56 protein-coding genes and 1 tRNA gene (2 of these 57 cut by a window edge) are annotated in these 55,042 nt (G+C 74.3%); 33 read left to right on the top strand and 24 right to left on the bottom strand.

Features of this window, described 5'->3' with window-relative positions; translation table 11 throughout:
* From ACPYN7_RS01835 to ACPYN7_RS01805, 7 genes are all read left to right on the top strand, one after another.
* Positions 1–255, top strand: the final stretch of a protein-coding gene (locus ACPYN7_RS01835; protein WP_424346521.1) for a MazG nucleotide pyrophosphohydrolase domain-containing protein. The gene continues 480 nt to the left of window position 1, outside the view; only the last 255 of its 735 coding nucleotides appear in the window; the start codon falls outside the window, past its left edge; it ends in the stop codon at positions 253–255.
* Between the two features lie 186 nt (positions 256–441).
* Entirely contained in the window at positions 442–1,725 is a 1,284-nt protein-coding gene (gene eno, locus ACPYN7_RS01830; protein ID WP_058874369.1) for a phosphopyruvate hydratase, read from the top strand.
* A 126-nt stretch (positions 1,726–1,851) separates the two neighbouring features.
* Positions 1,852–2,655, top strand: coding sequence for an FtsB family cell division protein (locus ACPYN7_RS01825; protein WP_424346520.1), 804 nt, complete (start codon positions 1,852–1,854; stop codon positions 2,653–2,655).
* 8 nt (positions 2,656–2,663) lie between these two features.
* Positions 2,664–3,260, top strand: a complete 597-nt coding sequence (locus tag ACPYN7_RS01820; RefSeq protein WP_058874371.1) for a DUF501 domain-containing protein — start codon at positions 2,664–2,666, stop codon at positions 3,258–3,260.
* A gap of 83 nt (positions 3,261–3,343) precedes the next feature.
* Entirely contained in the window at positions 3,344–4,294 is a 951-nt protein-coding gene (locus ACPYN7_RS01815) for a Ppx/GppA phosphatase family protein (RefSeq protein WP_058874372.1), read from the top strand.
* Between the two features lie 31 nt (positions 4,295–4,325).
* Positions 4,326–5,789, top strand: coding sequence for a S8 family serine peptidase (locus ACPYN7_RS01810; protein ID WP_424346519.1), 1,464 nt, complete (start codon positions 4,326–4,328; stop codon positions 5,787–5,789).
* 75 nt (positions 5,790–5,864) lie between these two features.
* A complete protein-coding gene (locus tag ACPYN7_RS01805) occupies positions 5,865–7,274 on the top strand; it encodes an NAD(P)/FAD-dependent oxidoreductase (protein ID WP_058874374.1) in 1,410 nt (469 codons plus the stop codon).
* A gap of 119 nt (positions 7,275–7,393) precedes the next feature.
* Here the strand turns inward: ACPYN7_RS01805 and ACPYN7_RS01800 are convergent, their stop codons facing one another.
* Together ACPYN7_RS01800 and ACPYN7_RS01795 are read right to left on the bottom strand one after the other, a co-directional pair.
* Positions 7,394–8,026: a hypothetical protein gene (locus tag ACPYN7_RS01800; protein ID WP_424346518.1), complete on the bottom strand. Its 633-nt coding sequence runs from the start codon at positions 8,024–8,026 to the stop codon at positions 7,394–7,396.
* Positions 8,027–8,214: 188 nt separating this feature from the next.
* A complete protein-coding gene (locus ACPYN7_RS01795) occupies positions 8,215–8,460 on the bottom strand; it encodes a hypothetical protein (protein ID WP_157571383.1) in 246 nt (81 codons plus the stop codon).
* A 288-nt stretch (positions 8,461–8,748) separates the two neighbouring features.
* Here ACPYN7_RS01795 and ACPYN7_RS01790 point away from each other — a divergent pair.
* From ACPYN7_RS01790 to ACPYN7_RS01775, 4 genes are all read left to right on the top strand, one after another.
* Positions 8,749–8,822, top strand: a tRNA-Leu gene (locus tag ACPYN7_RS01790).
* Positions 8,823–8,997: 175 nt separating this feature from the next.
* The gene (locus ACPYN7_RS01785) at positions 8,998–9,231 is read left to right on the top strand and encodes a hypothetical protein (RefSeq protein ID WP_424346517.1); all 234 of its coding nucleotides are present in this window, start codon (positions 8,998–9,000) and stop codon (positions 9,229–9,231) included.
* A 39-nt stretch (positions 9,232–9,270) separates the two neighbouring features.
* A complete protein-coding gene (locus ACPYN7_RS01780; protein WP_424346516.1) occupies positions 9,271–9,840 on the top strand; it encodes a dihydrofolate reductase family protein in 570 nt (189 codons plus the stop codon).
* 165 nt (positions 9,841–10,005) lie between these two features.
* Positions 10,006–10,422: a DUF6578 domain-containing protein gene (locus ACPYN7_RS01775; RefSeq protein ID WP_424346515.1), complete on the top strand. Its 417-nt coding sequence runs from the start codon at positions 10,006–10,008 to the stop codon at positions 10,420–10,422.
* Positions 10,423–10,450: 28 nt separating this feature from the next.
* On the opposite strand, the gene ACPYN7_RS01770 is transcribed toward ACPYN7_RS01775, so the two are convergent.
* Positions 10,451–11,539 carry a hypothetical protein gene (locus ACPYN7_RS01770; RefSeq protein ID WP_424346514.1) on the bottom strand — a complete coding sequence of 363 codons (1,089 nt, stop codon included), beginning with the start codon at positions 11,537–11,539 and terminating at the stop codon, positions 10,451–10,453.
* 213 nt (positions 11,540–11,752) lie between these two features.
* Here ACPYN7_RS01770 and ACPYN7_RS01765 point away from each other — a divergent pair, with 213 nt between their 5' ends.
* Entirely contained in the window at positions 11,753–12,016 is a 264-nt protein-coding gene (locus ACPYN7_RS01765; protein ID WP_424346513.1) for a hypothetical protein, read from the top strand.
* A 99-nt stretch (positions 12,017–12,115) separates the two neighbouring features.
* Here the strand turns inward: ACPYN7_RS01765 and ACPYN7_RS01760 are convergent, their stop codons facing one another.
* From ACPYN7_RS01760 to ACPYN7_RS01745, 4 genes are all read right to left on the bottom strand, one after another.
* Positions 12,116–12,949, bottom strand: a complete 834-nt coding sequence (locus ACPYN7_RS01760) for a hypothetical protein (protein WP_082697086.1) — start codon at positions 12,947–12,949, stop codon at positions 12,116–12,118.
* Positions 12,950–13,124: 175 nt separating this feature from the next.
* Positions 13,125–15,548, bottom strand: coding sequence for a S8 family serine peptidase (locus ACPYN7_RS01755; RefSeq protein WP_157571384.1), 2,424 nt, complete (start codon positions 15,546–15,548; stop codon positions 13,125–13,127).
* A gap of 139 nt (positions 15,549–15,687) precedes the next feature.
* Positions 15,688–15,960: a hypothetical protein gene (locus tag ACPYN7_RS01750; RefSeq protein WP_058874384.1), complete on the bottom strand. Its 273-nt coding sequence runs from the start codon at positions 15,958–15,960 to the stop codon at positions 15,688–15,690.
* Between the two features lie 15 nt (positions 15,961–15,975).
* Positions 15,976–16,272, bottom strand: a complete 297-nt coding sequence (locus ACPYN7_RS01745; protein WP_424346512.1) for a hypothetical protein — start codon at positions 16,270–16,272, stop codon at positions 15,976–15,978.
* Between the two features lie 203 nt (positions 16,273–16,475).
* Between ACPYN7_RS01745 and ACPYN7_RS01740 the strand changes: the two genes are divergently transcribed.
* The gene (locus tag ACPYN7_RS01740) at positions 16,476–17,372 is read left to right on the top strand and encodes a Bax inhibitor-1/YccA family protein (protein ID WP_058874386.1); all 897 of its coding nucleotides are present in this window, start codon (positions 16,476–16,478) and stop codon (positions 17,370–17,372) included.
* 102 nt (positions 17,373–17,474) lie between these two features.
* On the opposite strand, the gene ACPYN7_RS01735 is transcribed toward ACPYN7_RS01740, so the two are convergent.
* Complete coding sequence (locus tag ACPYN7_RS01735) at positions 17,475–18,077, bottom strand: nitroreductase family protein (protein WP_058874387.1); 603 nt, start codon at positions 18,075–18,077, stop codon at positions 17,475–17,477.
* Between the two features lie 101 nt (positions 18,078–18,178).
* Here ACPYN7_RS01735 and ACPYN7_RS01730 point away from each other — a divergent pair, with 101 nt between their 5' ends.
* Both ACPYN7_RS01730 and ilvA read left to right on the top strand, forming a co-directional pair.
* Entirely contained in the window at positions 18,179–19,582 is a 1,404-nt protein-coding gene (locus ACPYN7_RS01730) for an AI-2E family transporter (protein WP_424346511.1), read from the top strand.
* A 100-nt stretch (positions 19,583–19,682) separates the two neighbouring features.
* Positions 19,683–20,930 (top strand): threonine ammonia-lyase, encoded by a 1,248-nt coding sequence (gene ilvA / locus ACPYN7_RS01725; protein WP_058874389.1) that lies wholly within the window; start codon positions 19,683–19,685, stop codon positions 20,928–20,930.
* Between the two features lie 85 nt (positions 20,931–21,015).
* Here ilvA and ACPYN7_RS01720 read toward each other — a convergent pair whose 3' ends face one another.
* The 3 genes from ACPYN7_RS01720 to ACPYN7_RS01710 all read right to left on the bottom strand — a co-directional run bounded on the left by ACPYN7_RS01720 (position 21,016) and on the right by ACPYN7_RS01710 (position 22,420).
* Positions 21,016–21,225 (bottom strand): hypothetical protein, encoded by a 210-nt coding sequence (locus ACPYN7_RS01720; RefSeq protein WP_058874390.1) that lies wholly within the window; start codon positions 21,223–21,225, stop codon positions 21,016–21,018.
* A gap of 7 nt (positions 21,226–21,232) precedes the next feature.
* Positions 21,233–21,736: a transcription elongation factor GreA gene (greA, locus tag ACPYN7_RS01715; protein WP_058874391.1), complete on the bottom strand. Its 504-nt coding sequence runs from the start codon at positions 21,734–21,736 to the stop codon at positions 21,233–21,235.
* Positions 21,737–21,994: 258 nt separating this feature from the next.
* Positions 21,995–22,420: a DUF4307 domain-containing protein gene (locus ACPYN7_RS01710; protein ID WP_058874392.1), complete on the bottom strand. Its 426-nt coding sequence runs from the start codon at positions 22,418–22,420 to the stop codon at positions 21,995–21,997.
* 205 nt (positions 22,421–22,625) lie between these two features.
* Between ACPYN7_RS01710 and mca the strand changes: the two genes are divergently transcribed.
* The 3 genes from mca to ACPYN7_RS01695 are packed head-to-tail and all read left to right on the top strand — an operon-like array spanning position 22,626 to position 26,062.
* The gene (gene mca / locus ACPYN7_RS01705; RefSeq protein WP_424346595.1) at positions 22,626–23,504 is read left to right on the top strand and encodes a mycothiol conjugate amidase Mca; all 879 of its coding nucleotides are present in this window, start codon (positions 22,626–22,628) and stop codon (positions 23,502–23,504) included.
* An 8-nt stretch (positions 23,505–23,512) separates the two neighbouring features.
* Positions 23,513–23,893 carry a hypothetical protein gene (locus tag ACPYN7_RS01700; RefSeq protein ID WP_058874393.1) on the top strand — a complete coding sequence of 127 codons (381 nt, stop codon included), beginning with the start codon at positions 23,513–23,515 and terminating at the stop codon, positions 23,891–23,893.
* Between the two features lie 54 nt (positions 23,894–23,947).
* Entirely contained in the window at positions 23,948–26,062 is a 2,115-nt protein-coding gene (locus ACPYN7_RS01695; protein ID WP_082697088.1) for a thioredoxin domain-containing protein, read from the top strand.
* Here the strand turns inward: ACPYN7_RS01695 and trhA are convergent.
* The gene (trhA, locus tag ACPYN7_RS01690) at positions 26,055–26,762 is read right to left on the bottom strand and encodes a PAQR family membrane homeostasis protein TrhA (RefSeq protein WP_058874395.1); all 708 of its coding nucleotides are present in this window, start codon (positions 26,760–26,762) and stop codon (positions 26,055–26,057) included. The two genes, ACPYN7_RS01695 and trhA, sit on opposite strands and share 8 nt — an antisense overlap.
* A 174-nt stretch (positions 26,763–26,936) precedes the next feature.
* On the opposite strand from trhA, the gene ACPYN7_RS01685 reads away from it, so the two are divergent.
* Complete coding sequence (locus ACPYN7_RS01685) at positions 26,937–27,698, top strand: isoprenyl transferase (RefSeq protein WP_058874396.1); 762 nt, start codon at positions 26,937–26,939, stop codon at positions 27,696–27,698.
* A 242-nt stretch (positions 27,699–27,940) separates the two neighbouring features.
* Positions 27,941–29,290: a PhoH family protein gene (locus ACPYN7_RS01680; RefSeq protein ID WP_058874397.1), complete on the top strand. Its 1,350-nt coding sequence runs from the start codon at positions 27,941–27,943 to the stop codon at positions 29,288–29,290.
* Between the two features lie 114 nt (positions 29,291–29,404).
* On the opposite strand, the gene ACPYN7_RS01675 is transcribed toward ACPYN7_RS01680, so the two are convergent.
* Positions 29,405–30,160 carry a hypothetical protein gene (locus ACPYN7_RS01675; protein WP_424346510.1) on the bottom strand — a complete coding sequence of 252 codons (756 nt, stop codon included), beginning with the start codon at positions 30,158–30,160 and terminating at the stop codon, positions 29,405–29,407.
* 68 nt (positions 30,161–30,228) lie between these two features.
* Here ACPYN7_RS01675 and ACPYN7_RS01670 point away from each other — a divergent pair, with 68 nt between their 5' ends.
* From ACPYN7_RS01670 to ACPYN7_RS01660, 3 genes are all read left to right on the top strand, one after another.
* Positions 30,229–30,753, top strand: a complete 525-nt coding sequence (locus ACPYN7_RS01670) for a prepilin peptidase (RefSeq protein ID WP_058874399.1) — start codon at positions 30,229–30,231, stop codon at positions 30,751–30,753.
* Between the two features lie 64 nt (positions 30,754–30,817).
* Complete coding sequence (locus ACPYN7_RS01665; RefSeq protein ID WP_058874400.1) at positions 30,818–31,288, top strand: NUDIX hydrolase; 471 nt, start codon at positions 30,818–30,820, stop codon at positions 31,286–31,288.
* A 136-nt stretch (positions 31,289–31,424) separates the two neighbouring features.
* On the top strand, positions 31,425–31,670 hold the full coding sequence (locus tag ACPYN7_RS01660) for a hypothetical protein (RefSeq protein ID WP_058874401.1): 246 nt from the start codon (positions 31,425–31,427) through the stop codon (positions 31,668–31,670).
* Between the two features lie 99 nt (positions 31,671–31,769).
* On the opposite strand, the gene ACPYN7_RS01655 is transcribed toward ACPYN7_RS01660, so the two are convergent.
* The 3 genes from ACPYN7_RS01655 to ACPYN7_RS01645 form a co-directional block, all read right to left on the bottom strand.
* Positions 31,770–33,191 carry a class II fumarate hydratase gene (locus tag ACPYN7_RS01655; protein ID WP_424346509.1) on the bottom strand — a complete coding sequence of 474 codons (1,422 nt, stop codon included), beginning with the start codon at positions 33,189–33,191 and terminating at the stop codon, positions 31,770–31,772.
* Between the two features lie 78 nt (positions 33,192–33,269).
* Positions 33,270–33,920 (bottom strand): carbonic anhydrase, encoded by a 651-nt coding sequence (locus ACPYN7_RS01650; RefSeq protein ID WP_424346508.1) that lies wholly within the window; start codon positions 33,918–33,920, stop codon positions 33,270–33,272.
* Positions 33,917–34,627: a DUF4245 domain-containing protein gene (locus ACPYN7_RS01645; RefSeq protein WP_424346507.1), complete on the bottom strand. Its 711-nt coding sequence runs from the start codon at positions 34,625–34,627 to the stop codon at positions 33,917–33,919. Before ACPYN7_RS01645 ends, ACPYN7_RS01650 begins: the two co-directional genes overlap by 4 nt.
* A 269-nt stretch (positions 34,628–34,896) precedes the next feature.
* On the opposite strand from ACPYN7_RS01645, the gene glpX reads away from it, so the two are divergent.
* Positions 34,897–35,844, top strand: a complete 948-nt coding sequence (gene glpX / locus ACPYN7_RS01640) for a class II fructose-bisphosphatase (protein ID WP_058874477.1) — start codon at positions 34,897–34,899, stop codon at positions 35,842–35,844.
* A gap of 210 nt (positions 35,845–36,054) precedes the next feature.
* Positions 36,055–37,230, top strand: coding sequence for a hypothetical protein (locus ACPYN7_RS01635; protein ID WP_424346506.1), 1,176 nt, complete (start codon positions 36,055–36,057; stop codon positions 37,228–37,230).
* A gap of 157 nt (positions 37,231–37,387) precedes the next feature.
* Here the strand turns inward: ACPYN7_RS01635 and ACPYN7_RS01630 are convergent, their stop codons facing one another.
* The 4 genes from ACPYN7_RS01630 to ACPYN7_RS01615 all read right to left on the bottom strand — a co-directional run bounded on the left by ACPYN7_RS01630 (position 37,388) and on the right by ACPYN7_RS01615 (position 41,914).
* Positions 37,388–38,407 carry a lipid II:glycine glycyltransferase FemX gene (locus tag ACPYN7_RS01630; RefSeq protein ID WP_424346505.1) on the bottom strand — a complete coding sequence of 340 codons (1,020 nt, stop codon included), beginning with the start codon at positions 38,405–38,407 and terminating at the stop codon, positions 37,388–37,390.
* A 55-nt stretch (positions 38,408–38,462) separates the two neighbouring features.
* Entirely contained in the window at positions 38,463–40,079 is a 1,617-nt protein-coding gene (locus tag ACPYN7_RS01625; RefSeq protein WP_424346504.1) for an LCP family protein, read from the bottom strand.
* Positions 40,080–40,128: 49 nt separating this feature from the next.
* Positions 40,129–40,614 (bottom strand): 5-(carboxyamino)imidazole ribonucleotide mutase, encoded by a 486-nt coding sequence (gene purE, locus ACPYN7_RS01620; protein WP_058874478.1) that lies wholly within the window; start codon positions 40,612–40,614, stop codon positions 40,129–40,131.
* A 136-nt stretch (positions 40,615–40,750) separates the two neighbouring features.
* Complete coding sequence (locus ACPYN7_RS01615; RefSeq protein ID WP_424346594.1) at positions 40,751–41,914, bottom strand: 5-(carboxyamino)imidazole ribonucleotide synthase; 1,164 nt, start codon at positions 41,912–41,914, stop codon at positions 40,751–40,753.
* A 191-nt stretch (positions 41,915–42,105) separates the two neighbouring features.
* On the opposite strand from ACPYN7_RS01615, the gene ACPYN7_RS01610 reads away from it, so the two are divergent.
* The gene (locus ACPYN7_RS01610) at positions 42,106–42,843 is read left to right on the top strand and encodes a GtrA family protein (RefSeq protein WP_424346503.1); all 738 of its coding nucleotides are present in this window, start codon (positions 42,106–42,108) and stop codon (positions 42,841–42,843) included.
* 10 nt (positions 42,844–42,853) lie between these two features.
* Here the strand turns inward: ACPYN7_RS01610 and ACPYN7_RS01605 are convergent, their stop codons facing one another.
* The gene (locus ACPYN7_RS01605) at positions 42,854–43,642 is read right to left on the bottom strand and encodes a TIGR03089 family protein (RefSeq protein ID WP_424346502.1); all 789 of its coding nucleotides are present in this window, start codon (positions 43,640–43,642) and stop codon (positions 42,854–42,856) included.
* Between the two features lie 311 nt (positions 43,643–43,953).
* On the opposite strand from ACPYN7_RS01605, the gene ACPYN7_RS01600 reads away from it, so the two are divergent.
* The 5 genes from ACPYN7_RS01600 to ACPYN7_RS01580 all read left to right on the top strand — a co-directional run bounded on the left by ACPYN7_RS01600 (position 43,954) and on the right by ACPYN7_RS01580 (position 48,341).
* Complete coding sequence (locus tag ACPYN7_RS01600) at positions 43,954–44,484, top strand: WhiB family transcriptional regulator (RefSeq protein WP_058874409.1); 531 nt, start codon at positions 43,954–43,956, stop codon at positions 44,482–44,484.
* Between the two features lie 14 nt (positions 44,485–44,498).
* Entirely contained in the window at positions 44,499–45,161 is a 663-nt protein-coding gene (locus tag ACPYN7_RS01595) for a DUF3499 family protein (RefSeq protein ID WP_424346501.1), read from the top strand.
* A gap of 263 nt (positions 45,162–45,424) precedes the next feature.
* Positions 45,425–45,745, top strand: a complete 321-nt coding sequence (locus tag ACPYN7_RS01590; protein ID WP_424346500.1) for a hypothetical protein — start codon at positions 45,425–45,427, stop codon at positions 45,743–45,745.
* A gap of 150 nt (positions 45,746–45,895) precedes the next feature.
* On the top strand, positions 45,896–47,188 hold the full coding sequence (locus ACPYN7_RS01585; protein WP_424346499.1) for an Ig-like domain-containing protein: 1,293 nt from the start codon (positions 45,896–45,898) through the stop codon (positions 47,186–47,188).
* Between the two features lie 127 nt (positions 47,189–47,315).
* A complete protein-coding gene (locus ACPYN7_RS01580) occupies positions 47,316–48,341 on the top strand; it encodes a TIGR01906 family membrane protein (RefSeq protein ID WP_424346498.1) in 1,026 nt (341 codons plus the stop codon).
* Positions 48,342–48,470: 129 nt separating this feature from the next.
* Here ACPYN7_RS01580 and ACPYN7_RS01575 read toward each other — a convergent pair whose 3' ends face one another.
* On the bottom strand, positions 48,471–50,114 hold the full coding sequence (locus tag ACPYN7_RS01575) for a dolichyl-phosphate-mannose--protein mannosyltransferase (RefSeq protein ID WP_424346497.1): 1,644 nt from the start codon (positions 50,112–50,114) through the stop codon (positions 48,471–48,473).
* A gap of 78 nt (positions 50,115–50,192) precedes the next feature.
* Between ACPYN7_RS01575 and rsmI the strand changes: the two genes are divergently transcribed.
* Together rsmI and ACPYN7_RS01565 are read left to right on the top strand one after the other, a co-directional pair.
* Positions 50,193–51,125, top strand: coding sequence for a 16S rRNA (cytidine(1402)-2'-O)-methyltransferase (rsmI, locus tag ACPYN7_RS01570; RefSeq protein ID WP_424346496.1), 933 nt, complete (start codon positions 50,193–50,195; stop codon positions 51,123–51,125).
* Between the two features lie 185 nt (positions 51,126–51,310).
* Positions 51,311–52,153 carry a formate/nitrite transporter family protein gene (locus ACPYN7_RS01565; RefSeq protein WP_424346495.1) on the top strand — a complete coding sequence of 281 codons (843 nt, stop codon included), beginning with the start codon at positions 51,311–51,313 and terminating at the stop codon, positions 52,151–52,153.
* Between the two features lie 122 nt (positions 52,154–52,275).
* On the opposite strand, the gene ACPYN7_RS01560 is transcribed toward ACPYN7_RS01565, so the two are convergent.
* A complete protein-coding gene (locus ACPYN7_RS01560; protein ID WP_424346494.1) occupies positions 52,276–54,690 on the bottom strand; it encodes a transglutaminaseTgpA domain-containing protein in 2,415 nt (804 codons plus the stop codon).
* A protein-coding gene (locus tag ACPYN7_RS01555) for a DUF58 domain-containing protein (protein WP_424346493.1) crosses the window boundary here: on the bottom strand, positions 54,687–55,042 show its final stretch. Its footprint extends 961 nt past the window's final position; 356 of the gene's 1,317 nt are visible here — the last part of the coding sequence; the start codon falls outside the window, past its right edge; its stop codon occupies positions 54,687–54,689. The genes ACPYN7_RS01560 and ACPYN7_RS01555 overlap by 4 nt, the downstream gene beginning before the upstream one ends.

The following is a 55,042-nucleotide window of genomic DNA, read 5'->3' as shown; positions in this document are numbered from 1 at the left end:
ACCGGTCCCTTCGACGGCATCCCGCCGCACCTGCCGGCCCTCGCCCTCGCGGAGAAGACGCTGGCGCGGGCCCGCAAGCACGGCCTCGAGCCGGCGGCCCCCGGCGCGGAGGAGCCCGGCGGCCCGGACACCGAGGAGGAGCTGGGCGCGGCGCTGTTCGCGCTCGTGCGCACCGCCTCCGCCCGCGGCCTCGACGCCGAGCGGGCCCTGCGCGGGGCCGCCCGCGCGTACGCCGCGGCCCGGGACGGGCACTGATCCCGTCACGCGCCGCCGCCCACCGCGGGCCTCCGGCGCCGAGTCGCTAGGCTGGAGCCGCCGGGGGTGCCCGGCCCCGCCGGAGCGGGACCTCGGCCGGTGCCCGGCACCGGAGCCCCGGCCGACCCGCCGCACCCGCACCACCCACGACAGCGACAAGCCCAGCACCAACGTCAGGAGCAACCCATGGCCATGATCACCGCAGTGCACGCCCGCCAGATCCTCGACTCCCGCGGCAACCCGACCGTGGAGGTCGAGGTGCTGCTGGAGGACGGCAGCTACGGCCGGGCGGCGGTGCCCTCGGGCGCCTCGACCGGTGCCTTCGAGGCCGTCGAGCGCCGTGACGGCGACCAGAAGGTGTACCTCGGCAAGGGCGTCCTCGACGCCGTGAAGGCCGTCGACGAGGAGATCGCCGAGGCCGTGATCGGTCTCGACGCGACCGACCAGCGGCTGGTCGACCGGACCATGCTCGACCTCGACGGCACGGAGAACAAGGCCGGCCTCGGCGCCAACGCCATCCTGGGCGTCTCCCTGGCCGTCGCCCGCGCCGCCGCGAACGCCTCCGACCTCGAGCTGTACAAGTACCTGGGCGGGCCCAACGCGCACGTGCTCCCGGTGCCGATGATGAACATCCTCAACGGCGGCTCGCACGCCGACTCCAACGTGGACATCCAGGAGTTCATGATCGCCCCGATCGGCGCCCCGACCTTCTCCGAGGCGCTGCGCACCGGCGTGGAGGTCTACCACTCCCTCAAGGCCGTGCTCAAGGAGCGCGGGCTGGCCACCGGGCTCGGCGACGAGGGCGGCTTCGCCCCGAACCTCGAGTCCAACCGCGCCGCCCTCGACCTCATCTCGGAGGCGATCGAGAAGGCCGGGTACACCGTGGGCACCGACGTGGCGCTCGCCCTGGACGTCGCCTCCTCCGAGTTCTTCGAGAACGGCAAGTACAGCTTCGAGGGCCAGCAGCTCACCGCCGCGGAGATGACCGCCTACTACGAGGAGCTCGTGCGGGACTACCCGATCGTCTCCATCGAGGACCCGCTGGACGAGGACGACTGGGAGGGCTGGCAGACCCTGACCGCCTCCGTGGGCACCCAGGTGCAGATCGTCGGCGACGACCTCTTCGTCACCAACCCGGAGCGGCTCTCCCGCGGCATCGAGGAGGGCGCCGGCAACGCGCTGCTCGTGAAGGTCAACCAGATCGGCTCCCTCACGGAGACCTTCGACGCCATCTCCCTGGCCCAGCGGCACATGTTCCACTGCATGATCTCGCACCGCTCGGGCGAGACCGAGGACACCACGATCGCGGACATCGCGGTGGCCACCAACGCCGGGCAGATCAAGACCGGGGCCCCGGCCCGCTCGGAGCGCGTGGCCAAGTACAACCAGCTGCTGCGCATCGAGGAGGAGCTCGGGGACGCCGCGCGCTACGCGGGCGCCTCCGCGTTCCCGCGCTACACCGCGAAGTGACGAGCCACGGCGGCTGACCGGCCGGGCCGGTCCGTCGTCGTGCGGGTGAGCGGCCGTCCCCGGGCGGCCGCTCACCCGTGAGCGCTACACTGGTCCCCGTCCCCGCCCTTCCCCCGTGAGGTCAGCATGCCCGCTCCCCGCCCGCGCACCACCCGCCTGCTCGGCGGGCGCGACGCCGCGCAGGGGACGCGCGGGCGCGACGCCGGGCCTGCCGGCGGATCCGGCGGCGGGTCCAGCGCCGTGGGGTCGCCCGTTCCCGCGCGGACCTTCAGCGGCCGGTTCCTGGTCCTCACGCTCGTGGCCGTCCTCATCGTCTTCCTGGCGGCGCCGACCACCAAGATCTTCCTCGAGCAGCGGGCGGAGATCGCCCAGCTCGAGCGCGCCATCGCCGACATGGAGGCCCAGAAGGCCTCCCTCGAGGACCAGGTGGACCAGTGGTCGGACGAGACCTACGTCCAGCAGCGGGCCCGGGACCGGCTGCTCTACGTCATGCCGGGGGAGCGGTCCTACCTCGTGGTGGGCGCCGAGGAGATGGACGGCGCCGTGGTGGACTCCTCGGCGGCGCAGGTCGAGGCCGAGAAGCCCGCGTGGGTGGACGCCCTCTGGCAGTCCGTCGTGGCCTCCGCCTACGAGGACGCCGGCCCCGTGGCGGGCACCGCGGCCGCCGAGGACACGGAGCCCGGCGGCATGGACGCCGACAGCACGGACGCCGACAGCACGGACGCCGGCGGCACGGACTCCGCCGAGGAGCCGGGCGGCCCCGCCGCCCCCGGGGAGTCCGGGACGGCCCAGGAGCCCGGCGCCGCCGGGCGGACAGCACAGACAGAGCAGACGGAACCGACAGACGAGACCGTCCCGGCCGCCCCGGCGGACGGGGCCGACGCGCCGCAGGACGCGGCGACGGACAGCCGCGGCAGCCCCGCGGAGTGAGGAACGGCGTGAACCCCCAGCACGGACACGAGCCCGGCGACCGACCCGCCCCCCGGGGGCTCGGGGTGACGGCCGAGACGGTCGAGCCCACGGCCCTGGACCTGCAGGTCCTCTCCCGGCAGCTCGGGCGCCCGGTGCGCGACGTCGTCGAGATCCCGGCCCGCTGCACGTGCGGGAACCCGCTCGTGGCGGCCACCGCCCCCCGGCTGGCCAACGGCACCCCGTTCCCCACCGTGTTCTACCTCGCCCACCCCGTCATCACGGCCGCGGTGTCCCGGCTCGAGGCGGCCGGCCTGATGTACGAGATGACGGACCGCATCGCCGCGGACGAGGCCCTGGCCGCCGCCCACCGCGCCGCGCACGAGGACTACCTCCGCGAGCGCGCGCGGATCGGCGCCGAGGCCGGCACCGGGCCCGTCCCCGAGATCGAGGGCATCTCCGCCGGGGGCATGCCCGTGCGGGTCAAGTGCCTGCACGTGCTGGCCGGCCACGCGCTCGCGGCCGGGCCCGGCGTGAACCCGCTCGGGGACGAGACCCTCGAGGCGATCGCCGAGTGGTGGACGCCCGAGGCCTGCCACTGCGACCCCGCCTGGCGCGAGGCCTGAGACCCACCCGCGGCGCCCGCCGCGGCGGCCCCGCCCGGCGCGGGCCCGAGACCCACCCGCCCCCGACACCCCGAGGACTCCCCATGCGTGTAGGCGCCATCGACTGCGGCACGAACTCCATCCGACTGCTCATCGCCGACACCCGGGAGGAGCACCGCCGCACGGTGCTCGACGACGTGGTGCGCGAGATGCGCGTGGTCCGCCTGGGCCAGGGCGTGGACGCCACCGGGTGGCTCGCCGAGGCGGCGCTCGAGCGCACGTTCGCGGCCACGGACGAGTACGCGAAGCTGCTGAAGAAGCACGACGTGGAGCAGCTGCGCTTCGTGGCCACGAGCGCGACCCGCGACGCCGGCAACCGGGACGTCTTCCTCGCGGGGATCCGCGAGCGCCTCGGCGTGACCCCCGAGGTCATCAGCGGCGACGAGGAGGCGGAGCTGTCGTTCCGCGGCGCCTCGGCGGCCGTGGGCGGGGCCGATCCCGAGGACCGGGTCCTGGTGATCGACCTCGGCGGCGGGTCGACCGAGTTCGTGCTGGGCAACGCCCAGGGGGTCCTCGCCGAGCGCAGCATGGACATCGGCTGCGTGCGCCTGACGGAGCGCCACCTCGGCTCCAACCCGCCGACGATCCAGCAGCAGGACGCGGTGCTGCGCGACGTCGACCACGCCGTGGACGTGGTCCTGCAGAGCGTGCCCCTCGCCGAGACCACCCACCTCGTGGGCGTCGCCGGCACCATCACGACCGTCACCGCGCACGCCCTCGGGCTGTCCGCCTACGACCCCGCGGCGATCGACGGCGCGGAGCTGCCGGCGGAGCGGATCGCGCAGGCGTGCCGGGAGCTCACGGGCATGACCCGCGCGGAGCGCGCGGCACTGCCCTACATGCACGAGGGCCGGGTCGACGTCATCGGCGGCGGCGCCCTCGTGTGGCGGCGGATCGTCGAGCGGGTGGGGGCGGCCACCGGCGGACGGGTGGACTCGGCGATCGCGAGCGAGCACGATATTTTGGACGGGATCGCCCTCTCCCAGGTCGGCTGACCCGCCCGGACCCCCCGACCCGGAAGGACACATGTCTTCCAGCGCATCCCGCCGTCGTTCCCCGCGCCACCGCACCCTCACCCGGTGGGGTGCGGTGGCCGCGGCCTCGGCCGTGCTCGGCGCCGGCGCGCTGGCGCTGCCCGGGGCGGGGCCCGCCGAGGCCCGTCCCGCGGTGCCCGGGCCCGCCCCGAGCATCCCGCTCGAGGACCCCGTGAGCGTGGCGCCCGTGCCGAGCGAGGGCGCCACGCGCGCCCCGGACACCTCCCGCATCGCCGAGGACGGGATCCGCCCCCTGCAGTACTGGCTGGACGAGTACGGCGTGCGCGAGGCCTGGAAGGAGTCCACGGGGGAAGGGGTGCGGATCGCCGTCATCGACACCGGGGTGGACGGCTCGCACCAGGACCTCGAGGGCGCCGTGGTCGGCGGCACCGACGTCTCCGGGGGCGGTGCCGCCGACGGCCAGGAGGGTCTCGGCACCGAGCCGGAGCACGGGACCCTCGTGGCGTCCGTGGCCGCGGGCCGCGGGCACGTGGCCCCGGGCGGGCGGGACGACGACGCCCCCGGCCGGCCCGCCGGCATCGTGGGCGTGGCCCCGGACGCCGAGGTGCTCGCCGTGTCCACGTGGCTGGGGAACGAGAGCCCGGAGGTCCGCAGCGTCGACGAGCAGCTCCCGGACGCCGTCCGGTGGGCCGTGGACAACGGCGCGGACGTCATCAACATGTCGGTGGGCTCCAACGCCACCTCCTGGCCCGAGAGCTGGGACGAGGCCTTCCTCTACGCCGAGGAGCAGGACGTGCTCGTGGTCGCCTCGGCGGGCAACCGGGGCTCCGGGCTCGTCCAGGTCGGTGCCCCGGCGACCATCCCCGGCGTGCTGACGGTGGGCGGCGTGGGCCGCTCCGGGGAGGCCAGCTGGGAGTCCTCCTCGCAGGGGATCTCCATCGCCGTGGCGGGCCCCTCGGAGGACATGGTCGGCGCGATCCCCGGCGACCGGTACGCCTCCTGGGCGGGGACGTCCGCGTCCGCGCCCGTGGTGGCCGGCACCGCGGCGCTGATCAAGTCGAAGTGGCCGGACATGAGCTCCGCCCAGATCGCGAACCGCATCGTCTCCACCGCCCGGGACACCGGGGCGCCGGGCAAGGACCCGCTCTACGGCTACGGGGTCCTGGACGTCGAGGCCGCGCTCACGGAGGACGTCCCCGAGGTGGACCGCAACCCGCTCGGCAGCATGGAGCAGTGGGTGCGGGTGCACCGCAGGAGCGCCACGGCGACCCCCACGACGGGCCCCACGGAGAGCGCGGCGCCCGTCACGGAGGAGGTCGAGGCGGAGGTCGCCCCGCCGGAGCCGGTCGCCCCGATCGACGAGACCGGGCTGCTGCCCGTGGTGGTGCTCGCCGGGTTCGGGCTGCTCGTGCTGGGCCTCACCGTGGGCGCCGTGGTGCACATCCGCCGCATCGTGGCGGACGGCGCGGCGGAGGGGCCGGAGGGCCGCTCCTGAGGCGTGCGCGGGAACACGCTGGGGGCGCCCCGCACGAGGACTGATATCGACAGCGTTCTGAGTAGACTCGGGGGCATGTCTTTCACTCAACTGGCCAAGGACCGTCCTCGCCTGCTGATCGTCGGCGGAGGCTACGTCGGCTTCACCGTGGCGCAGGAACTGCAGAAGCGGATCAAGGACTCCGGCGGAGTCGTCACCGTGGTGGATCCCAACCCGTACATGATGTACCTTCCCTTCCTGCCCGAGGTGGCAGGCGGCAACGTCTCCGCCCGCAGCGCGGTCGTGCCCCACCGGCAGCACCTCAAGGACTGCGAGATCGTCACCGGGCACGTGCTCGGGGTCGACCACGCCAACCGCACCGCGACCGTCAAGGGCATCGACGAGGGCGAGACCTTCGAGCTCGCCTACGACGAGGTCGTCGTCGCCGGCGGCTCCGTCACCCGCGCCTTCCCGATCGAGGGCCTCGCCGAGAACGGCATCGGCCTCAAGACCATCGAGGAGGCCGTGGCGGTGCGCAACTGGGTGCTCGAGCGCATCGAGGTCGCCTCCCTCACCACCGACGAGGAGGCCAAGCGCCGGGCGCTGACCTTCGTGGTGGTCGGCGGCGGCTACGCCGGCACCGAGACCATCGCCGAGATCGAGGACATGGCCCGCAGCGCGGTCGAGCGCAACGAGCGGCTCCAGGTCTCCGACCTGCGCTTCGTGCTCATCGAGGCCATGGGCCGGATCATGCCCGAGGTCTCCGAGGAGCGTGCGGAGAAGGTCGTGGCGCACCTGCGCAGCCGCGGCATCGAGGTGCTGCTCAACACGTCCCTCGACTCCGCGGTGGACAAGCACCTGAAGCTCGTCAACATGGAGGACAAGTCCCCGGCCGGCGAGTTCGGCACCGACACGCTGATCTGGACCGCCGGCGTGCAGGCCAACCCGCTCGTCAAGTCCACGGACTTCCCGCTCGACGATCGCGGCCGGGTCCGGGCCGGGGCCGACCTGCGGATCACCGGCGACGACGGGCCCCTCGAGGGCGCGTGGGCCGCCGGCGACGTCGCCGCGGTGCCGGACCTGACCGGCGGGGGAGTCGGCGGGTTCTGCGTCCCCAACGCCCAGCACGCGGTGCGCCAGGCGCACACGATGGTCAAGAACATCCTGGCCGCCCGCGCGGGCAAGCCGCTCGAGGACTACTACCACGAGAACCTCGGCGCGGTCGCCGGGCTCGGGCTCTACAAGGGGGTGGCCAGCATCAAGAACCTCCCCGGGCTGCCCGAGAAGGGCCTCGAGTTCTCCGGCGTCGCCGCCTGGGCCATGCACCGGCTCTACCACGGCTACGCGATCCCCACCGTGGACCGCAAGGCCCGCGTCTTCACCGAGTGGGCCCTGAACTTCGTGTTCGGCCGGGACACCACCACGCTGCGCCACGAGCGGGATCCGCGCACGCGGTTCCAGGTCGCGGCCGGCAAGGCCCCGGCCCCCCGCAAGGCCAACCTCTGACCCGATCCGTGCCCTGCTCGACCCCGTCCCGGCCGTGTGCCGAGGCGGGGTCGAGCCGTTTCCGGGCGCGGTGCTCCGGGCCGGCCGACCGGAGGTCCTGGCCCGGCCGGCGGTCGGCCTCAGGTGGAGGGGATCCGGCGCAGCTCGCTGTCGTGGGCGTGGACCATCCGCCGGTAGCCGTCCCCGGCCTCGCGCATCCAGGCCACGCCCAGGGCCGGGCAGACCTCCTCCACGGTGCCCCGGCAGTGCAGCAGGCCCTGTTGCCACACCTCGATCCGGTCCCCGGGGCGCAGCTCGCCCAGGTCGTGCAGCACCTCGCCGGTCCCGACGGCCTCCCGGGCCGGCGGCTCGCTCCCGGGAACAAGCACGATCGAGGGTGCCGACTCCGGTGCCGGCGAGGGCCCGCCCGAGCGCTCTGTCATCTCCTCGGGTGCAGGCTCCTCCCCGGGCGCCGGCTCCGATCCGGACGGCACCTCGGTGAGACGGACCGGCGGGGCGAGGAACTGCTGACGGGTGTCGAGCTCGGCCACCAGCTCCTGGCAGCGGTCCTGCGTCACGGGATGGGGACCGTCCGGATCGGTGAGGTACTCCTGCTCGAGCCGGCGGCAGACACGGCTGTGCAGCACCTGCAGCTCGGTGAGATCCAGCTCCGCGAGGGCGGAGGGGAACGGGTCCGCGGGGGACAGGAACGTGTCGGGCGCCGAGGGCGCCACCGGCGGCAGGGGCGGGGACGGAGCGAGCTGGGGGTTCATGAGGGCAACCTCTCGACCGGGAACGGTGCGGCCGGCTGCTCGACCCGTTCCCAGGCTAGGCCGCCGCTCGCCCGCTGACCAGTGCTTTGCATGATTTGCAGTTCGGAGCGGAGAGCGTCAGCGGCCGGAGCGCGCCCGTCCGGGCGCTCACCCTCCGCACCGTCGTCCCCGGCCGGCTCCCTCGTCCGTCAGACGGTGCGCTCGGGGTGGGCGATCTCGCGGGCGTCGAGCTCCACGGTCAGCTCCTGGTGACGCTCGAGGGTGACCGGATGTGCTCCGGCCGCGTCACCGAGGTACTCCCGGTCGAGCTGGCGGCCGACCCTGCTGTGCAGGACGTGCAGCTCGGCGAGGGACAGCTCGGTGAGATCGGCCGGGAACGCGTCGTCGGGCATCAGATAGGTCCTGCCGGTGGGCGGGGCCACGACCTCGCTCATGCTGCTGTGGTCCCGCGGAGTGCCGGGATGGACCGGGCCGGGGCGGGCGCCGGGCGGTGCCCGTCGTCAGGGGGGAACCGGTGGAACGAGGGGAGGGGGTGGTGCACGGGGGCAGCCTCCTGCGGGTACGAGGACGTCGCGGCCGGCTGCTCGACCACGGTGCCAGACTACTGGATCCGGGGCCCGGTCGACGAGACGGGATTTCCCGCCGGCGCGGGCCCGGACCGGTGAGGTGACAGGGAGGAAACGATAGGGTGGGGCGGCGGCCCGGTGACGTGGCCGGCCCCGGCCCCCATAGCCCAATCGGCAGAGGCAGCGGACTTAAAATCCGCGCAGTGTCAGTTCGAGTCTGACTGGGGGCACGCTACAACCGCGGTATTCCGCGGCAGTTGGAAGCTGGACCGAGTGCCCAACTCGGGTTGGCCGACGTCTGCCCGCCGCGCAGGGAGCACTTCGTGCTCGAACACCAACGGGGGGACACCCGCCCTGCCGGGCGCCGGGTCTACCCCCGGCCGGCGTGGTCGGCGATCATGAGGCATGACCGATCGAGCGGAGCGGGGGACACCGGAGTTCACCCGGTTCATGCCGTGGCGCATCCGCATCCCGATCGCCGCCGTGATCTTCGCGGTGATGCCAGTGGCTCTCGCATCGGTGCCGCAGGAGCCGATCCTCCTGTGGCGGTTGCTCGTTGTCGCGGTCGGAGCCGTCGCGTTCAACCGGCTGGTGCTGAGATCGCTCAGCCTGCAGCTCGAGGAGCGGGCCGAACGCTGAGACAACCGTGCCGGCGCCACAGCAGAGGAGAACAACGGAATGAGACCACTTCGATACTCGATCAACGTCACGCTCGACGGCTGCTGCCATCACGAGGCCGGGCTTCCCCCGGACGAGGAGTCGATGCGCTACTGGACCGCTGAGATGGAGCGAGCCGATGCCCTGCTGTTCGGCCGGGTGACCTACGAGATGATGGAGTCGGCGTGGCGGAAGCCGGTCACGGGCACGTGGCCGGACTGGATGGATGAGTGGGAGATCCCGTTCGCCGAGGCCATCGACCAGGTGAAGAAGTACGTCGTGTCGAGCACGCTGAGCGAGGTCGATTGGAACGCCGAGCTGGTGCGAGGCGACGTGGGGCCAGCGGTCGAGCGGCTCAAGCAGGAGTCAGGCGAGGGCCTGTGGGTGGGTGGCGTGACGCTCCCGACGGCGTTGGCGGATCTGGGACTGATCGACGAGTACGAGTTCGTGGTGCAGCCGGTCCTTGCCGGACACGGGCCGACGTTGCTCGCCGGTCTGCGCGAGCGCATCCAGCTCGAGCTCGTGGACCGCCATGAGTTCCGGTCGGGGGCGGTCGCCCAGCGATACCGGCCCACGCGAGTTCCGGCTTGACGTGTTTTGTCCTGGCACGTCGGCCGCTCCCGCGCGACGGAACGACGGCTCGGGGTCGCGTTGCCCATGCCCCGAGCGCACGGACATATCGATGGGGCATCACCCAGAGGTGTCGGTAGCGGACAGGGCAAGCGTTGCCTGGCGCGGCCCTGCTAGGTTCACGCCATGGTGATCGAAGTGGAGCTGCGCGAGTGGGAGCAGCAGTGCTGCGGTGAGCCGTTCCGGATCGGCTCGACCGTCACCTGGAAGCTGGTGGCCCGCGACCCGGGCGAGGACAGCGGCCGGCCGGTGCCTGGGTACTGGGCGGAGCACCACGACCAGACGCCCGAGCACGTACCGCACCTGCCGGTCACCGGCGTCGTGCGCTCCGCCCAGGCCCTGCACTACGCCTTCGACGAGGGTGCGAACCCCGGCGAGATGATCATCCGACCCGGCAGCGAAGTGGCCGTGGAGCTCGACGCCGTTCCCGGCGCCGGGACGCAGTTGCCGGGGTGCACGAGGGAGCACGAGGTGCTGGCCTACCGGGTGCAGCTGGAGGTCGCCGACGACGCAGTGCTGCCGGTCTACGTGCCCGACGACTAGTCCTGGCCCAGTTCAGCCCGACGGATCGTCAGCCGGTGCGGCCGGCGGAGTGCAGGGCGCGCAGGTAGACCCAGGAGCGGCGGACGCGTAAGGCGTTGATCCCGGTGAGGACCACGAGGGCGCCCAGTGCACCCAGCCACGGGAAGCCAGGGGCGGCCAGTGCGCTGAGGGCGACAGACACAACCATGGCGATGCCGACCACCACTCCTTCGATGTTCTGGCAGGCGACGACACCGACCGCAGCCCGCACCTCGGGGTGCTCGGGCAGCGACCCGGTGTTCGCGGCCGCCGCGAACGCCGACTTCCACTGCGCCTCGCCGACCCGCTGGTCGAACCGAGGGCGAGGAGCCCGGGCCCAACGGTCGACGAGCATGACCAGACCGACCAGTGCGAGCAGCGGCACCGGCCACCAGGGCGTGCGTGTCTCGCCGTTCTCGTCCAGCACGAACCGGACGACCAGTGGCAGCCCGATGATCATCACCGCTGCCTCGGGGAGTGCGCGCACCAGGGCCTGACCCGCGGTCGGCACGGGCACTTCTGTGGTCTTTTGGGTTGCTTGTCGCATGGCACTGATGCCACCGGATGGCGTCGGCCGGCCTGTGGAGTGCACAGCTTGCAGGTAGGCCCAGCCGTGGCGGGCTTGGCGGCCCGCGACCACGGTGGCCGCAGCGCAGAGGGCCGCGAGCACCAACCACAGCCACACCGCACGAGTCGCCCAGGTGACGGTCACGCCAACAGCAGCGGCGCCGAGCAGCACGGACTTCTCGAACTGCCAGCAGGCCAGGGCCGCGGCTGCCTGGGCTGGAGATCGCGGTGGAAGTTCACCGCTCTCAGCCGCGATCGCCAGGTCCCACTTCAACGTGTCCAGCTCGGTGGTCGGTGACAGATCGGGCCGGGGCGCCTTCGTGAGTCGGTGGAGAAGGAGCGCGGCTGGAACGAGCAGTCCGGGCAGGAACAAGAACCAGTCGGATCGTGCGTTGCCCCGCTCATCCAGGCCCCACAGGGCCAGTCCTGGAATACCGAGGGTCAGCATGAGCGCGGCAGGCAGCGTTCGCACCAGCACCTGTCCGGCCCGCGGTACGGGCACCTCGTCGGTGCGCTGGGCGGGCTGGTCCATAGCGCCGACGCTACCGGCGGGCCGACGGGGAGTGGCAGGTGCACATGAGGGGAGCGACGACGCGGTGGCCGGCCTGCCAGGATGCGAGGGGGCGGGAAGGGGCGGGCGGAGAGGGACACGGGCACCACGGTCGGAAGACCCATGTGTGCGGACGGACACGACGCGGTCCCCGTCGCTACGCTGGGGTCCACGACGAGGCGGACGGGGGAGCCGATGCCCGCGGAACCGGAGGCCGGAGATACCACGGCGCCGAAGAAGGCCCGGACGTGGCTGTGGTGGGTCGCCGCGTGGTTCCTGTGGACCTTCGTCGCCGACGAGATCCTCGAGGCGGCCCTGGACTGGATGGTGGCCGCCTACGACTACGTCACCCGGGCTCAGGCCGGCCTCTGCCTGGGCTGGGGCGCCGCGGCGCTGGGCATCGTCGTGCTGGCCGGCGCCCGGCCACGCCGTCGGCGTGCACCGGACCCGGAGGCGTGAGCCGGGCGGAGCGGCGGTCCACGTCCGCGAGCACGGGACCGGTGGCTGTGTCCCGGCGAACAGGACGGGACCGGCCCCGGTGCCGGTCCCTGGGCGGGGCTACCGGGGCAGGTGGCGCTGCAGCCACAGGGTGCACCACATCTTCACCCGCAGCTCGTCCCAGTCCGGGACGTCGACGACCAGGGCGGCGGGCCCGTAGCGGTGGACGGAGGTGACGCCGTCGCGGTCGCACAGCTCGGCGATCAGGTGCTCCACCAGGCCCGGGTGCTGGGCGGGGATGTCCTCGCGCAGCCCGACGTCGAAGCAGTCCAGCTCGGCGACCACGGTCACCAGCGGCTCCTGCAGAGCCGCCGCCTCCGGGCCGTCCCCCTGGAGGGCGTCGATGGTGCGGCGGGTGTGGGCCAGCATCTCGGTCCCGCTCATGGCCGGCCGTCCGTGGGCGGACTGATAGGCGCTGTAGAGCGGCAGGCCGGGCAGGAAGAGGTGGTGGTGGTCGGTGCCGAGCACCGGATAGTTCAGCAGCGGGTGGTCGGCCATGATGTGCTCGCCGACCTGCCAGGTCGCCTGCGGCACGGCGGTGGCGAGGACCTGGCCGAGGTAGGAGACGAAGCCGTCGACGAGGGCGATCGTGGCGGCCGGTGGGTGCGGGTCCACGAGCCGGCCGTGCCGGGCCCAGGACGGCCAGTCGGGCCGGGTCGGATCCTCGGTCAGGGAGTGGGCGGCCGTGCCGAGCTCGACGGCCCGGGCGGAGATCCAGGCCCACAGCGGGGAGACGGAGTAGACGGAGCCGTCGAGCATCTCGGACGGGTCCATGCCGTGTCCGGCCAGCGCTGCGCGCAGGTGCTGGAGCGCCGGGTCGCGTTCGGCGAGGTAGGCGTCGAGCGCGTCGGCGGCTTGCGTGGCATCCATCAGCTCGTACGGCACATCACCCATGGGGCGACTCTACTGCCCTCCGCGGCGGTCCCGTGGCGCGCGGGGTCGGCCCGGTCCGCCGTCGGCGTCCGGAACGACTGCGGAAGAAGACACCTCCCCACGGTCACCCCGCACCCGGACGCGCAGCGGCCCCGCTCCGAGGACGGAGCGGGGCCGCTGCGGGAACGGTGCCGGATCAGCGGTAGTCGATCCGGATCTTTCCGCCGGGGCTCCAGGTGATGGAGCCGCCCTGGAAGTACTGCACCACGGACCGGTCGGCGCGGGTGATCTCCCCCGTCCGGGGGAAGCCCAGGCGGCTCTTCGTGCCGCCGAGCGCGAGGTAGGACCGGCCGATCGAGCCCTTGATCTCCTGTGCGTAGGTGCTGGGGCTCCAGTAGATCCGGCCGTTCTGGAACACCTGGTAGACCCCGCCCGTGCCGGTGGGCGCCTCGTCGGACGTCGGGTGGCCCAGGGGGCCGGCGGTGCCGCCGGAGCGGTCGTGCCGGCCGCCGATCGAACCCTTGAGGGGGTGCGCCCCGGCGGTGGCGCTCCAGACGATCCTGCCCCGCTGGAAGGACTGGGAGGTGCCTCCCCGGCCGTCGGAGACGGCCGCGGCCGTGGGATAGCCCAGCGAGCCCTGCTCGCTGCCGGCCCGGAAGTAGGCGGCGCTGGTGGCGCCGGTGACCGCGTGCGCCCCGTGGGCGGAGCTCCACAGGATCCGCCCGTTCTGGAAGGTCTGGTAGTACCCGCCGATGCCGTTGCCCCGGCGGTCCGCGGTGGGGTACCCGAGAGCGCCCTTCTCGCTGCCCGCCGCGGCGTAGGTCCGGTCGATGTCGCCGGTCAGGGCGTGGGACCCGCTGCGGGAGGACCAGAGGATCCGGCCGTTCTGGAACAGCTGGTAGGCCCCGCCGATGCCGTTGGACCTCTCGTCGGAGCGCGGGAAGCGCAGGACGCCGGCGGCGGTGCCGTTGCGCTTGTACGCGGACTCGACCCCGCCGCGCACCCAGTGGGCGCCGGTGGCCGAGGTCCAGTAGATCGTGCCCTTGCTGAAGGTCTGGCGGACCCCGCCGGCGATGGGCTGCTCGTGCGAGGTCGGCGCCCCCGTCTCGCTCTTGATCCGCTGGTACAGCGAGCCGATCGCACCCTTGGTGGTGTAGGTCGGCGTCGGCGCGGCCGGTGCCGCGGTCTCGGCGGGCTTCGTGATCCAGAGGGCGTCGTGGGTGTTCAGCGTCTTGCCCCCGGGCAGGGTGGACCAGACGTCCCCGGAGTCCAGGATCAGCTGCTTGTACTGGTCGGAGTCCAGCGTCGGGTTCTTCTGCTTGAGCAGGGCCAGGGTGCCGGCCACGTGCGGGGTGGCCATCGAGGTGCCGTAGTCGAAGCGGCTGTTGGGCGCCACCGGCGTGGTCCTGCCGGTGTTGCCCGCGGAGAGGATGTGGTGGCCCGGGGCGTAGATGTCCACGGCGCTGCCGTGGTTGGAGTAGCTGGCCCGGACCCGGTCGGAGCCGATGGCGCCGACCGTGATCACGTTGTAGCAGTTGCCCGGGGCGTACTCGATCGCCGGGCGGCCGCTGTTGCCCGCGGCCACGGCCACGGGGATGTTCCGGAACCAGGCCGTGTTGATGGCGTTCTGGAGGGTCGGCGAGCACGCCCCGCCCATGGACAGGGACATGTTGATCACGTCGGCGCGCTTGCGCGGGGCGGGGGCCCCGGCCACGGGGTCCCCGGCCAGCCACCGCACGGCGTCGGCCATGTCGGAGACGTAGCCGAAGCCGCACGCGCCCAGGGCGCGGGCGTTGAGCAGGGTCGCGTCGGGGGCGACACCGACGGTGCCGTAGCTGTCGCGCTTGGCGGCCACGGTCCCGGCCACGTGCGTGCCGTGCCAGATGGAGTTGGTGGCCGCGGAGCCGCTGTAGCACTGCCCGGCCGTGGAGTAGGTGCCCGGGTCGCGGGCGTCGGTGTCCCGGCCGTTGCCGTCGTTGCCGAGGGCGGCGGTGGAGACGAAGTCGTAGCCGCCGATGGTCTGGGAGTCCAGGTCCGGGTGGTTGGCGAAGCCGGTGTCGACGACCCCGACCGTGACGCCCTTGCCGGTGGCGGTGTCCCACGCCTCGAAGGCCCGCAGGTTGGTGAGGGCCCACAGGGACGGGACGCCCGGGTCGGTGGCGGTCGCGGCGACGGAGCCCATGCCCTCCGGCTCCGCCTCGTCCGTGCCGGGGATCCGGGCGGTGGAGACGAGGCGGTCGGGCTCGGCGTAGGCCACGGCCGGGTCCTTGGTGAGCTCGTCGGCCAGTTTCTCGGCCTGGTCGGTCGAGACCTCGCCGGCCAGCTCGACGACGGCCGCGCCGTCGCCGGTGGTGCGGACCTCGGTGGTCTCCTCGGCCTCCGGGACGTCGGCCTCGGCGGCGGCGTCCTCGACGGCCCGTTCCGACTCGGCCTCGCTCACGGGGGTGCGGTACTTGACGATCATCCGGTCGGTGATCTCCGGAGGGGCCTCGCCGCTGAGCTGCTGGGGGCGCAGGGTCGTGGCGTTCTCGGCGGGGGAGGCCGTCGCGGGCGTGAGGGGAGCCAGCACGAGGGCCAGGGTGAGAGCGGACAGGGTGGGGGCGAGCATGGATCGTTGCATGGGCGAACTCCTGGGGGGTGGGGGGATCCCGGAACAGGTTCTCACATGCAAATCAATGCGAATAGATCTAAGTCAAGATCACGGCTTCATCACGAAGTGTGACGCTCCGGGGTCGGTGGGGCGGCCCGGGCGGACCGGGTCAGGCGACTCCCACCAGCACGGCGAGCCACCGGAGGTGCTGCAGCAGCGACGGGACACCGGCGGTCAGCAGGGCCACGGCGGCCGCGGACGTGGCGCGGCCCAGGTGGCTCCGGGCGGCGGCGCGGGCCGTGGCGCGGACGGCGGGGGAGCGGCGGCGCGCGGCCGGCGCGAGGTCGAGCGCGGCCTGGACCAGGCTCCACAGGGCCGTGGCGCCGGACCCGGCGACGAGGAGGCAGCCGTAGAGGAGGACGGCTCCGGGCAGCTGGACCACCGGTGAGCGCCCGGTTCAGTCCGCGAGCACGGCGGCGCCCAGGCCCACGGCGAGCACCCCGGCCACCGCCCAGGTGAGGCGGTAGGCCCGGCGGTAGTGCTCGGCGCTGCGGAGCTCGAGCCACGCGGCGGTGTGCGGGGCGGGGGCGGCGCCCGGGGAAGTGCCCGGGGAAGTGCCCGGGGAGGCCTGCGCGCGGCGCAGCCGGCCGATGGCGCCGAGGTAGCGGCTCCAGTGCAGGACGGCGAGGGACCCCACGGCGAGCAGGACCGGGATCGCGGCCAGCGGCACCCAGTGGGCGGCGGACTCGGGCATGACGGGCCTCCGGAGCGGGACGACGGTCGTTCCTCCCAGCATGTGTGCACCAGCAAAGAACTGTCTGTCCGCTCTCCTGGGGCCGCGGCCCGGGCCGCATGCACGCCCTCGGCTTAAGCACAGCAGTTCTTCTGCTTCCGTGCGGTTCCCGTTGCTACCCTGGAGGCACATCTCGCACATCAGTGCCACGGAAGGACCCCTCAATGGCCGGCGGTAACCCGCTTCTCCGCGATTTCTCGAAGCCGGGCGCAGGCAGCGCCCAGCCCTCCGGGAACCAGTACGGACAGAACTCCTACGGAACCCCCTACCAGCAGCAGCCCGGCTACGGGCAGACGGGCTACCAGCAGGGCGGCTACGGCCGGCCGCAGCAGGGTGTCCCGTACTCGGCCGAGCGCCTCGACTCGATGTACAACGCCCCGGCCGCCGGGACGAACCAGACCGGCCGGATGACCTACGACGACGTCATCATGCGCACCGCCACGGTGCTCGGCGCCGTGGTCGTCGGCGCGCTCGCCGGCTGGATCATGCCGATCCTCACCATCCCCGGTGCCCTGATCGGTCTCGTCCTGGGCCTGGTCAACGCGTTCAAGCGCCAGCCCTCGCCGGCCCTGATCCTGGCCTACGGCCTGTTCGAGGGCATGTTCCTCGGCGGCATCTCGCAGATGTTCGAGGCCATGTACCCGGGCATCGCCGTCCAGGCCGTGATCGGCACCCTCGCGGTGTTCGGCTCCGTGCTCGTGCTCTTCCGCTCGGGCAAGCTGCGGGCCTCCGCGAGGGCGACCAAGATCTTCATGGTCGCGCTCATGGCCTACTTCGTGTTCGCCCTCGTCAACCTGGGCGCGGTCCTGCTGTTCGGCTTCAACATCCGCACCGACAGCCCCCTCGGCCCCTGGCTGGGCCTGGCCATCGGCGCGATCGCCATCCTGCTGGCCGCGTACAGCTTCGTGCTCGACTTCGAGAACATCAAGCGCGGCGTCGAGGTCGGCGTCCCGGAGAAGATGGCCTGGTCCGCGGCCTTCGGCCTCACGGTCACGCTCGTGTGGCTCTACATCGAGATCCTGCGCATCCTGGCGATCATCCGGGAGATGACCTCGAACTAGGTCCTCCCGCTCCGGCCCAGCGCGGCCCACGACGGCCCGGCACCCGCCCACCGCGGGTGCCGGGCCGTCGTCGTGCCCCGGCGCGCGGGCGCAGGACGGGCGTCAGTGGTAGGAGATCCGGGGCCCGGGGGTGGGCCGGGTGGCCGCGTGCTCGGCCGCCACGCCCCGGGGCGGGCGGCCCACGAACAGCCAGCCGAGGAGCTTTTCCTCCGCGGCCAGCCCGTAGAAGGCGCGGACCGCGTCCTCGCGCGCGCCGTCGCGCTCGGCCCACACGGTGCCCCAGCCGGCCGCCCAGAACGCGGCCTCGAGCAGCGGGCGGGCCCCGTGCGCCGCGTTGAGCTGCTCCTTGCGGGAGAGGCCCAGGGCGTCGTCGGGACTGAAGACGAGGGCGCAGCCCATCCCGCCCGTGCTCGCCCACTTCAGGGCGCCCCGGAACGCCGCGAGCCGGCGCAGCTGCTTGCTCTTGAGCCGCGGGAACGGCGCCGACATGTTGGGCACCCGGGTCATCCCCGCCAGTGCCGCCGCGAGCTCCGGGGCGGAGCGGCGGGTGGTCACGGCCACCCGCCAGCTCAGTCCCGGCTCGGCGGCCGCAGTGCCTGCGGCGGCGCGGAGCACGGCCTCCAGCTCCTCCCGGGGAGGGGCGTCCGGGGTCAGGGCGGGCGCCGGCCGGCGCTGGGCGAGGACGCGGAGGAACGTGCGTGACATGCCGCCAGTCTTCCACCGTGCGCGCGCCGCGGGCGGGAGCGGCGTCCCGGGCCCCGGCCGGGCGTCGCCGGCCGGTCGCACGGGCGTGCCAAGATGTCTTCATGCCTTCGACTTCGCACGACGCCGAGCGGCCTCCGCTGCCCGGGCCGAGCAACGAGCTCCCCCCGTTGCACGGCAACGCCGCGGGAGGGGTCGCGGTCTCCGTGCGGGTCGCCGCGGCGTGGTCGTGGCGGCTCATCATCATCCTCGCGGCCGTGGGGCTGCTCGGCTACATGCTCTCCACGATCACGGTGGTCATCATCCCCGTGCTCATCGCGGGCCTGCTCGCCGGGCTCCTGTTCCCGCTGGTGAAGTGGCTGCGGGGGCGGCACGTGCCGGCGGGCCTGGCCTCGGGCCTCGCGGTGCTCCTGCTCATCGGGCTCGTGACGGGCCTGCTGGTGCTCGCCGGCCGGCAGATCGTGCTCGGCTTCGCGCAGCTGTCCGAGAACGTGGTGGTCGGCACGCAGCAGCTCCTGGGCTGGCTCGAGGACGGGCCCCTGAACCTCAGCGCGGACAGCGTGAACGACTGGATCGACGATCTCGGCACCACGATCCAGGACAACAGCGAGGCCATCCTCTCGGGGGCCATGTCCTTCGGCTCGACGGCGGGCAACGTGCTGACCGGCATCATCATCATGCTCTTCACCCTGCTGTTCTTCCTGATGGACGGGGAGCGGATCTGGCTCTTCCTGGTCCGGCTGTTCCCGGTCAGCGCACGGCGGGCCGTCAACGGCGCCGGCCGCCGGGGCTGGACCTCGCTCGTGCAGTACGCGCGGGTCCAGGGCTTCGTGGCCTTCGTGGACGCGGTGGGCATCGGGCTCGGCGCGGCCCTGCTCGGCGTCCCGCTCGCGCTGCCCATCGGCATCCTGGTGTTCCTGGGCTCCTTCATCCCGATCGTGGGCGCCGTGGTCACGGGGATCGTGGCGGTGCTCGTCGCCCTCGTGGCCGACGGCTTCGGCACCGCCCTGGCCATGCTCGCCGTGGTGCTCCTGGTGCAGCAGATCGAGTCCAACGTCCTGCAGCCGCTCGTGATGGGGCGGGCTGTCTCCCTGCACCCCCTCGCGGTGTTCCTGGCCGTGGCGTCCGGCACCATCCTCTTCGGCATCACCGGGGCGCTCTTCGCCGTGCCGCTGATGGCCTTCCTCAACACGGTGGTGCGCTACCTCGTGAACGGCGCGTGGCGCGCGGACGACGAGATCCCGTGGGAGCCGTACTACTTCCCGTGGGAGATCAAGAAGCACGCGCGCCGCAACGACCTCACCCGCGACCAGGTCATGGCCCAGCTCCAGCGCTTCCGCCGGACCCGCGCCAAGGAACGGCTGCAGGCCGCCCTCAAGCGCGGCCGCCGGGACGACCGCGCCCGGGCCGCGGCGGGAGCCGGCCGGCGCCCCGGCCGCGGGGCCGGCCGCAACGGTGCCGGTGGGGGGCCTCCGGCCGCGCCCGAGCGGCCACCGGGCAGCGACTAGGATGAGGACCGCGCCCGCCGCCGGCGGGCGCTCACCGTGGGCGGGCCCAGCGGCCCGCCGCGGTCCCGCCCCACGCCCCGACCGGGAAAGAAGACGCACCGTGAGCCTGGCCGAACTGCCCGTCCGCCTCGCCGACATCCAGGACGCCGCCGCGCTCCTCGAGGGCGTGATCGACCGGACCCCGGTGGCCCACTCCCGGGCGCTGTCCCGGCTGATCGGCTCCGAGGTCAACCTCAAGGCCGAGAACCTCCAGCGCGCCGGCTCCTTCAAGGTCCGCGGCGCCTACGTGCGGATGGCCAAGCTCACCGACGAGGAGAAGGCCCGGGGCGTCGTGGCGGCCTCCGCCGGCAACCACGCCCAGGGAGTGGCCCTCGCCGCGGCCAAGCTCGGCATCACCGCGCGCATCTACATGCCCCTGGGCGCGGCCCTGCCCAAGATCGCCGCGACCCAGGACCACGGGGCCGAGGTGATCCTGCACGGCACCACCGTGGACGAGGCGCTCGCCGAGGCCCAGCGCCACGCCACCGCCACCGGAGCGGTGTTCGTCCACCCCTTCGACCACGCGGACATCGTGGCCGGACAGGGCACGCTCGGCCTCGAGGTGCTCGAGCAGGTGCCCGAGGTCGACACCGTCATCACCGGGGTGGGCGGCGGGGGGCTGCTCGCCGGCGTGGCGGTGGCGGTCAAGGCCCGGGCCGAGCAGCTGGGCCGGCCCATCCGGCTGATCGGCGTGCAGGCCGAGAACGCGGCCGCCTATCCGCCCTCCCTCGCGGGGGACGCGCTCGTGACCCTGGACCGGGTCTCGACCATCGCGGACGGCATCGCCGTGGGCAAGCCGGGGCAGCTGCCGTTCAGCATCATCAAGGAGCTCACCGACGACGTCGTGACGGTCTCCGAGGACTCCCTCGCCCGGGCGCTGATCTTCCTGCTCGAGCGCAACAAGCTCGTGGTGGAGCCGGCCGGCGCCGTCGGCGTCGCGGCCCTGCTGGACGGCCGCCTGCAGAGCGCGTACCCGGACCTCGGGAACACGGTGGTGGTGCTCTCGGGCGGCAACGTGGACCCCATGCTCATGCTCAAGGTCATCCAGCGGGGCCTCTCGGCGGCCGGCCGGTACATGACCATCAAGATGATGCTCACCGACCGCCCGGGCGAGCTCGCGCGCATCTCCCAGCTCATCGCGGTCCAGGACGCCAACGTCACCGGCGTGGACCACACCCGGATCGGCGGCTCGCTCAGCCTGGGGGACGTGTCCATCACCATCGACATGGAGACCAAGGGCCACGAGCACTGCCGCCAGGTCCTCCGGGCGCTCGAGGCGGAGGGCTACCACCCCGTCGTCGTGCACTGACCGTGCGCGGGGTCCGGTCCCGGGCCACGGACGACGACGGCGCCGGTCCCCGCGGGGACCGGCGCCGCTGTGGGCGGGCGCGGTGTCAGGAGCGGCGCCGGCCGGTGAGGTAGGTGGCGAACGCGCTGACGAACGTCGCGAAGACGACGACGTTGCGCAGGCTGCCGGGCTCGCTCGCGGCCGGGTCGCCCTGGCCGGCGAAGTGCAGCACGACGGCCACGGCCCCGAGCACCACCGTCAGGACCAGCAGGACCTTGGTGCCGGGGCCGGGACTGCGCAGCCAGTGGGTCGTCACCGCGGCCTCAGCCCTTGAACGGCTTGGCGTCCAGGATCTTGACCGGGATGTCCTTGCCGTTGGGCGCGGTGTAGGACAGCTCGTCGCCGACCCGGTGGCCGGAGATCGCGGAGCCCATGGGGGACTTCTCGGAGAAGACCTCGAGGTCGCTGCCGGCGGCCAGGTCCTCGGCCACCTCGCGGGAGCCGATGAGGAAGGTCATCGCCTCGCCGGCGATCTCGGCGGTGACGACCATGCCGGCCTCGACCACGCCGTCGTCCGCCGGGGCCTCGCCGACCTGGGCGTTCTCGAGCAGGTTCTTGAGGTGGACGATGCGCCCCTCGTTCTTGCTCTGCTCCTCGCGGGCGGCGTGGTAGCCGCCGTTCTCCTTGAGGTCGCCCTCCGAGCGGGCCTGGTCGATGCGCTCCACGATCTCCTGCCGGTACGGGCCGGAGATGTGGTCGAGCTCCTTCTTCAGGCGGTCGTAGGCCTCCTGGGTGAGCCAGGCGCCGGTCTTGTTCGTGGTGGTCACATTCTCTCCTCGGTGGACGGTCGGTCGGGCCGCGGCTGCCCGCCCGGGGGTCCGGGCGGGTCCGCGGCGGACCGGGACGGCGGTGCGGGCCGCCGGTGGTGCAGGGGCCCGCTACGCAAAGACCCCGCCCCGGTGCAGGTCGTCCGTTCGGACGGTGTCCGGCTGCCGGGGACGGGGAGTCCTGGTCCCCAGTCTAGGCGGGGCGGGCGGACAAGCCCAAAGAACGGTGTCGGCGGCGACACACGGGCGCCGCGCGGCTCACTCCTCGACCCAGCAGGAGTCCACGACCGCGGTGGTCGCCAGGTTCGTGGTGCGCACCGCCGCCCGGTGGGAGCTCGTCCCGCCCTCGCTCAGCCGCTCCGCGGGCACGGCCCCGACGGTCACCTCGGCCCAGCCCACCACGGCGTACTCCTGGTTGAGCGCCTGCACCGCGCACGTCACCACGTCCTCGGGGCGCTTGGTGAGCTCGAAGTCGGCCGTGGCCCGGGCCTCCGAGACCACCTCGAAGCCGATGTCCTTGAACGTGGGGGCGCCCTGCCGGGCCGTCACCACCCAGACGACGAACACGGCCGTCAGCACGGTGGCCGCCGCCGCGAGCCCGATCCAGCCGCGCGGCCCGATGCGGCGCTCGCGGCGGGGGGCTCCGTAGCGGTCGGAGAGCAGGTCTGAGGAGTCGGTGGACACGGCGGCCTCGGGTCTCGGGGGCGGAAGCGGCGGCGGCCGGAGCCGGCCGCCGCCCGGCCACTGTAGCCGAGACGCCTGGGAGCATCCCGGGCGCGGGCCCGCCCGGCGAACGCGTAAAATGGGCGGCGGCCCGTGCCCGCACCGGCCGCACCCCGTTCCCCCGACCGTTCCCGAGAGGATTCCCCGAGTGACCTCCCTGTCAGAGATGCGCCTGCTGGCCGTCCACGCCCACCCCGACGACGAGTCGAGCAAGGGCGCCGCGACCATGGCCCACTACGTCCGGCAGGGGGTCGAGGTCATGGTGGCCACGTGCACCGGTGGGGAGCGGGGGTCGATCCTCAACGCCGAGATGGAGGGCCACCCGCACGCCGAGCGGGACCTGACCGGCCTGCGCCGGCACGAGATGGCGCACGCGGCCGCCGCGCTGGACGTCCGCCACCGCTGGCTCGGCTTCATGGACTCCGGCCTGCCCGAGGGGGACCCGCTGCCGCCGCTGCCGCCGGGCTGCTTCGCGCTGCAGCCGCTCGAGCGCGCCGCCGCGCCCCTGGTCCGGCTCGTGCGCCGGTTCCGGCCGCACGTGATCCTCACCTACGACGAGAACGGCGGCTACCCGCACCCGGACCACATCCAGACGCACAACGTCTCCGTCGAGGCGTTCCGCGCGGCCGGGGACCCGGAGCGGTACCCGGGTCTCGGCGAGCCGTGGACCCCGCAGAAGCTCTACTACGACCGGGCGTTCAACCTGGAGCGCTTCGTGGCCCTGCACGAGGCCCTCGAGGAGCGCGGCCTGCAGTCCCCGTACGCGGCCCGGATCGCGATGCTGCAGGAGAGCGACCCCGAGGGCCACCGCCCGCCGGCCCCCCGGCACGAGACCACCACCAAGGTGCGGTGCCCGGACACGTTCCCGCTGCGGGACGAGGCGCTGCGCAGCCACCGCACCCAGGTGGCGCCGGACGGGATGTTCTTCGCCGTCTCCGCCGAGCTGCAGTCCGAGGTCTGGCCGTGGGAGGACTACGTGCTCGCCGAGTCCCGGGTGCCCACCGAGCTGCCGGAGCACGACCTGTTCGCCGGGATCGTGGGCTGAGCGCCGCGATGAGCACCGTGCTGAACGCGCTCGCCCTGCTGCCCGCGATGGCGCCCAACCCGATCGACGAGGGCACCCTGCGCCCCGGCCTGGACCCGAGCCAGGTGACCCCCGGCGTGCTGGGCTTCCTCATGACGCTGCTCCTGGCCGTGGCCGTCATCTTCCTGGTGCGGGACTTCAACCGCCGCAACCGCCGCCTGCGCTACCGTGCGGAGTACGCCGAGCGCCGGGCCGCCGAGGAGCGGGTGGGCGGCTACGCCGGGGCGGACGACACCCGGACTGCCGGGGACGCCCGGGACGACGGCGCCGGGAGCGCCGGGGCCCGGGGCGCCGGGGGAGACCCGGTGGCGCCGGCCGAGGAGCCGGAGGGCCCCGACCGGCGCGGCTGAGACCGGGGCCCGCCCGCGGGCCCGTGTGCAGGACCCGAGATCCGAGGAGCTCCCGTGGCCAACCGATTGACCGGACAGTCCTCCGCCTATCTGCGCCAGCACGCGGACAACCCCGTGGACTGGCAGCCGTTCGACGCCGCCGCGTTCGCCGAGGCGGCCCGCCGCGACGTGCCGGTGTTCCTCTCCGTGGGCTACGCCGCCTGCCACTGGTGCCACGTGATGGCCCACGAGTCCTTCGAGGACCCCGAGGTCGGCGCCTACCTCAACGAGCACTTCGTGCCCGTCAAGGTGGACCGCGAGGAGCGCCCGGACGTGGACGCCACCTACATGGTGGCCACGCAGCTGATCACCCGCCAGGGCGGCTGGCCCATGAGCGCGTTCCTCACCCCGGACGGGCGGGCGTTCCACGCGGGCACGTACTTCCCGCCGCGGCCCGCGCACGGCATGCCGTCCTTCCGGCAGGTCCTCGAGGCCGTGGCCGCCGCGTGGTCGACCCGCCGGGACGAGCTCGAGCAGGCCGCGGACACGGTCGCCCGGGCCATCGCCGGGCAGGCCGAGGACCTGCGCTCCGCCCTTGCCGGCGGCGCCGTGACCGTGCCGGCGGCCGGGGAAGCGGAGGAGGACGGGCCGGACCTGGCCGCCGCGGCACTGGACGTGCTCCTGGCGGACGAGGACCCCGCGCACGGGGGCTTCGGCGGCGCCCCCAAGTTCCCGCCCTCCACGGTGCTGCTCCTGCTGGAGCGGCTCGCCGCCGGCGGGGCCCCGCGGACCGCGGACCGGGCGCGGGGCCTGCTCGGGCGCACCCTCGGCGCGATGTGCGGCTCCGCGCTGTTCGACCACGTGGGCGGAGGCTTCCACCGGTACTCCGTGACCCGGGAGTGGTCCCTGCCGCACTACGAGAAGATGCTCTACGACAACGCCCAGCTGCTGCGGGCCTGCGCGCGGGCTGCGGTCGCGGACCCCGGCGCCGGCCACGCGCGGGCCGCCGCGGACACCGCCGGGTTCCTGCTGGCGGAGCTGCGCCTGCCCGGCGGGGCGTTCGCGTCCTCCCTGGACGCGGACACGGTCTCCGCGGACGGGGACGTGCACAGCGGCGAGGGCGCGTTCTACGTGTGGAGCCGGTCGGAGCTGCGCGAGGTCCTGGGCGCCGACCGCGGCACGGCCGTGGCCGACCTCATGGGCGTGGCGGCCGGGGCCCCGCAGCCCCTGCACCCCGGGCGGGTCCTGGACGGGACCGACCTGGCGCTGTGGGACGACGCCCGCCCCGAGCTCGCCGCCGCCCGCTCCCGGCGCCCCGCCCCGGCCCGGGACGACAAGGTCGTGGTCGGCTGGAACGGGATGACGGTCACCGCGCTGGCGGAGGCCGGGGTGCTGCTGGAGGACCCGGCGCTCGTGCTCGCCGCCGAGGAGGCCGCAGCGCACCTGTGGGCGGTGCACTGGGACCCGTCCCGCCGGAGCCTGGCGCGCACCAGCCACGCGGGCTCGGCGGAGCGCTCGATCGAGGGCCTGCTCGAGGACTACGCGATGGTCGCCGAGGGCTTCCTCGCGCTGTACCGGGCCACCGGGGCGGCGCCCTGGTACGAGCGGGCCCGGGAGCTCGCCGACGTCGCCGCGGAGCGGTTCTCGCACCCGGGCCCGGACGGCGGGCCGGAGCGGGTCTGGTCCGACCTGGCGGACGTCCCGGCGCCGCTGCTCGCGGCGGGCAGCTCCGGGCGGGCGGAGCCCCTCGACGACGTCACCCCGGCCGGGACGGCCGTGCTCGCCGCGGTGCACGTGGAGCTGTGGGCCCTGGAGGAGGACGAGCACCGGCTGGGGGCGGTCCCCTCCCTGCTGGGGCCCCTGGAGCTGCTGGCCCGCCGCTCGCCCCGCAGCGCCGGCCGGGCCCTGGCCGTGCGGGCGGAGCTCGGGTCCGCCCCGGCGCACGTGGTGCTCGCCGGCGGGACCGCCGAGGACAAGCTCGCGGCCCGGCGGGCCGTGGGCCCCGCCGCGGTGCTGAGCACGCGGGTGGTGGACGCCGACGCCCCGGGGGCGCCGGGCTCGGCCCGCGGGAAGGCCGCGCTCGGCGGGCGGTTCACGGTGTACATGTGCCGGGACTTCGCCTGCCGCGCCCCCGTGCACTCGGTCGCGGAGCTCCAGGAGCAGCTGGCCGGGGCGGACCCGCTCAGCTGAGCATCGCGAGCATGATCGCCACGTAGTGCAGCGCGAAGCCCAGCACCGTGAAGGCGTGGAAGACCTCGTGGAAGCTGAACACCTCGGGCAGCAGCCGCGGGCGCCGGGTGCCGTACACCACGGCTCCGGTGATGTAGGCCACCCCGCCGGCGGCGGTGAGCGCGGCGGCCGGTGGGCTGGCCTGCCAGAACTGCGGGAGGTAGAAGAGGGCCAGGCAGCCCATCACCACGTACAGCGGGGTGTACAGCCAGCGGGGCGCGAGGGTCCACAGCAGCCGGAAGGCCACCAGGCCGGCGGCGCAGGACCAGATCACGACGAGCAGCAGCCGGGACTGCGCCGGGGCCAGCAGCGCGACGGCCAGCGGCGTGTAGGTGCCGGCGATCAGCAGCGCGATGTTCGAGTGGTCCATCCGGCGCAGGACCATGTGCAGCCGCCGGGGCCAGTAGGCGCGGTGGTAGATCGCCGACACGCCGAACAGCAGGATGCCCGTTCCGCCGTACACGGCGCACGCGATCCGCAGCTCGGTGCTGGGCGCCAGCAGGATCGCCACGAGGCCCAGAACGACGACGACGGGCGTGAAACTCGCGTGGATCCAGCCCCGCCACGCGGGCTTGCGCTCCACGAGGTCCTCGATCCGGTGCTCGACCGCCTGCTCGACGCGGCCGGCGGCCCGGCCGACGGCGCCGTGCGAGTGCTCCATGATGATCCTTCCGGCGTGCTGTGCGTGAGTCCGACCGGTCTCCCACCGGGTAGTTTAGGAGGCGTCCCCGAGAGCCGGCCGGGTCCGTGACGGCCGCCACGTCCGGCACCGTGGCCCCCACCACGTCCGGGACCACCACCGACACCGTGCGCGAGAACCCGGGAGGAAGCACAGATGCCCAAGCCACGGCCGCTCTACCGGTTCTACGAGCGCCGGCTCTCCACCGGCCTCGACCCGCGGCGGCTGCCCAAGCACGTCGGCGTCCTCGTGGACGGCAACCGGCGGTGGGCCAAGCAGTTCGGCGCCTCGACCGCGGACGGGCACAAGGCCGGGGCGCAGAAGATCGTCGAGTTCCTCGGCTGGTGCCGGGAGCTGGACATCGAGGTGGTCACCCTCTACATCCTCTCCACCGAGAACCTCAAGCGCCCGGCCGCCGAGCTGGAGCCCCTGCTCGAGATCATCTCCGACCTCATGGACACCCTCACCGAGGCCGGCATCTGCCGGGCCCAGCCCGTCGGCGCGCTCGAGATGCTGCCGCCGCGGCTCGCGGACTGTCTGGCCGACCTCACGGAGCGCACCGCGGGCAACGCCGGACCGCACCTGAACATCGCGGTCGGCTACGGGGGCCGGCAGGAGATCGTGGACGCCGTGCGGGAGGTGCTCACGGAGGCGCTCGAGGCCGGCACGGACGTGCGGGAGCTCGCGCAGAGCCTGTCCGTGGAGGACATCTCCCAGCACCTCTACACGCGCGGGCAGCCGGACCCGGACCTGCTGATCCGCACCTCCGGCGAGCAGCGGCTGTCCGGGTTCCTCATGTGGCAGTCCGCCTACAGCGAGTACTACTTCTGCGAGGCCCTGTGGCCGGACTTCCGGCGCGTGGACTTCCTGCGGGCGCTGCGCGACTACGCGTCCCGGCAGCGGCGCTTCGGCGGCTGAGCGGACCCGGCCGCGCCCGTCGTCGTCCCCCGTCATCGGTGCTGCCGCCGGCCCTGCCGCCGGCCCCTGACGTCGGCCCCTGACGTCGGCCCTCGCCGGCGCCGCCGCGGTCGTCCCGGGTCGTCGCGGGCAATTTCCGCGCCGTTCACCGTTTCTGCTCGCATGGTGGGGCCGGTCCGCATACGTTGTCCTCAGGTGGACGGCGCGGACGCCGCCCACCGCACCGGAGAGGAAGGGCCGCCATGAGCATCTCCAAGAAGCAGGAACGCATCGTCGACATCACCGCCCCCCTGGGCGCCGGGGTGCGCTCCTACGTGATCGACACCTCGGTGCTGCTGTCCGACCCCCGGGCGATCCTGCGCTTCGCCGAGCACCAGGTGGTGCTCCCCGTCATCGTGATCACGGAGCTGGAGGGCAAGCGGCACGACCCGGAGCTGGGCTACTTCGCCCGGCAGGCGCTGCGGCTGCTGGACGACCTGCGGGTGGAGCACGGCGGGCTCAACCGGCCCGTGCCCCTGGGGGACGAGGGCGGGAGCCTCGTGGTGGAGCTCAACCACGTCTCGGACACCGTCCTGCCGGTGAGCTTCCGGCTCAAGGACAACGACTCCCTGATCCTGGCCGTGGCGCTGAGCCTGGCCAACGAGGGCAAGGACGTGTGCATCGTCTCCAAGGACCTGCCGATGCGGGTCAAGGCCTCCGCCCTGGGCCTCGAGGCCGAGGAGTACCGGGCCGAGTGGGTCGGCTCCGACGTCGAGTGGTCCGGGACCGCGGCCCTCGACGTGCCCGACGACGTGGTGGACCGGCTCTACGGCGGTGAGGCCGTCGTGGTCCCGGGTGCCGAAGGGCTGCCGGCCAACACGGGCCTGACCCTGCACTCCGTGCGCGGCAGCGCCCTGGCCCGGGTCCGCGCCGACGGCTCCGCCCGGGTGGTGCGCGGGGACCGGGACGTCTTCGGCGTGCACGGGCGCTCCGCCGAGCAGCGCCTCGCGATCGACCTCCTGCTGGACCCGGAGGTGGGCATCGTGTCGCTTGGCGGGCGCGCCGGCACCGGCAAGTCCGCCCTGGCCCTGTGCGCGGGCCTGGAGACGGTGATGGAGCGCCGCGAGCACCGCAAGGTCATGGTCTTCCGGCCCCTCTACGCGGTGGGCGGCCAGGAGCTCGGCTACCTGCCCGGCTCCGAGGAGGAGAAGATGAACCCGTGGGGCCAGGCCGTCTTCGACACCCTCGGGGCGCTGGTCTCGCAGGAGGTGGTCGAGGAGGTCCTCGACCGGGGGATGCTCGAGGTGCTGCCGCTCACGCACATCCGCGGCCGGTCCCTGCACGACGCCTTCGTGATCGTGGACGAGGCCCAGTCCCTCGAGAAGAACGTGCTGCTCACCGTGCTCTCCCGGATCGGTCAGAACTCCAAGGTGGTCATGACCCACGACGTCGCCCAGCGCGACAACCTCCGGGTGGGCCGCCACGACGGGGTGACCGCCGTGGTCGAGGCGCTCAAGGGCCACCCGCTCTTCGGCCACGTCACGCTGACCCGCTCGGAGCGCTCGCCGATCGCCGCCCTGGTCACGGAGGTGCTGGGCGACCTGGACGGCTGAGCCCCGGCTCTCCCCGGCCTCCCGTCCGGGAGCCCGCCGCCGTCCCCGGGCGGTGGGGCCCCGGACGTGCCGAGGGCGCTCCGGAACCTCGGGGCGCCAGGGGTCCGAGCGGCCTCAGGGGCCGACGGGCCAGGGCAGGTGCCGGCTCACGTCCGTGAGGTCCAGGCGCACCGCGGCGAAGAGGTCGTCGATGAGGTCCTCGTCCACGGCCTCGATGTGCAGGTCGTGGCCCGTGCCGGCCAGCGGCCCCTCGAGCACCTCGGAGCGGACGCAGATCGCCGTCCGCTCGTCGAGGAGCACCCGGGTGCGGGCCGGGGCGAGGGGGTGCCCCGGAGCGGCCGGGGCGTAGGCGTGGCCGGGGACCACCACGGCGCCGCGCACCCGCCGCCCGTGGTGGGTGCCGGTGCTGACGTCCTCGACCGTGCAGGGCTGCCGCTCCGGCAGGTAGGGCGGCACGGGGGCGTCCCCGGCCAGCTCGACCGGGTCGAGGATGGCCTGCCAGCGTCCGCCGCCGAACACGGGGTCCCCGTAGGCCGCCTCGGGCCGGCGCTCCACGAGCCCGGAGTCCGTGTACACCGGGGCCACGAGGCGCGGCGCCAGCAACCACGAGGCCGGGGTCGAGGCGACGTAGAAGTCGTCGAGCGACTGCTCCCGCGTGCCGGCCGTGTACAGCGGGGTGCCGTCCAGGGCCTCGACGCGCAGAGCGTCCGGGCGGCGGACCCAGGCCCGGACGGGCTCGCGGGGCACGGTGCCCTCGGGGGCCGGCCAGGACAGGACGAAGCGCACGGTGTCCCAGCGCCACGGCGAGGAGCGGCTCAGGGCCCGGAACTCGTCCGGGTCGGTGGGCGCGGGCACGGGGGAGCGGGGCATGGGCCCAGTCTAGGGAGCGGTCCCGGGCGTCCACAGGAGTCCTGCCCGGCACGCGGACCGGGGCTACGATGCCCGGTGTGGGCACCTTCCTGACCGAGCAGCTCGCCCGCGGGGACGCCGCCGGCTGGACCGCCGTGGCGCTCGCGGTGCTCGGCACCGCCGTGCTCACGGCCGCGTGCGCGTGGCTGTGGCGCACGGACGTGCGGGAGCACCGCCTGCCCGGCCGCGTGGTGCGCCCGCTCTACCCCGTGTGCGGGGCGCTGCTGGGCGCGGCGGCGGTCGTGGCCGGCGAGCCCGTCCGGCTGCTGTGGATGCTGTGGGGCCTGGTGGTCGTGGGCGGGCTCTACGTCCTGCTCCGGCTGCTGAACCCGGCGGGGATGGGCATGGGCGACGTCCGGCTCTCGGGGCTGCTCGGCATGTGCCTGGGCTTCGTCTCCGTCTGGCACGCCGTGCTGGGGGCGGCGGCCGGGTTCGTGCTCGGCGGCCTGGCCGGGGCCGTGCTCGTGGCGCTGCGCCGGGTGGACGCCCGCTCCCGGGTGGCGTTCGGGCCCGCCATGATCACCGGGGCCCTCGGCGTCCTCCTGCTGCTGTGACCCGTGCCGGCCTGCCAGAATGGGCCGGACCCCACCGACCGGCGACCCTGCACGAGGAGCCCGCATGCCCACCCCCGAGTTCGTCCTGTCCCTGCGGGAGAAGATCGGCCACGACCTCCTGTGGCTGCCGGCCGTCACCGCCGTGGTGCTGCGCGACGACGGGCGGGTGCTGCTGGCCAGGCGCAGCGACAACGGCAACTGGGGCCTGGTGAGCGGGATCGTCGAGCCCGGCGAGGAGCCGGCGGTCACGGCGGTGCGGGAGTGCCTCGAGGAGACCGGCGTCGTCGCCGTCGTGGAGGACCTCGTGGCGATCAAGGCGGGGGAGCCCGTGCAGTACCCGAACGGGGACCGCTGCCAGTTCCTGGACCACACGTTCCGCTGCCGCTGGGTCTCCGGCGAGGCCCGCGTCAACGACGACGAGTCGCTCGAGGTCGGCTGGTTCGCCCCGGACGGCACACCGCCGCTGCCGCCGCACCAGCGGGCCCGGCTCGACGCCGCCCTGGTGCACGACGGCCGCGCCCGCTTCGTGGTCTGAGCCCGGACCTCGTTCCCCCCGGGCGCGCCCCCAGGACGCCACGAGAAACACAGTGTGCTTACTTGTGGGGCGGAGCACACGTTCCTAGACTCGGAAGCGTCCACCCGACGAGCACCAACGAGCAAGGAGGAACGACATGCCCGCAGGACAGACCGGTTTCGACGACGTGACCTACGACCTGGTCTCCGTGCAGTACCACTCGCTCAAGGCAGGCCACGACTACGGCCAGTACGTGCGGGACGCCCGCAACGCCGGCCGCGACGACATCGCCGAGTTCTTCGAGCAGGTGATGAGCCAGGACGCCGAGCGTGCCCGGAAGTGCCACGAGTTCATCAAGGAGCTCTCCACGTCCGACGAGTCCGGCCCGGCCGTGACCTCCTGACCCGGTCCGGCGCGCGAGCCGCCGCCGTACGACGCGAGGGGTCGCGTCCGCCCAGGATCCTCCTGGCGGGCGCGACCCCTCGGCGTGGGGAGCGGCGGATCAGGCGTTGGGGCCCGTCATGGTGGTGACGTCCAGCGCCCGGTCCAGCTGCTCCTCGGTGAGCCGGCCGTCCTCCACGTAGCCCAGGGCGACGGTCGCCTCGCGCACCGTCATCTTGTTCGCCACGGCGTGCTTGGCGATCTTCGCGGCGGCCTCGTAGCCGATGGCCTTGTTCAGCGGGGTCACGATGGACGGCGACGCCTCGGCGAGGAAGCGGCAGCGCTCCCTGTTCGCCTCGAGCCCGTCGATCATCTTCTCCGCCATCACGCGCGAGGAGTTCGCGAGCAGCCGGATCGACTCCAGCAGGGCCGAGGCCATGACCGGGATGCCCACGTTGAGCTCGAACGCGCCGTTGGTGGAGGACAGCGAGACCGTGGTGTCGTTGCCGATCACCTGCGCGCAGACCTGGATGGTGGACTCGCAGATCACCGGGTTGACCTTGCCGGGCATGATCGAGGAGCCGGGCTGGAGGTCGGGGATCAGGATCTCGCCCAGGCCGGTGTTGGGGCCGGAGCCCATCCAGCGCAGGTCGTTGTTGATCTTCATGTAGCTGTAGGCGACGTTGCGCAGCTGGCCGGAGGCCTCGACCAGGCCGTCCCGGTTGGCCTGGGCCTCGAAGTGGTTGCGGGCCTCGGTGATGGGCAGCCCGGTCTCCTCGGCGAGCAGCTCGATCACGCGGGCGGAGAAGCCGGCGGGGGTGTTGATGCCCGTGCCCACCGCGGTGCCGCCCAGCGGGACCTCGGCCACGCGCGGCAGCGAGGACTGCACCCGCTCGATGCCGTAGCGCACCTGCGCGGCGTAGCCGCCGAACTCCTGGCCCAGGGTGACCGGGGTGGCGTCCATGAGGTGGGTGCGCCCGGACTTCACGACGTCCTGGAACTCCGCGGCCTTCCGCTCGAGGGACTCGGCGAGCTGCGTCATGGCCGGGACCAGGTCGTTGACCAGCGCGCCCGTGACGGCCACGTGCACGGAGGTCGGGAAGACGTCGTTGGAGGACTGGGAGGCGTTGACGTGGTCGTTGGGGTGGACCTCGACGTCCGTGCCCTCGAGCGCCTGGTTGGCGAGGGTCGCCAGCACCTCGTTGGTGTTCATGTTGGAGGACGTCCCGGAGCCGGTCTGGAAGACGTCGATCGGGAAGTGCTCGTCGTACTGCCCCGTGGCGACCTGGTCCGCGGCGTCCGCGATGGCCTTGGCGCGCTCGTCGTCGAGCACCCCCAGCTCCGCGTTCGCCTTGGCGGCGGCCTTCTTGATCTGCGCCAGCGCGACGATGTGCTGGGGCTCGAGCGGCTTGCCCGAGATGGGGAAGTTCTCGACCGCCCGCTGGGTCTGCGCGCGGTACAGGGCGTTCGCGGGAACGCGGACCTCGCCCATGGTGTCGTGCTCGATGCGGTACTCGGTGGTCTCTGCGGTGGTATCAGCCATGGCGTCAGTCTAGGACAGCCGCCGGTGACGCCCGGCACGCCCGGCCCGCCGTGACGGCCGCCGGCCGGGCGGTCCGGGTCAGCGGGCCGGGAGCCAGGTGCCGTGCCCGTGCACGAGCTCCGCCTCGCCGTCCTCCAAGTGGTAGAAGACGCCGACCACGGCGACGTCCCCGTTGGAGACCGCGTCCGCGATCACCCGGGACTGCTCCATGAGCCGCGACGCCGTCTGCTTGGTGTGCTCCACGACGGCCGAGTTGACGTCCTGGCGGCCGGCGCGCTGGGTCTCCAGCACGGACGGCATGATCCGCTCGATGAGGTCCCGCTGGAAGCCGCGGGGCATCTGCCCGGAGCCGGCGACGTCGTGCGCGGCGGTCACGGCCCCGCAGGAGTCGTGGCCGAGCACCATGATCAGCGGCGTGCCCAGGTTCGCCACGGAGTACTCGATGGAGCCGAGCACGGCGTCGTCGATGACCTGCCCGGCGGTGCGCACCACGAACGCGTCACCCAGTCCGAGGTCGAAGATGATCTCCGCGGCCAGCCGTGAGTCCGAGCAGCCGAAGATCACGGCGAACGGGTTCTGCCCGCCCGCCACGGACTGCCGGCGGGAGGCGTCCTGGTTGGGGTGCAGGGACTCGCCCGCGATGAAGCGGGCGTTGCCCTCGCGCAGGCGCTGCCAGGCCGCGGCCGGGGTGCGGGGCGAGGTGTCTTCGGGGCGGCTGTCCGGGTTCATGGCGTCTCCGTGGTTCGCGGGGCAGGGGCATCGGTGAGGTCCTCGGCGACGGCGGCGGCCAGCCGGTCCAGCTCGGCGCCGGGCGCGTCGCCCTTGAGCACCACGGTGGAGCCGTTGACCTCTCCCGTGTACGCGGTCAGGGCGTCCTGGTTCCGGGACTCCTCCCGGACGTGCACGTCCCACGCCACGCCCCCGACCTCGACCTCCGCCGTGGCAGGGACGGCCTCGGTCTGCTGGGCCAGCCACGTGGGGTTGGACAGGGACGTCTGCACGAGACCGATGAAGCTGCCCTGCGGGGTGGCCCAGCCGATCTCCCAGAAGGGCACCCCTTCGGCGGCGCCGCCGTTCCACCGGGCGTAGTTGGCGGTCCAGCCCTCGCCGGGCTCCGGCACGACCGGGGTGAAGGGCGCCTCGTCCGCGACGTAGTCCGCCTCCTGCGCCACGTCGACGTCCGGCCGGTACGGCTGGGCGTCGGGGCGGGGCTGGAGCCACACGAAGGGCAGGACCAGCAGTAGCAGGACGGCCATCGAGATGATCATCCCCTGCACGGGGGCGTTGAGCCGCCGGGCCTGCTTCTCCGTGATCTGCGGGAGCGGCTGCTCCGGGGCATCGGTGCCGGGCGCGGTGCCGGGGGACGCGGGGTGCTCGGGCGCGGGCTGCTCCGCCGCAGGGGTCTCGGCGGGACGGTCGGGGGTCGAGGAACTCACCCGTCCATTGTGCCCTGTCCGCCGCGCCCTGTCCGTCCCGCCGGGAACCTCCCAGCTCCGCCGGCAACGGCCCGGCCGTGAATGTGGCGCGCGTCGCGGTCCCCGGGGGAGCGGGCGATATGCTGGGCGGGACGTGGACCGCGCCCGCGGCCGAGCCCGGCCCGGGGGTCCCGCAGAACGTGAACTCGAAGGTGAGGAACAACGTGGCCGAAGAAACCACCGGAACGATCCCCGCGCGCACCAACAACGTGGCCGACCGCAACCTGGCGATGGAGCTGGTGCGGACCACCGAGGCGGCGGCGATCGCCGGCGGCCAGTGGGTCGGCGCGGGCGACAAGAACGCCGCCGACGGGGCCGCGGTCGACGCCATGCGGTCCCTGCTCTCCACCGTGCACTTCAACGGCACCGTGGTCATCGGCGAGGGCGAGAAGGACGAGGCCCCGATGCTGTTCAACGGCGAGCAGGTGGGCGACGGCTCCGGGCCGTCCTCCGACGTCGCCGTGGACCCCATCGACGGCACCCGGCTCACCGCGCTCGGCATGAACAACGCCCTGGCCGTCATCGCGGTGGCCGACGGCGGGTCGATGTTCGACCCCTCCGCGGTCTTCTACATGGACAAGCTCGTGGTGGGCCCGGAGGCGGCCGACTTCGTGGACCTGCGCCTGCCCGTCAAGCAGAACCTGCACCTCGTGGCCCGGGCCAAGGGCGTCAACATCAACCAGCTCACCGTGTGCGTGCTGGACCGCCCGCGCCACCAGCAGCTCGTCGACGAGATCCGCGCCACCGGCGCCCGCACCCGGATGATCCTCGACGGGGACGTGGCCGGGGCGATCGCGGCCTGCCGCGAGGGCACCGGCGTCGACGTCATGATGGGCATCGGCGGCACCCCTGAGGGCATCGTCACGGCGTGCGCCGTCAAGGCCACCGGCGGCATCATCCAGGGCCGGCTCGCCCCGGTCGACGACGACGAGCGGCAGAAGGCCCTCGACGCCGGCCTGGACCTCGACGCGGTGCTGACCACCGACGACCTCGTCACCTCGGACAACTGCTTCTTCTCCGCCACGGGCATCACCGACGGCGACCTGCTGCGCGGCGTGCGCTACCGCGGCCGCCGGATCACCACCCAGTCCATCGTGATGCGCTCCCGCTCCGGGACCGTGCGCATGGTCGAGGCGGAGCACCTCGCCTCCAAGTGGGAGAAGTACGCCCGGCACTGAGCCCGGCGCCGAGCCCGCCGGTCGCGGCCCGCGGCCGCGACCCAGGACCCCCGCACCGTCCACCGGTGCGGGGGTCCTCCCGTCCCCTGTCACACCGTGTCCGGCGCCTGCCGGACCCCCTCCCGGCTCTAGACTGGAGCCCGAACTGCGGGCGCCGACCGCGGTCCCCCAGCCGGGGCGGAGCGCCCGGGTGACGAGGAGGATCCCCACGTGAGCACGACGGTCAGCCCCTGCCCCAACCGCAAGACCTGGGACGCCACCGTCCGGGTGACCGGCGGGCACCCGCAGCAGCTGTGGGGCATCGGCGAGGCACAGGTCTCCGCCGAGGGCCCGGCCCTGCGGGTCGACCGGGTCATGGTCCACGACGCCGAGCAGCGCACCGTGGGCTACGCCCAGCTCTACCTGCGCTCCGAGGCCGAACGGGTGGTCGCCGGGACCGTGCACTGCCACGTCCACCGGCCCGAGGACCTGCCCGTGGTCGCCGCGGCCCTCGCCGACTGGGCGCGGGAGGAGCACTCGGCGGTGCTGCTGCGCTTCCAGGCCGACACCCTCCGCGGCCCCGGCACCCGGGAGGCGCTGGAGGCCGCCGGGTTCTCGCGCCCCGACGCGGGCCCCGGCCCGGAGGAGCCGCGGCGGCTGGAGGTGCTGCTGGGGGAGACCGAGCGGGACCTCTCGCGGCGGCTCTCGGAGGCCACCCTGGACCGGTGCCGCGCGGCGCTGCGCACCCCGGGCGTGACCGTGCGCGAGGTGACGGCCGGCAGCCGGGTGCTGGCGAACATCGGGCTCCGGACCCGGCTCATCACCCAGCTGCTCGAGGACCTGGGGGAGGACTCGCTGCTGCTCGTGGCCACCGAGGCCGCCGAGGACGGCCGCGAGGCGGCGCTGGGCTACCTGTGGTTCGTGCACACCCGCGGCCTGGCGATGATCTACCGGCTCGGCTTCACCCGCCGGGGCCGGGACCTCGGCGTGGACGACGCCCTGCTGCTGACCGGGATCGTGGAGCTGCAGAAGCGACGCGTCCAGCGGCTCGACGGCGGCGACCCGGACGAGACGGAGGTGCCGCTGGTGGTCCGCGAGCTGGCCGGGGCGGAACGGCCGGTGCTGGGACCGTGGGAGAAGCCCCTGGGCCGCGGGCCGGCCGGGGAGTTCTCGCAGGACCGTGCCGACGCCGCGGCCGCGGCGACGGGCACGGCGGTCGCCGCGGAGCTGGGCCTGGGCGAGTCCGTCCCCGCGTGGTCGCCCGAGCACGGCGAGCCCGACGAGGAGCCCGAGGCCGACGACGAGGCGGGGCGCCCGGCCCGGGGACGGGCCCGGCGGGCCCGGGACCTCACCCGCCGGGTGGTCACGGAGGGGATGTCCGCCCTGCGCGACGCCGCGGGGCGCTGACGGCGCACGGGCGCAGTGCCGCTCCGTGCGGTGCCGATGTCAGCGGGTCCGGAGCGGGCCGCGCTGAGCCGCACCGTGCCGTGCCCACCGGACTGTGCGGCGCTGATCCGTTGGGTGCCGGTGGGCCTGGCGCCGGCCCGACCCGTCGCGGGAGCGCTCAGCCCTCCCGGCGGCGCACCCCGGCGACGGCCTGCCGCAGCCGGTCCGGCAGGCCGGGAAGGCTCTTGCGGGCCGCGAGCGCGGCCTCCCGGGCCGCGCGCACCCCGGTGTACGCGGCGTACCTGCCACGGCTCACGGGCAGGTCCCAGGTCCCGGGGTAGGACTCCGGGCGGCCGCCGAAGGACTTCTTGAACTTCGTGAAGCCGTGCCACGCGTGCTCCGGGCCGGCGTCCTCGGGCGCGGTGCCGAAGAGGTCGAAACGGCTCAGGCCCTTCTGCTTGGCGTCGAGGACCATCCGCACGACCAGCGGGATCCCCGCCGAGAGCCTGCGGTGCCCGAAGTCCATCGCGGCGTGGGCGTAGGTGCGGGTGTCGTCGGAGTCGTAGACGAGGGAGGCGCCGATGGGCTCCCCGTCCAGCCGGGCCACGTACAGGGCCGCCGCGCCCACGGGCATGAGGCTGCGGGCCGCCTCGCGCAGATAGGCGTCCTGCTGACGGGCGAAGTCCTTGCGCTCGGCCGTGGCCTCGAGGAAGCCCAGGAGCACGTCGACGTCCTCCGGGTCGGTCGAGGTCGTGAAGGTCACGCCCTTCTTGGCGATGTTGCGGTGCAGGTTGCGGTTGGTGGACTTCATGTCCTTGAGGATCGCGTCCTCGTCCTGGGTGAGGTCGATGACCTGGGTGTGCCCGGGCTGGACCTGCCGGGGCGCCGGGCGCAGTCCGCGCCGGCGCAGGGAGGCCTCCGGCGTCTCGAGCCCGTCCGTCACCGCGGCGTCCACGGGCTCCACCCGCACGAACCAGCACCGCTCGGCGCGTGCGGTGCTGGTGAGGTCCTCGAGCGCGGCCTCGAAGGCCTGCGGGGTCTGCGCCTCGGGGCCGTACGGGCAGTAGAGGTAGCGGCCGGTCCGGCCGCCCTCGAGGACGGCGAGGTAGCGCCATCCGTCCCCGGAGGCCTGGAACACCTTGTGCCCCAGGTTCCGCTGGAAGACGGCCCATGCGTTCGACTGCAGTATGTTCGCCACGCCCCCACTGTACCGGGGTGTCCGGGCGCTGCCGTCGCCCTGCGGGACGGCCCGGTCAGGGCACGGAGCAGGTGCCGTTGGGGGTGAGTTCCTGCGCTCCCACGAGGGGTTTCGCCGCCGGGACGGGAACGGTCATCGCGATCCCGGGGCCCACGGGCGTGCCGGCGGGCAGGGCCTCCGTGTCCCGCGCGCCGCGGTCCGTGGCCTCCTCGAGCACCCGGTCCACGTCCTCGTGCAGCCGGTCGTAGTCGGGGTAGGTGGGGAAGGACGGGTCGTAGTAGGGCGGGCCGGCGGCGAACTGCACGAGCTCGTGCTCCTTGGCCTTGAGCGCCACGTCCACGAAGGAGCCGATCTGGCTCTGCGGGATGTCGGTCTCGACGACCTGCGTCCCGGACTCCGCGAGGTCCTCGAAGCGGGTCAGCACGTTGACGGGGTTCAGCTGCTGGAGCATGGCGGCCTGCACGCAGCGCTGGCGCGCCTGGCGGTCGTAGTCCGTGGCGCCCTCGCGGGACCGGGCGTACCAGAGCGCCTCGTAGCCGTCCAGGTGCTGGACCCCCGGCTCGATGTACCCGAAGATCTCGTTGGGCAGGCCCGTGACCAGGTCGGTGCCGCCGCCGATGGGCACGCGCCCGCCGACGTCGATGGTGATCCCGCCGAGAGCGTCCACGAGCTGCTCGAAGCCGTTCATCTCGACGATCGCGTAGGCCTGGACCTCGATGCCGAGGATGCCCTCCGCGGCGTCCTTCATGGCCTCGGCGCCGGGGTCGGCGGCGTCGGGGTAGAGCTCGGCGTGGTTGTTGACGACGTCGGTGTAGAGGGCGTTGAGGATGCACTCGTCGCCGCAGTCGAAGCCCTCGGGGTAGACGTCCGCCAGCGGCGAGTCCTCGGGGAACGGGGTGTTCTGCAGGTTGCGGGGCAGGGAGATCGTCACGGTCCGCCCGGAGTCGGCGTCGACGCTGAGCACCGTCATCGAGTCGGGGCGGCGGCCCGAGCGGTCCTCCCCGGAGTCGGTGCCCATGAGCAGGATGTTGTACCGCCCGTCCGAGGGGCGGAAGGGCAGCCCGCCGCCGAAGACGTCCGAGACCGCCCCGCGCGTCACGGACAGCAGGTAGGCGGAGTAGGCCAGCCCGCCGGAGGTGAGCAGCATCAGCGCCACGGTGGCCGCGGCCACCGCCCGGCGGGTCCGCCGCACGAGCAGACCGGGGCGGATGAGCCGGAACGTGTCGAAGAAGAGGAACGCCCACCCGAGCGCGAGGGCCACCAGCCCGGCGATCACGAGCAGGGACGTGAACGAGTTCGTCAGGAACCAGACGAGCGGGGTCCGCCACAGGAGCAGGCTGAGGAGCGCGAGGACGGCCGCGGCCCAGACGACCACGTCGACCTTGAGGGCGGCACGCCCCGTGGCCCGCCGGCCCGCGACGAGCTGGGCGCTGCCGGGGACCACGAGCGTGGACAGCAGCAGCGTCCAGGCGCGCCGGGCCCGGGTGCCGTCCCCGGCGTGCTGGGGATGGCGCAGCGGGTCCGTGAGCCGGGGCGGGCTCGCCGCGCCGTCGTCGACGCCCCGCACGGCCGTCACGGCGTCCGGCGGGAGGTCCCGGGGGCGGGAGTCCTCGGCGGACGGGTCGTGCGGCGGACGGGGATCGTGCTCAGCGCGGGGGGTGTGGCCGTTCACGGGCAGCTCCGGCGGGGAAGGGCGGGCAGGGCAGGTGCGGGGCGGCCGGTCAGCCGCCGAGGCGGGTGCGCAGGGCGGCGCCCTTGTCGTGGGCGGTCTGCCGCAGCTCGGCGGCGAAGCGCAGGAGCTGTCCGCGCAGCGCCTCGGCCTGCGGGTCCGTGCCGGCGGCGAGGATCCGGGCGGCCAGCAGCCCGGCGTTGCGGGCACCGCCGATGGAGACCGTGGCCACCGGCACGCCGGCGGGCATCTGCACGATCGACAGCAGCGAGTCCATCCCGTCGAGGGTCTTCAGGGGGACGGGGACGCCGATCACCGGCAGGGGAGTCACTGCGGCGAGCATCCCCGGCAGGTGGGCGGCGCCGCCGGCCCCGGCGATGATCACCCGCAGCCCCCGCTCGTGGGCCTGCCGGCCGTACTCGATCATCTCGGTGGGCATCCGGTGGGCGGAGACGACGTCGGCCTCGTACGGGATCCCGAACTCCTCGAGCGCGGTGGCGGCGGCCTCCATCACGGGCCAGTCGGAGTCCGAGCCCATCACGACGCCCACGGCGGGCTGCTGCTTCTCGTTCACTGGTGCTCCTGGGCTGCTCGGCGGGCCGGGGCCGCCGTCGCGGTCCGGTCTGGGGCTACGCTATCCGTCCCGGCTGGACGGGCCGTGGGAGGCACGCTGGTCAGGCCTGCCCGTCGCGCAGCACGGCCGCGGCGCGGGACGCCCGCCGGCGCAGCTCCGGGATCTCGTCCGCGGCGCCGGTGACGTTGACGTGACCGATCTTGCGCCCGGGACGCACGGCCTTGCCGTAGTTGTGGATCTTCGCGCGGGGCTCGGCGCTCATCGCGGCCCGGTAGGCGCCGAAGAGGTCCTGGTTCGCCCCGCCCAGGTAGTTCTTCATCACCGCGGACCCGCCGATCAGCCCGGTGTCCCCGAGCGGGAGGTCCAGCACGGCGCGCAGGTGCTGCTCGAACTGGCTCGTCACGGACCCGTCCATGGTCCAGTGCCCGGAGTTGTGCGGGCGCATGGCCAGCTCGTTGACCAGGAAGCCGGGGCCGCGGCCGGGGGTCTCGAAGAGCTCCACGGCCATCACCCCGGTCACCCCCAGCTCCGTGGCCAGCGTCCGGGCGGCGTCGGCGGCCGCGGACGCGACCTCGGGCAGCAACTGGGGGGCGGGCGCGAGCACCTCGTCGCAGACGCCGTCCACCTGGATCGACTCCACCACCGGCCACGCCCGCACCTCGCCGGAGGGGGTGCGGGCCACGAGCGCGGACAGCTCGCGGGAGAAGCCGACCTTCTCCTCGGCCAGCAGGGGGCCGTCCGTGCGCGCGAACCACTGCGCCGGCTCGGCGCCGCGGGCGTCCTCGGCCGTGCCGAGCACCATCACGCCCTTGCCGTCGTAGCCGCCGCGCGGCGTCTTGAGCACCACGGGCCAGCCGGTGCGCTCGCCGAAGGCGATCAGCTCCTCGACGTCGGCGACCGCCGCCCACTGCGGGTTCGGCAGCCCGAGGCGCTCCACGGCCGCGCGCATCCACAGCTTGTCCTGGGCGTGCACCAGGGCGTCCGGGCCCGGGCGGACGTCGACGCCCTCGGCGAGCAGGGTCCGCAGGTGCTCGGTGGGCACGTGCTCGTGGTCGAACGTCAGGACGTCGACGTCCCGGGCGAACCGGCGCAGCACCTCGAGGTCGGTGTAGTCGCCCACGGGCGCGGTGGGCACGGCGGCGACCGCCGAGACGTCGGGGCCCTCGGCGAGCACGCGCAGCTCGATGCCCAGGGCGGTGGCGGAGGGCGCCATCATGCGGGCGAGCTGCCCGCCTCCGACGACGCCGACGACAGGGACGGTCACAGAAGAATTCACCGGACCAGGGTATCCCGGTCCCTGGGTCCCTCCCGGCGGTCTGTGCTGAAGCTCTCCGGTGCCGCGGAGGAAGGGCGGGGTAGGATGTGCCGAGGTCCGCCGCGGGCGCTCTCCCGTGCTCGTCGACCGCTGCGCCGGCCGGCGCCCACCGACTCACCACCTGGGAGACCTGAAGCCGCGTGAACCGTCTCGTCGACCGTTTCGATGCCCTGTGGCACCTCTTCGTCAAGGAACTCATGAAGTTCGGTGTCGTCGGTGCGCTCGCGTTCGTCATCAACGCGTCGCTCACCTGGATCCTGATGCACACGGTCTTCCAGGACGGCCACCTCAAGGCCAAGTTCGTGGCGACGGCCGTGGCCATCGTCTTCGCCTGGGTCGCCAACCGGCTGTGGACCTTCCGGCACAAGCGCCAGTCGGACAAGCGCCGCGAGCTGATCCAGTTCCTCGTGGCCAACGGCATCGGGATGGCCATCGAGCTCGGCTGCCTCGGCTTCAGCTACTACGTCCTGGGCCTCACCAGCGCCTACGCGTCCTTCGTCTCCGGCACGATCATCGGCACCATCCTCGGCACGGTCTTCCGCTACTTCGCCTACCGCTTCTGGGTCTTCACCGAGGAGCTCGACGAGGACCCGAACTTCGCGGACACGGCGGCGCTCGAGATCGCCCTCATCACGGGGCGTCAGGCGGGCGAGGGCGCCGAGCGCCCCGACCGGGAGCACGGGCAGCACCGGGCGCACGACCACCCGCGGACCGACCACCCGCGGACCGACCACCCGCGGACCCAGGACCAGCCCCGGACCCACGACCGCCTCCGGTCCCAGGACCAGCACCTGGCCCGCGACCAGTCCCGGACGGAGAGCACGGCGGGCCCCGGACCGGACGCCCACGAGGGCGCGGGCCCGGCCGAGGGCCGCTGAGGCTCCCCGCTCAGAAGCCCACGGCGTTCTCGGCCGCCAGCACGGACCGCCAGGCGTCGTCGGCGGGGTCCTCCGGGCGGTCCGTGACGACCGCCGCGCGGCCCCCGGCCAGCACGGCCAGCACCCCCAGCAGGAACGCGGCGTCCATCCGCCGTCCCGGCACGTGCACCGCGGCGGCCGTGCCCCACGCGTCCTCCCGCCCGGACCGGAGCTCGCCCGCCGCGGGCAGCAGCCGGCCGTGGGCCAGGAATCCGTCGGTGCCCGCCGCCCGGAGGGCGTCGCCCTCCGGGGCCGGCTCCTCGAAGCCGGCGTAGACGTCGGCGTGGGAGCGGATCTCGGCGCAGTAGTCCAGGACGTCCCCGCCCGGCAGCTCGCCGCGGTAGCCGAGCGAGAGCGCCGGCCGGTCCAGGACCACCGCCCGCGCACCGGAGGGCACCCGCTCCAGCAGCGGCGGTGTCGCCCCCTGCGCGTCGACGAGCCCCACCACGGCCCGGTCGCCCGGCTCCGCCGCGCCCCCGAGGGGATCGACCGTCCGTACGGCCGCTCCCATGGTCCATGTGCCCAGGGCAACCGCGAGGCTGCGCCAGTGCACCTCCTCGCCGAGGGCCACGACGTCGCCCGCCTCGAGGTCCAGCTCGTCCACCCACAGGTTGGCGGTCTTGGCCGCCCAGTTGTCGAGGACCCGCCCGGAGAGCTCCACGCGCTCGCCGTCCCGGCCGTACCAGATGAGAGCGGGGCGGCTGCTGCTCCGCAGGTTGTCCATCAAACGGGGGACAGAGTCGGGGATCGGGGTGGCCATGGTTCCTCCTCGTGGGTGCCCGCCACCGGTCACGGCAGCGGAGCATATGCGTGGGACCGTATTCTTCACGGTCCCCGGCGACTTCCCGAAATCGCGCCGTGACGTGGAAAAACGTCTACTCCCAACGGCATTCATCACGGCTAGGGTCATAGGGGCGCCCTCCCGAGGAGGGTTGACGCCACAGTAGTTACACACGTGTAATTGGGAAGTCCGGCAGACGATCAGCAAGGATACGTTCTCCGGGATGCACGGGGCCGGCGCCCCCCGCAGTCTGCCGGACCCGGGCAATCGTGTCGGATGGAAGGAAAGTCATGGGAGAGGCCGCACGCCAGCAGGTCGTGGACACCACCCCCCTCGGCGCCCGTCGCCGGAGCATGCGCTCGGTGCCCGAGGACTGGTTCGTGGACCCCGTGGACCCCCGGGCCGCCGAGCGGCACGTCCGCCGGGTGGGCGGCAGCCTCGAGGACCAGGCCACCGCGTACCTCAAGGCCCACGAGGCCGTCCAGGACCTCTCGGGCGGGGGAGCGGCACCCGCCCTCGACCTGCTCGAGGCGCCCGCCGCCGACGAGGGCTCCGACTGGAGCGCCGTGGCCGGGCTGTACGCCGTGGAGGAGGACGAGGGGGAGCTGGCGTGGCAGACCGACGCGCTGTGCGCCCAGACCGACCCGGAGGCCTTCTTCCCCGAGAAGGGCGGATCCACGCGTGACGCCAAGCGCGTGTGCGAGGCCTGCCCCGTGCAGGCCGAGTGCCTCGACTACGCGATGAGCAAGGACGAGAAGTTCGGCATCTGGGGCGGGCTCTCCGAGCGCGAGCGCCGCCGCCTGCGCCGCCTCGCCCGCTGAGGTAGTTTCGGGCCATGACCTCCTCCGGCAGCGCCACCCGCCTCTGCTCCCGCCAGACCTGCACGCGGGACGCGGTCATGACCCTCACCTACGTGTACTCGGACTCGACCGCCGTGGTCGGCCCGCTCGCCGGGCACGCCGAACCCCACGCCTACGATCTCTGCGCCGTGCACGCGGACCGGCTCACGGTGCCGCGGGGCTGGCGCGTCGTCCGCCTGGAGCTGCCGGAGGCCCGGGCCCGGCGCGAGGACATCGGTGCCGTGGCCGAGGCCGTCCGGGAGGACGAGCCCCCCGCGCCCGTGCGCGACCGTCCGCGGACGGTGCTGCGCGACGTCTCCCTGCCCCGCTCCTCCTCGCCGCGTCCCTCGGCGTCGCGGTCCGCTGCTCTGCGCTCGGCGCGTCCTGACGGGCTCGGGGCGAGGAACCCGGAGGACGGTCCGGCGGCGACCCCTGCGCCCGGCCCCGAGCGGTCCCGCGCGGCCGGCCCGGAGAGCAGTCCGCGGGCGACCCCGGCGCCCGCGAACCCCCGGACCACCGGCCCGGCCGCGGCGTCCGGCCCGGCCGCGGCGCCGGGCCCCGACGTGGTCTGGCACGACGTCCCGATGCCCAGCACCCTGCAGCGGGCGCACCTTCGCCGGCCCGCCGCCCGCGGAGGCTCCGCCCGGCCGCAGGCCTGAACCGCGCCGGGATTCCGTCCGGCCCGGCACCGCGCGTCCCCGCCCGGCCGCCGGCCTGGACCGCGCCGGGATTCCGTCCGGGTCGGCACCGCGCGTCCCCGCCCGGCCGCCGGTCTGGACCGCGCCGGGATTCCGTCCGGCCCGGCACCGCGCGTCCCCGCCCGGTTGCGGACCCGGCGCCTGCTCCGGCCCTAGGATGAGCCGCAGACCGCGCCTGCCCGGCGCGGGACGCTCTTCCCCCCGGAGCACCAGGAGTCCCCCCCATGACTGTCCCTGCAACGACGCAGCCGACGCACGATCTCCACGCCGAGCCCCACCACGAGAGCGGGCCCGTCCGGCAGCACGAGGCCCCGGGCGGCCTCCGCCCGGCGCCCTGGGAGCTGCCGGCTCCCGGACCGACCCCGGCGCCCCCGGCGGTCGCCCTGGCTCCCGGCCTCGTCGAGATCCTGCGGTGCCCCCTGACGGGCGGGACGCTGATCCCCGTGGACGCCGACCGGCTGATGAGCGACCGCCCGTTCCGCGACGGCGTGCACCCGGTCTACCCGATCACCGGCGGCATCGCCTGCCTCACCCCCGGCCGCTGAGCACCGGGGCGCAACGCCCTGGGTCACGAAGGAGTTAACATTCGTGATCCACGGGGTCCGGGTGCGGCCGGGCACGGCCCGGGGACCTATCGTGGAAGCAGTTCCCCCAGCGTTCCCCCCACCCCCCTGACGCCCGAGGTGCCGTTCCCCATGCCCCTGCCCTCTTCCCCGGATCCCGTGCTGCCTGCCCCGCGACCGACGCCGGCTCCCCGGCGCCTGCTCGCGCTGGGCGCCGTGACGGTCCTGCTCGCCACCGGCTGCGCGCAGGCCTCCGGCGCTGCCGCGGAAGGACCGGCCACCACCGCCTCGTCCCCGGCGTCGTCCGTGCCGTCGTCCACGCCGGTGCCCACGAGCCCGCCGGCCACCGCCGCTCCGGCCGAGGTCACCGTCGCTCCCGCGGACGCCGCGGTCGAGCACAACCCCGTGGAACCGGTCGTCGTGCGCGCCGACCGGGGCGAGCTGACCGACGTCGTCCTCGTCCCCGCCCTGGGCGGCGAGCCCGTCCCGGGAGAGCTCTCCGCCGACGGGCGCACCTGGACCAGCACCGAGGTCCTGGACTTCGACACCCGGTACGCGCTGCACTGGAGCGCCGCGTCCGGGGCCGCGGCCACGACGACGGGCAGCAGCACGTTCACGACCGTTCTCGCCGCCCACGAGGTGGACGCCCGCCTCAACGTGGCCGACGGCGGGACCTACGGCACCGGGCAGGTCCTGGAGTTCACCTTCTCCGAGCCCGTGGTGCACAAGGAGCAGGTCGAGCAGGCCGTCACCGTCGACGGCGGCGGCGACCGGGCGGGCGCCTTCCGCTGGTACTCGGACACGATGGTCCGCTACCGCCCCGCCGAGAAGTGGGCACCGCACGCGCGGATCACGGTCACCCTCGACCTGCTCGGGCTCGACGTGGGCCACGGGATGGTGGGCAACCACGACCTGCGCCGGAGCTTCTCGACCGGCGCCGAGCACTACGCCCGCGTCGACAACGAGACCAAGACGCTGACCGCCTGGGTGGACGGCGAGGTCGCGGGGACGTTCCCCGTGACCCTCGGCAACGAGGACTGGCCCTCCACCACGGGGCAGAAGGTGATCATGGAGCAGGCCCCGGAGTACCTGTTCAAGGCCTCCTCCCTGGACCTGCAGCCGGGGGACCCGCACTGGTACGACACGTTCTGGGCCTCCAACGTGTCCCGGCTGACGGCCAGCGGCGAGTTCGTGCACCAGGCGCTGCCGTCGGCGATGCCCGTCCTCGGGGTCGCCAACGTCTCCCACGGGTGCGTGGGCATGCCGCCCGAGGGCGCGAAGTTCATCCACGACGTGTTCCGGCCCGGGGACGTCGTGGAGGTCGTGGGCACCGGCTATCCGCAGGCCGACCCCGACGACGGGTACGGCGACTGGAACATCCCGCTCGAGCACTACGCGGACGAGCAGTGGAAGGGCAACTGGTGAGGGTCCGCCGCTGAGACCCCGGTGCGCCTGGCGTGGGAGAACGCCGTGCCGGTCGTGGGTAGGATCGGACCGGCCGGAGCGGTCCCGCCCGCCCCGCCATCGAACCCCACCGACCGAAGGACCGCCCGTGGCCACCCCCAGCAACGACAAGGCCCCCTGGCAGCAGGCCGATCCGCCCGCTGACGAGGACCGGCACGAAGAGCCCGTGTGGACGGGCCTGCTCCCCGCCGTCGTCCCCGCGGACACCGCGCCCGAGGACGAGCAGCACGACGGGCACGACGACGCCCGCCGCGGCGCCGGGCAGCGCCGCGCGCCCGGCCGCACGGGCGGGGGCTCCCGCGCCGTCGGGGCCGCCGAGGCCGCGGGGGACGACGACCGGGACGAGGAGGCCCACCGCCGGGCCGCGCTGCGCCGGGACGCCCTGGCGGACGAACCGCGGCTGCCGAAGCTGCAGCAGGTCCTCCTCGTGCTCGTGCTCCCGCTCGCGCTGCTGGCCGCGGCGGTGCGCGTGGTGGCCACGCCCCTGTTCCTGTGGGCGGAGTACCACCGCCCCGGCTTCCCAGCGGACTCCTACGGATTCTCCACCGAGGAGCGGATGACCTTCGGGTCCTACGGACTGGACTACGTCATGAACTGGGCCCCGCCCGCGTTCCTCGGAGGGCTGCAGGACGCGGACGGCGCCCAGCTGTTCCTCGGCTCCGAGGTCGCGCACATGACCGATGTGAAGATCGTGCTGCAGAGCGCCCTCGCCGCGGTCGCCGTCCTGGCGCTGCTCGGCATCGTCTCGTGCCTGTACCTGCGCGCGAAGGCCCCCGGGGCCGCCTCCGGCGCCCTGTTCTTCGGCTCGTGGCTGACCGTGGTGCTGCTGGTCGTGCTGGCGGTCGCCGCGGTGCTCGGCTGGCAGCAGTTCTTCGCCCTGTTCCACTCCCTCTTCTTCGCCGACGGGTCCTGGACCTTCCGCGCCTCGGACACGCTCATCCGGCTGTATCCCACCCAGTTCTGGATGGACGCGGCGATCGCGGTGGCCGGGCTGACCCTCCTGGGGGCGCTCGCGGTCATGGTCGCCACCTGGCCCACCGCCTTCCGCCGGCACCGGGCCCTCGACCGGGTGCGCCGGCGGCAGGAGCTCAAGCGCCGGCTGGCCGGCCGCTGAGCCGGTCCGTGCGCCGGGCTCCGGATGGGCGCGGGGCGGTCACGGGGCGCCGGCCCGACCACGGGGCGCCGGCCCGGCCGCTGAGCGGGTCCGGGCGCCGTCCACGGGGACCCGGCCCGTACCGCCGGATCAGATCCAGGCGTCGAACCACATCCGCTCCCGCCACTGGGCGTACTCGACGGTCTCCGCGTACCAGATCGGCGCGAAGTGCGCACTCAGCAGCAGCACCGCGGCCGTGAACACGCCGACCAGCGCGAGGCCCGCGCGCCGACGCCGCACGGTGTCCCCGGGCCGGCCCAGGACCAGGCCGAGCATGCCGGCGAGCACGAGCATCAGGACCGGCTGCACGGGCAGTGCGTAGAAGTAGTACATGGTGCGCTCGGGGAACAGGAACCAGGGCAGGTACCCGGCAGCGAACACGCCGGTCAGCGCCCCGAAGCGCCAGTCCCGCCGCACCGCCCACAGCCACGCGGCCACGAGCACGGCGGCGATCGCCGTCCACCACAGCAGCGGGTTGCCGATGTTGAGGATCGCCTGCGAGCAGTGCTCCACCGCGCACCCGGCGGTGCCCCGCTCCGGGTCCTCGTAGAAGTAGGAGGTGGGCCGGCCCAGGGTGAGCCACAGCCACGGCAGCGCCTCGTAGGAGTGGTCGGTGCCCAGGCCGCTGTGGAAGCCGTAGGCGGAGGAGTGGTAGGCCCACAGGGAGCGCAGGGGCGCGGGGAGCCACTGGGGGCCCTCGCCCGGGTGCTGCTGCGCCCAGGTCCGGTCGTAGGCGTCCGAGGAGGCGAACCAGCCCGCCCAGGTGGACACGTAGACCACCAGGCCCGTCCCGACGACCGCGAAGAACGCGGGCACGCCGTCCTTGAGCACCCCGGCGGCCGGCCAGCGCCGCACCCCGGCCACCCGGCGGGCGTTGAGGTCCCACAGCACCGTGAGCACCCCCAGCGCAGCCACCAGGAACAGGGCGCTCCACTTCACTCCGACTGCGAGCCCGCAGGCCACGCCCGCCGCGATCCGCCACCAGCGCACGCCCAGCCACGGTCCCCACTCCAGGCGCCGCCGCAGCTCCGCGTCCGGGACACGGCTGTCGGGGGGCACGCCCAGCCGGGCGACGAGGCGCCGGCGCCCGTGCTCCCGGTCCAGCAGGAGCAGCACGAACGCGAGCAGCACGAAGAACATCAGGAAGACGTCCAGCATCGCGAGCCGGGACTGCACCAGGTGCAGCCCGTCCACCGCGGTGAACAGCCCCGCCAGCGTGGCGACCGTGACCGAGCGGAAGAGCAGCCACCCCGCGGCGCACACCAGCGCGATGGAGAGCGTGCCGATCAGGGCCGCCGAGAAGCGCCACCCCACGGGGTCCTCGGCGCCGAACAGCCACATGCCGAAGGCGATGAGCCACTTCCCGGCCGGCGGGTGGACCACGTACGAGGGGGAGTCCAGGGCCTCGGGCGGGGTGCCGGCCACGAACTGCTCGTCCGCGCCCTCCGGCCACTGCCGCTCGTAGCCGTGCAGCAGCAGGGAGTAGGAGTCCTTCACGTAGTAGGTCTCGTCGAAGACGATCGCGTCCGGGTGGGAGAGCCGGTGGAAGCGCAGCAGCCCGCCGAGCAGGACCACCAGCAGAGGGGCCAGCCACGCGAACCGGGCCACCGCGGCGGGGGCCGGCAGCAGCCGCTCCCGCAGCGCGGCGGGGGCCAGGGACCCGCGCAGCGTGCCCACCGGTGCTGCGGGCCGAGGCTCCGGGGCCAGGACTGGGGCGCGCACCGAGGAACTCACGGTGTCATCGTAGGGGACGCGTCCCGCCGCCCGCGGACCCCCGGAGGCGCCCCGCGGAGCGCGCCGTACAGTGGAGCCGTGCACACGGAACCTCACGACGACGCCCCCGCCGACGCTCCCGCCGGCTCCGACAGCGACTCCGGCGGCGACGACTCCGGCAGCGGCCCCGCGGGTCCCGGGCAGGTGGTCCTCGCGGGCACCCCGATCGGCAACCTCGGCGACGCGCCGCCCCGGCTGCGGGCTGCCCTCGAGACCGCGGACGTGCTCGCCGTCGAGGACACCCGGCGGCTGCGCCGGCTCACGGCCGGCCTCGGCGTCACCACGCGCGGGCGGGTGCTCACCCACCACGAGCACAACGAGGCCGGACGGGTCGCCGAGCTGCTCGACGCCGTCCGCGCCGGGAGCACCGTGCTGGTCCTCTCCGACGCCGGGATGCCCACCGTCTCCGACCCCGGCTACCGGCTCGCGGAGGCCGCGGCCGCCGAGGGCCTGACCGTCACCGCGATCCCCGGGCCCTCGGCGGTGCTCATGGCCCTGGCCGTGTCCGGCCTGCCCACGGACCGGTTCACGTTCGAGGGCTTCCTGCCGCGGAAGTCCTCGGAGCGCGCCGGCCGGCTGGCCGAGCTCGACGGCGAGCGGCGCACCATGGTCTTCTACGAGGCGCCGCACCGGCTCGAGGTCATGCTCACCGCGCTGCGGGACGCGTTCGGGGCCGGCCGCCGGGCGGTCGTCGCCCGGGAGCTCACCAAGCTGCACGAGGAGGTCGTGCGGGGCTCGCTCGCCGAGCTCGTCGAGTGGTGCGGGCAGGGGCAGGTGCGCGGGGAGATCGCCGTCGTCGTCGCCGGGGCCCCCGCCCCCGAGGCCGCCCGCGCCGAGGACCTCGTGGCCGAGGTCGAGGCGCTCGTGGCCGGTGGGACCCGGCTCAAGGACGCCGCCGGCCAGGTCGCCGCCCGCACGGGCGTGGGCAAGCGGGAGCTCTACGAGACGGTGCTCGCTTCCCGCAAGGGCTGACGAGCGACGGCTCCGGGCCCCGCCTCACACGCGGGCCGCGACACCGTGAGACCGAATTGATCCGGGACCCCGGCCGGCGACACGGTGCGGAAACATCGCCCGGCCAGACTCGGAAGCACCGGGACCCGGGCACGTGCGGCGCGGGCTCCGGTGTCCTCCCGTCCGTCGAACAACGGAGCCATGCCATGTCCTACGTGCTGCCCGCAGACTTCGTCACCAAGATGATCGACGCCGGAGAGGCGAAGGTCTTCATGTCCACCCGTGACACCCTGATCAGGGCGTTCATGGCCGGCGCGATCCTCGCCCTCGCCGCGGCGTTCGCCGTCACGGTCACCGTGCAGACGGGCCAGGCGGTGGTCGGGGCCCTGCTCTTCCCGGTCGGCTTCTGCCTGCTGTACCTGCTCGGCTTCGACCTGCTGACCGGGGTGTTCACCCTGGTGCCGCTCGCGCTCATCGACAAGCGCCCCGGCGTCACGGTCCGCTCGATGCTGCGCAACTGGGGTCTCGTGTTCACGGGCAACTTCGCCGGCGCGTTCACCGTGGCCGTGATGATGGCCATCATCTTCACCTACGGCTTCTCCACCCCGCCCAACGAGGTCGGCCAGGCCATCGGCTCGATCGGCGAGGGCCGCACCGTCGGCTACGCGGAGTACGGCGCCGCCGGGATGCTCACGCTGTTCGTCCGGGCCGTGCTGTGCAACTGGATGGTCTCCACCGGGGTGGTCGCCGCCATGATGTCCACGAGCGTCTCCGGCAAGGTGATCGCCATGTGGATGCCCATCCTGCTGTTCTTCTACATGGGCTTCGAGCACTCGATCGTCAACATGTTCCTGTTCCCCTCCGGTCTCATCCTCGGCGGCGACTTCTCCGTCATGGACTACCTCGTGTGGAACGAGATCCCCACCGTGCTCGGCAACCTCGTCGGCGGGCTGACCTTCGTGGGGCTCACCCTCTACGCCACGCACGCCCGCACCGGGGCGTCCCGCGCCCGGCCGGTCCCGCAGGAGGACCGCGTCCCGGTCGGGTGAGCGAGGCGCCCGCCCTCCGGTCCCGCACAGCGCCGAGTCCCCCGTGCGTTCGCAGTTCCCCTGGATCGATCGGGGGGAACTGCGAGCACACGGGGGACTCGGCATCCGGCCGGGGACCGTGCTCAGCGGCGGGCCGTCACCGACCGGGGGAGCCACCGGGCGCGCCACCGGGCTCGCCCGGTGCCGGGTCCGCCGCGCTCGGCCAGAGCCGCCCGCAGGGCCGTGACGTCCGCCGGCGCTGCCTCGGGCGACCACGCCGCGGTGCCCGGCGCGTAGAGGGCCCGCTCCACGTCCCGGCCGAGGCGTCCCAGCGGCGCTGCGGCCGCCGGGAGCGCGGCGCCGAGCCGGTCGACGAAGGCCCGGGGCGTCTCCGCGGCGGCGCGGCCCACCCCGTGGTCGACGGCGAGGTCCTCGACCTCGGCCCAGCCGGCCAGGGCCCGCTGCGGTGCGGGGGTCCCCTCGTCGCCCAGGACCCGGAGCCGGCGCCGGCGCCGCCGCGACCGGAGCAGCCGGGGGAGCGCGGCCAGCAGGGCGAGCAGCGCGGCGGCCAGGCCGCCGGCGAGCCAGACCGGCCACACCGCCGGCTCGGCGTCCTCCTCGGGCGCCGGCGCGGCGGTGGACTCCGGGGTCGGCACGGCCGTCGGCTCGGCCGAGGGCGCGTCCGTCTCGGAGCTGTCCGCCGTGCTCGCCGGGGTGGGGGCGTCGGTCGGCTCACCGGTGGGCTCCGCGGTGCCCTCGCCCTCCGGCGACTGCCCGTCCCCGTCCTGGGAGCCCTCGGCGGCGTAGCCGGGGAGGTCGCCCGTGCCGGGGGTCGGCTCGAAGCGCACCCAGCCGGAGCCCTCGAACCACAGCTCCGGCCACGCGTGGGCGTCGCGGGGCAGGACCGGAAAGGCGCCCGGGTCCGCCGCGTCCCCGAAGGGTTCCTCCGCCTCCGGTGCCGCGTCCGCGGTGTCCGTCCCGGTGGCCGGGAGGTAGCCGACCGCCACGCGGGCGGGGATGCCCAGCTCCCGGGCCATGACCGCCATCGCCGGGGCGAAGTGCCCGGCGTAGCCCGCGCGCACGGCCAGGAACTCCTCGAGGGAGCCCATGCCTCCGGCGTCGTACCCCTGGGCGAGCGGGGCGTCCACGTCGTAGCGGAACTCGTCGGAGCGCAGCCACTCCTGCAGGGCCAGGGCCTGGTCGAACGCCGTGGGGGCGTCGCCGGCGCGCTCCCGGGCGGCGTCCCGGAGGGCGGCCGGGGTCTGCTCGGGCAGCTCCAGGTACGGGGCGAGCTCCGGGGTCTCCGGCGCGGCAGGGGCCTCGCGCAGCTGCGCGGAGGTGGGCTCGGGGGCGACCGAGCGGACCTCGTAGGCCGTGCCCTCCGGCGGGACCCGCTCCCCGTGCACGGCGAGGTCCCGGGGGCTCCAGGCCCAGTCGCCGTCCTCGAGCCCCGTCACGCCCACGGGCGCCCACGGCAGCGGCAGCCAGCGCTCCGACCAGTCCCGCAGCTCCACGGCGGTGGTGCGCTCGGGGCCGTCGCCCACCGGCTGCAGCGGGGTGGGCGCGAGGTCGCCGGGCCCGGGTTCCAGCCCGGTGCTGTCCGGGAACCACTCCGTGCCGGAGAAGTCGGTCAGAGCGAGCACCCGCAGCAGCTCGGGCTCACCGGTGCTCGTGGTGTACTCCAGGCGCGGCAGCTGCTCCGCGGAGCGCAGGTCCTGGCCCACGGCCCGCAGCGGGCCCACCCCGGAGGCGCGCTCGCCGGCGAGGCCGCTGCCCTGCGGGAACGCGCCGTTGACGAAACCGGGGACCAGGCCCGGGACCAGCAGGGTCACGGCGAGCACGCCGGCGCCCACCACGAGGGCCCGCGGCCAGCTGCCCGGCGCCGCCGCGGTGCGGGGCTCCCGCACCGCGCCGAAGCGCCGTCCGCCGCCGAGCAGGACCAGGGCGGCGAGCACGGCGGCCGCCGTCCCGGCCGCCCCCACGCTCTCCGGGAGCACCAGAGCGGGCACCACCAGCAGCGCCAGCACGCCGAGCGCGCTGAGCCCCGGCAGCCGCAGCGCCACGAGCACGGTGTCCACGAACAGGGTCACGACCCCGGTCACCAGGGCCGCGACGAACGCGAGCGCCGCGGTGTCCGGGTACGGGGCGGGCCGCTCCGCGGCGACCCCGGCGGCCTCTCGCCACAGATGCGCGGCGAGCCCCAGGCTCCCGGGGGTGGGGACCAGGCCGAGCAGCGCGGGCTCCCGCAGGAACAGCACCGTGAGCACGAGCACCAGGGCGCCGGCGCCGAACAGCGGGGCCAGCGCGCCCGGCAGCCGCAGCACCCGGGACGTCGCGGTCGCGGCGACCACGGCGAGGGCGGCGAGCAGCGTCCCCGGCACCCACCCGGTGCCGTCGAGGACGCCGGTCAGGGCCACGAGGGACAGCCAGACCGCCGCGAGGACCGTGCCGGCCAGGCCCAGGACGGCGCCCACCGGGCGGCGGACCTGCGTTCCCGGGGTCTCCGGCGGCCCGGCGGCGACCGGTGCGGCCGACGGGGCGCGGACGGCGGCGCTCACCGGACGGCCCCGGCCGTGCGGGCCCCCGTGCCCAGCTGCGCCCACGCGTCCTCGGGCGCGGCGGAGGCCGGCACGACGACGACGGACCAGCCCGCCGCCTCCAGCACTGCCGCCCCGTCCGGGTCCCGGCCGGGGGACGAGCCCACCAGCACCGCGCTGCCGGCGGCGGCCCGCTGCGTGCCGCCCAGGACCCGCTCGGCGGCCGGCGCGGTGAGGTCCCCGGAGACCAGCAGCACGGGGTGGACCAGCCCGTCCCGGTCGAACCGGTCGGCCAGCGCGTCCTCGGCGGTCCCGCCGGTGGCCGACGTCCGCGGCGCGGGCTCCGGACGCACCCGCGCCAGTCCGTGCCGGG

Origin of the sequence: Kocuria sp. CH-021, assembly GCF_049716185.1 — a bacterium.
In the GTDB taxonomy this organism is placed as follows: domain Bacteria; phylum Actinomycetota; class Actinomycetes; order Actinomycetales; family Micrococcaceae; genus Kocuria; species Kocuria cellulosilytica.
This window is presented reverse-complemented; position numbering and strand designations above follow the sequence as displayed.

Bases quoted from the DNA above. Each gene is read 5' to 3' on its own strand.
- eno (WP_058874369.1), top strand. From the start codon at position 442: ATGGCCATGATCACCGCAGTGCACGCCCGCCAGATCCTCGACTCCCGC.
- ACPYN7_RS01825 (WP_424346520.1), top strand. From the start codon at position 1,852: ATGCCCGCTCCCCGCCCGCGCACCACCCGCCTGCTCGGCGGGCGCGAC.
- ACPYN7_RS01815 (WP_058874372.1), top strand. From the start codon at position 3,344: ATGCGTGTAGGCGCCATCGACTGCGGCACGAACTCCATCCGACTGCTC.
- ACPYN7_RS01810 (WP_424346519.1), top strand. From the start codon at position 4,326: ATGTCTTCCAGCGCATCCCGCCGTCGTTCCCCGCGCCACCGCACCCTC.
- ACPYN7_RS01805 (WP_058874374.1), top strand. From the start codon at position 5,865: ATGTCTTTCACTCAACTGGCCAAGGACCGTCCTCGCCTGCTGATCGTC.
- ACPYN7_RS01800 (WP_424346518.1), bottom strand. From the start codon at position 8,026: ATGAACCCCCAGCTCGCTCCGTCCCCGCCCCTGCCGCCGGTGGCGCCC.
- ACPYN7_RS01795 (WP_157571383.1), bottom strand. From the start codon at position 8,460: ATGAGCGAGGTCGTGGCCCCGCCCACCGGCAGGACCTATCTGATGCCC.
- ACPYN7_RS01785 (WP_424346517.1), top strand. From the start codon at position 8,998: ATGACCGATCGAGCGGAGCGGGGGACACCGGAGTTCACCCGGTTCATG.
- ACPYN7_RS01780 (WP_424346516.1), top strand. From the start codon at position 9,271: ATGAGACCACTTCGATACTCGATCAACGTCACGCTCGACGGCTGCTGC.
- ACPYN7_RS01775 (WP_424346515.1), top strand. From the start codon at position 10,006: ATGGTGATCGAAGTGGAGCTGCGCGAGTGGGAGCAGCAGTGCTGCGGT.
- ACPYN7_RS01770 (WP_424346514.1), bottom strand. From the start codon at position 11,539: ATGGACCAGCCCGCCCAGCGCACCGACGAGGTGCCCGTACCGCGGGCC.
- ACPYN7_RS01765 (WP_424346513.1), top strand. From the start codon at position 11,753: ATGCCCGCGGAACCGGAGGCCGGAGATACCACGGCGCCGAAGAAGGCC.
- ACPYN7_RS01760 (WP_082697086.1), bottom strand. From the start codon at position 12,949: ATGGGTGATGTGCCGTACGAGCTGATGGATGCCACGCAAGCCGCCGAC.
- ACPYN7_RS01755 (WP_157571384.1), bottom strand. From the start codon at position 15,548: ATGCAACGATCCATGCTCGCCCCCACCCTGTCCGCTCTCACCCTGGCC.
- ACPYN7_RS01745 (WP_424346512.1), bottom strand. From the start codon at position 16,272: ATGCCCGAGTCCGCCGCCCACTGGGTGCCGCTGGCCGCGATCCCGGTC.
- ACPYN7_RS01740 (WP_058874386.1), top strand. From the start codon at position 16,476: ATGGCCGGCGGTAACCCGCTTCTCCGCGATTTCTCGAAGCCGGGCGCA.
- ACPYN7_RS01735 (WP_058874387.1), bottom strand. From the start codon at position 18,077: ATGTCACGCACGTTCCTCCGCGTCCTCGCCCAGCGCCGGCCGGCGCCC.
- ACPYN7_RS01730 (WP_424346511.1), top strand. From the start codon at position 18,179: ATGCCTTCGACTTCGCACGACGCCGAGCGGCCTCCGCTGCCCGGGCCG.
- mca (WP_424346595.1), top strand. From the start codon at position 22,626: ATGCGCCTGCTGGCCGTCCACGCCCACCCCGACGACGAGTCGAGCAAG.
- ACPYN7_RS01700 (WP_058874393.1), top strand. From the start codon at position 23,513: ATGAGCACCGTGCTGAACGCGCTCGCCCTGCTGCCCGCGATGGCGCCC.
- trhA (WP_058874395.1), bottom strand. From the start codon at position 26,762: ATGGAGCACTCGCACGGCGCCGTCGGCCGGGCCGCCGGCCGCGTCGAG.
- ACPYN7_RS01685 (WP_058874396.1), top strand. From the start codon at position 26,937: ATGCCCAAGCCACGGCCGCTCTACCGGTTCTACGAGCGCCGGCTCTCC.
- ACPYN7_RS01680 (WP_058874397.1), top strand. From the start codon at position 27,941: ATGAGCATCTCCAAGAAGCAGGAACGCATCGTCGACATCACCGCCCCC.
- ACPYN7_RS01675 (WP_424346510.1), bottom strand. From the start codon at position 30,160: ATGCCCCGCTCCCCCGTGCCCGCGCCCACCGACCCGGACGAGTTCCGG.
- ACPYN7_RS01670 (WP_058874399.1), top strand. From the start codon at position 30,229: ATGCCCGGTGTGGGCACCTTCCTGACCGAGCAGCTCGCCCGCGGGGAC.
- ACPYN7_RS01665 (WP_058874400.1), top strand. From the start codon at position 30,818: ATGCCCACCCCCGAGTTCGTCCTGTCCCTGCGGGAGAAGATCGGCCAC.
- ACPYN7_RS01660 (WP_058874401.1), top strand. From the start codon at position 31,425: ATGCCCGCAGGACAGACCGGTTTCGACGACGTGACCTACGACCTGGTC.
- ACPYN7_RS01655 (WP_424346509.1), bottom strand. From the start codon at position 33,191: ATGGCTGATACCACCGCAGAGACCACCGAGTACCGCATCGAGCACGAC.
- ACPYN7_RS01650 (WP_424346508.1), bottom strand. From the start codon at position 33,920: ATGAACCCGGACAGCCGCCCCGAAGACACCTCGCCCCGCACCCCGGCC.
- glpX (WP_058874477.1), top strand. From the start codon at position 34,897: ATGGAGCTGGTGCGGACCACCGAGGCGGCGGCGATCGCCGGCGGCCAG.
- purE (WP_058874478.1), bottom strand. From the start codon at position 40,614: ATGGGCTCGGACTCCGACTGGCCCGTGATGGAGGCCGCCGCCACCGCG.
- ACPYN7_RS01605 (WP_424346502.1), bottom strand. From the start codon at position 43,642: ATGGCCACCCCGATCCCCGACTCTGTCCCCCGTTTGATGGACAACCTG.
- ACPYN7_RS01600 (WP_058874409.1), top strand. From the start codon at position 43,954: ATGGGAGAGGCCGCACGCCAGCAGGTCGTGGACACCACCCCCCTCGGC.
- ACPYN7_RS01595 (WP_424346501.1), top strand. From the start codon at position 44,499: ATGACCTCCTCCGGCAGCGCCACCCGCCTCTGCTCCCGCCAGACCTGC.
- ACPYN7_RS01590 (WP_424346500.1), top strand. From the start codon at position 45,425: ATGACTGTCCCTGCAACGACGCAGCCGACGCACGATCTCCACGCCGAG.
- ACPYN7_RS01585 (WP_424346499.1), top strand. From the start codon at position 45,896: ATGCCCCTGCCCTCTTCCCCGGATCCCGTGCTGCCTGCCCCGCGACCG.
- ACPYN7_RS01565 (WP_424346495.1), top strand. From the start codon at position 51,311: ATGTCCTACGTGCTGCCCGCAGACTTCGTCACCAAGATGATCGACGCC.